Below are 44,473 nucleotides of genomic sequence, written 5' to 3' on the forward strand. Positions count from 1 at the left end.
GTTCCCTTCGTCTTCAACTCACCGCATAGCGGCCGCTATTATCCCGACCGCTTCCTGGCCATGGCCAGGCTCGACCGCAACGCCATCCGCCGTTCCGAGGATTGCTATGTCGACGAGTTGTTCGGCGGCGCGGTGGCGCTCGGCGCGCCGATGCTGGCGGCGAATTTTCCGCGCGCCTATCTCGACGTCAATCGCGAACCCTGGGAACTCGACCCGCGCATGTTCGCCGAGCCGGTGCCGTCCTTCTGTAACATCCGCTCGGCCCGCGTCGCCGGCGGGCTCGGCACCGTGCCCAAGCTGGTGGGCGAGGGGCTCGACATCTATTCCGGTCGCCTGCCACTGGCGGAGGCCGTGCAGCGCATCGAGGCCGTCTACAAACCCTATCACGAGACGCTGAAGCGGCTTTTGACCAGAACCCATGCCAGGTTCGGCTATGCCGTGCTGATCGACTGCCATTCGATGCCGGCGAGCATCAGGGTGGGCGACAGCGGGCTGCGGCCGGACTTCATTGTCGGCGACCGTTTCGGCATCTCGGCCACGGCTGCGCTGACCGAGACGGCGATCGGCCTGCTGATCGGCATGGGCTATACCGTCGCCCACAACAAACCCTATGCCGGCGGCTTCATCACCGAGCATTACGGCCGGCCGTCGCGCCATCTGCATGCGCTGCAGATCGAGGTCAATCGCGGGCTCTACATGAATGAGCGGACGTTCCAGAAATCGGCTGGTTTCGATGCGCTGGCCGACGATATGGCGCGCTTTTCGGCGGATATGATGGCGATTCCCGACCACCATTTCATCGACCTGCCGCTGGCTGCCGAATGACGCCGAGCGGCGCTATCCATGAGATCCCGCCAGCCATGCGGCGGCGTAAAAAAAGACCGCATCGTTTGCACGACACGGTCGAAGTCTAGGGAGGAAACGCCCAAGGAGGGCATGGACAGGAAAACCTGTCCGAGAACAAATTTATTGTGCGATGCACAAATGTCAACCGACTCCACCCTTTTTTAATTCACTCTGATGTGGAAATTGCGCTTCGGTGGCACTGATGTGATATTTTGGCAACAGTTATCTCAGTGATAAATCGATAAACCGGCTTGTTTTGGCGCAAAAGTGCCAGCAGACCGGGTCGGGCACTCTGCAATGCAGGAGAATCAGGTGGACATCAGCATCGATTTCATGCGCCGGATCGCGCAAGCGGCGGCGGCTGAAACCTTGCCGCGGTTCCGCGCCCAGGGCGCGGTGGCCAACAAGGAAAAAGGCAGTTTCGATCCGGTCACGGAAGCCGACCGCGAGACGGAACGCGCCATCCGGGCGCTGATATCGGCCGAGTATCCCGATCACGGCATTTTGGGCGAAGAGCACGGCAGCGAGAACGTTTCCAGCCGGCATGTCTGGGTTATCGATCCCATCGACGGCACCCGCGCCTTCATTTCCGGCCTGCCGGTATGGGGGACGCTGGTCGGTCTCACGGTCGACGGTGACGCTGTCGCCGGCATGATGGCGCAGCCCTTCACCGGCGAGCTGTTCTACGCCAACGCTTCCGGCTCCCACTATGAGGGCCCGGGCGGCCCGCGGAAGCTCTCGACCCGCAAGACGACGAAGCTCGACGAGGCGACCTTGTTCACCACCACGCCGGCGCTCTTCAAGGGCGAGGCGCGCACGCGCTTCGACAAATTCGAAAAAGAGGTCCAGCTCGTCCGCTATGGCGCCGATTGCTACGCCTTCGCCATGATCGCCTCGGGCACCGTCGACATCGTCGCCGATCCCGGATTGAAGCCCTATGACATCGTGGCGCTGATCCCGATTATCGAAAAGGCCGGCGGCGTCGTCACCACCTTCGACGGCGGCCCGGCGGAGAAGGGCGGCGACATAGTGGCCGCGGCGACGCCGGAACTTCACGCGGCGGCGATGGCGGCGCTGCGCGGCTGATATTTCAGTTGTTTTGACGCAATCCCCTAGGGAAAGCGCTGCGCGCTTTTCCCGGGAAAACCGCTCCACGCATTTCCTGGAATTGCTTTGGTCAACGCGGCGTGATCGAACGCTGGAATTCCGCCGGCGTTCGGCCATAGACCTGCCGGAACGCCGCGCTGAAATGGCTGTGGCTGGAGAAGCCAAGGTCCATGCCGAGCGTCGTCAGATTGTCGCAGCGGCCCAAAAGGTCGAGCGCGCGCGCCAGACGCAGGCGCAGATGGTAGCGGTAGAGCGGCATCGCCTCGACCTGCTGAAAAACCTGTGTGAGATAAACCGGCGAGACGCCGACTTCGGCGGCAATCTCGGCGAGCGTCCAGCGCCGCGACAGATCCGAGGACAGGACGAGCTTGGCGCGGTCGACCAGCTTCTGCCGGCCGGCGCTGGCACCTGCGGCATGCGAGGTGCGTTCGCCGAGAGAGCGCCGCACCAGCGTCAGCGCCAGGGTTTCTGCCTCCAGCGTTGGCAATGTTGCGGCTCAGGCTGTGGCGCAGCACTGCCACCAGCGCCTGGGCCCGCGGGTCGATGCGGCGGCGCTGGCGGCGAAACGACAGCGCACTGCCCGAGCGCAGCTGCTCCTTCGGCGTCAGTTCCTGCAGTTGCGCCTCCTCGATGACGAGATCGAGGCAGGAATCGCCACCCTTGACCGGGTGGCTGATCCGATAGGGCTCGGCCTCATTGAAGAACAGCAACTGGTTGGCTTCGGCGACCGCATCGTTGCGGCCGACATGGCGCACGAAGACACCGCGATAGGGAAACACCAGATGCGTGGCGGCGGTGCATTCTTCTTCGCTCTTGTGCCGGCATTCGCCGCTGCAGACGACGTCCCTTACCCTGACGGTGCCGGTGTCCAGGAGCGTCTGTACCGTGAATTGAGACATGGCCGCTGCGTTCCCTTCGCGCCGGAAGCTATTCCGGCACTTTAGGCGATCGGCCTGCCCAGACCTGTCAGGAGACTTCACCTGTCAGAGTTTTCGCAAAACAGCCCGGCTCAGTCCCACAAGCGGCGCATATATTCCGTGTGGGCCTCTCCGCGCGACAGGCCAATGTCCTTGAGCTGTTCGTCGGTCATTTCGAGCAAGGCAAGCCGGCTTCGACGTCTCTACAACTGACGGTCGACCCAATTGGCCGCCGCGATGCCTTGTGTTTGCAAGGACCGCCAGAAGGTCGCGGATTGGGGTGTGGGTGCCTGTGCCAGGTGCACCATCGTTGCATGATCGGGGCGCATCGCTCATGCCTCCCCGTTGCCGACCACTGAGGCGCCGGCCACCGAGGCGCCGGCTTCGTTCAATGCAATCCCGCATTCCTCGCAGCAGACCTCGACGGTCTTGCCGCCGACCTTGACGCGGATCGGGTTGGCGTCCAGCTGGCAATCGCAGGCAGCGCAGGTTTTCTCGGTCATGATGTCATCTCCTTGGCGTTCAGTTCGACGCGGAGAGATAATCATTCCGGCGCGGCACCGGCTGTCAGAATCTTTAGCTCTTTGCGTGCTGCTGGCGCTGCCGGGCGGTCCTCCTGACAGAAGGCTGTCAGCAGGCGTAAGCTCAAGGCGCCGCACCCTGCGGCGCTGGCGGCATCAGTCAGTGGGGTCGTCCTGGCCTGGAATGAAGGCGTCGAAGGCGGCGAGCAACTGTTCGCGATAGACATCGGCCTCCTGCAGGATCTCGTGCTTGGCGCCGTCGATCATCAGCAGCGAGCCGACGCGCAGACGCCTGGTGTAGGCTTCCACGGCCTTGGTCGAGACGACCTGATCGGCGCCGGCGGCGATCATGAGGAGGGGGACCTGAATCTTCGCCATGAAGTCCGGCTCGCTGATGGCTTCGCTTGCCTTGATGGCGGCCCGCAGCCAGCGGATCGTTGGGCCGCCGAGCGCCAGTTGTGGATAGTCCTCGTAGATTTTCGTGTTGCGCTGATAGCGCTCAGGGTCCGATGTCACCTTGTTGACGGCAAAGGGCAGGGTCTGCCTGGGCCTGGGCCCCCAGGCGGCATAGAGCCGGCCAAGGCCGAGAAAGCACAAGAGCGAGCAGACGCGGCGCACCGTTTTTACAGACAGCGGAAAATCGGGCACCGTCAGGAATGGCGCGATCAGCACCATGCGGCGTACCCGGTTGACCATCGACGGCGCGGCGAGCAGCGCAATCACGGCTCCGGCCGAATGGGCGAGGATGTAGTACGGGCCGCGGCAGTCGGGCAGCACGATCTCCTCGAAGAACTGTTCGAGGTCGCCGGTGTAGTCGTAGAAGGAGCGGACATAGCCGCGTTGCGGGTCACGGATCAGCCGGTCCGAACCGCCCTGGCCGCGCCAGTCGAGCGTGGCGACGCCGAGGCCGCGATCGGTAAGGTCGCGGATGGTCTCGAAATATTTCTCGATGCACTCGTTGCGGCCGGGCAGCAGGACGACCGTGCCCTTCAGCGGCCGGGTGACCGCGGCAAACAGGCCGTAGCGGATCTTCTTGCCGTCGCGCGTGGTGAAGAAGCCGCCGGCGATATTTTGCGGCGGCGGATTGCCTGGCGTGGGGTGGAAGAGGTCCGTCATTCGGCGCTTGCGTTTGGTGGTGTCTCGCCCGGCAGGGCGTCGGCATGGTGATAGACGCCAATGGATGAAAAGCAAAGGGAGGGGCGCCAAGGGGCGGACGAACAGCGAGTAAGGCCGGAAGCAGCCTGCGGCGGCGTGCTTCCGGCCTCTGTCGATCCGGGAGGAAGGGACGTTACACCCGGTTCGGCCTGGTCGCGGCGCCTTCTTCCAGCGCCGCCTGGTTCTTGATCCTGGGTGCACTCTAGCCCCGGCCGGCTGAACGGGCGCCGAAGCGGCGGTTCATCTGCCGTTCATCGACGCCTCAATTCACAGCTGTTCAAAAATCCTTGAAATGCGCTTTTGCGCTCCCCAAATGTTGGATGCAGCCGCCGATGTCGGGGCTGCTGGTCCACCCGAAACGCCTTTTTCAGGGTTTCGTAGCGGCCACACGCAAACCATGTTGCTCAACAGGAGAACACCTCATGCGTCACGTTGATTTTTCCCCGCTCTATCGCTCGACCGTCGGCTTCGACCGCCTGTTCACGATGCTCGACTCGCTGGCCCAGCCCGATGGCGCGCAGACCTATCCGCCCTACAATATCGAGCGCACCGGCGAGAACGCCTATCGCATCTCGATGGCGGTTGCCGGCTTTTCGGATGAAGAGATCTCGATCGAAGCCCACCGCAACGTGCTGACCGTCAAGGGTGAGCGCAAGGAAGAGGGCAATGGCGAAGGCTCCGAGCTGCTCTATCGCGGCATTGCCTCGCGTTCCTTCGAGCGCCGCTTCCAGCTTGCCGACCATGTCGAGGTTGTGGGCGCCACGCTGAAGAATGGCCTGCTCTTCGTCGATCTCACCCGCAACATCCCCGAGGAGCTGAAGCCGCGCAAGATCGCGATTACCGCGAGCTCCGAGAAGGCCAAGCAGATCGAGGCCAAGAACGCCGCGTAATCAAGACGGCGGGTCACGCCCAAGGGACGTAGTAACGCCCAGAAATAGAAGCGTCTCCTCCCGAGACGAAAGCGGCGCCGCGAGGCGCCGCTTTTTTTTGTTGCGCGGAATCTGTGTCACCCAGAACCGGGAGTTCTGGCTCTTTTGGAACAGGCGCTGCCTTCCCATGAAGGGCGATGTCTGATTTCTCGCTGACACTGACAGCCACCGTTGCCGTCACCTTCCTGCTCGCCGGCCTCGTCAAGGGCGTTACCGGCATGGGCCTGCCGACGCTGGCAATGGGCCTGCTCGGCACCATCATGCCGCCGGTCGCCGCGGCCTCGCTGCTGATCGTGCCCTCCTTCGTCACCAACTTCTGGCAGCTGTTCGCGGGACCGAGCTTCGCGTCGATCCTCAAGCGGCTATGGCTGATGATGATCGGCATCGTTGCCGGCACGCTGGCCGGCTCATGGCTGCTGGCCAGCGACAACGTCAAATGGACGACCGCCGGCCTCGGTGCCGCGCTGATCGTCTATGCCGTCTATACGCTGCTGGCGCGGCAATTGACGGTCCCGATGTCGGCCGAACGCTGGTCGTCGCCCATTGTCGGTTTTCTTACCGGCCTCGTTACCGGCGGCACCGGCGTGTTCGTCGTCCCTGCGGTGCCCTACATCCAGGCATTGGGGTTGAACCGCGAGGACCTGATTCAGGCGCTCGGTCTTTCCTTCACCGTATCGACCATCGCGCTTGCCGCCGGCCTTGCCTCGCATGGCGCCTTCCAGGTCGAGCATATCGCGATGGCGTCGCTGGCGGTCCTGCCGGCGCTGCTCGGCATGTGGCTGGGACAGTTGCTGCGGCAGCGGATCAGCCCGGCGACCTTCCGGAGTTGGTTCCTGATTTTTTTGATCCTGCTTGGCCTGGAGTTGTTGGTGCGGCCTTTCTTGGCCTAGCGGCCGGTGCCGGTTGCGAGCACGGCCTCGACGTTTTGCCGATGAACGGGTTCGTATAGCGCGAAGTACTCTACCGCACCGGTGGCGAACATGTCGGCGCCGAAGGTTTTCAAATCCTGCTTCGCCAGATCGGGCTCGTGCCGGCAGCGGAGCAGTTTTTGGACGTAGGCTTGCGTGGCGGCGATGAGGCCTTTGTCGTAGCCGCCTCGTTCTATAGCTTCGAGCGAACCATGATTGGGCAGGATGCGGTCTATCGGCCAGCCGGCCATGCGCTTGAGATCGACCAGATGTTGCGCCAGACGATCCGCCTCGCTGACGTAGGTGATCGGGTCCTCGAGCGTGTCGCCCGCCAGCAGCAGGCCGGTTTCGGGCATGAACAGCACCGTGCCGTCATGGCTGTGGATTTCGACCTGGCGCAACTCGACGGCGATCGATCCGACGGTGAGGTCAAGACTACCTTCGAAGGTCCTGTTCGGCAGCACGAGCGGCTTGATCGGCGGAACACCGCCTTCGATCTCCGTTCGGTTGTTCGCCAGCGCCGAGGCAGTGAGTGTGTTGGCGATGATCTCGCAATCCTGAAACACCTCATTGCCGGCAATGTGATCGTCATGCCAGTGGCTGAGCACGACCCGGATCGAGCTGACGCCCATGGCTTCGAGCGTCTGCCTGATAGTGCGCGCGTGCGGTAGCGAAATATGGGTGTCGTAGACAAGCGCGTGCGGCCCGTCGACAACGGCATAGGTGCAGATGCCGAGGGCATAGGCACCGTCGTCCAGCCAGTTCGGCTCGTCCGACCAGGCGCGAACGCCGTCGATGCGACCATCGTAAAAGCCCAGCACGTTTGGCGCCGGGCGAACCAGCCGCATGGTTGAGCCGAGAGGTGGCTTGGTCATCGGAAAAGCTCAGGCAATCATGTGGCCGAGGTGGTCGACCTCTTCAGCGGTCGTGGCGAAGCTGGCGACGAAGCGGTAGATCGCTTCATTGTCGCCGAGGTGGCCGTCAAAGCTTTGCGGCACGCCCCATTCGTAGAATTTGGCGCCGTCGCCTTGCATTTTTTCCGCCTTGCTGCCGTCGAGAATGGCGAACACTTCATTGGCCTGCGGCAGCCAGGCCAGCCGGCCGGCCGGCGCGTCCTCGATCGCCGCGGCCAGCCTTGCGGCCATCGCATTGGCGTGGCGCGCCATCCTCAGCCACAGATCGTCGGCAAAATAGGCCTCGAACTGGGCCGAGATGAAGCGCGCCTTGGAGAAGGTTTGCCCGGCGCGCTGGCGAAGCAGGCGCAGGTCGCGCGCCACGTCGGGGTTGAGGACGACGACCGCGTCGGCCATCCAGCAGCCATTCTTGGTGCCGCCGAAGGAGATGATGTCGACACCGCTCTTCCAGGTCATTTCGGCAGGGCTGATGTCTGTCGCCGCAACGGCGTTGGCGAAGCGCGCGCCATCCATGTGCAGCGGCAGCTTGTGACGGCGAGCCACCTCGGCGATCGCCTTGACATCGTCGACGGTGTAAACGGTGCCGACCTCGGTCGCCTGGGTGATCGTCACTGCCATCGGCTGGCCGGCGGGGACGAGGTCCCGCGAATAGCGCTTGATGGCTTGGTCGAGCGCCTGCGGATTGATGCGCCCCAGAGGTCCCGGGACGGGCGACATACGCGCGCCGCCGGTGTAAAAACCCGCGGCGCCGAATTCATCGACATTCATATGCGCTTCCGCATGGCAGAAGGCGACGCCGCCGATCCGGTTCAACGACGCCATGGACAGCGCGTTGGCCGCCGTGCCGGTGGCAACGAAGAAGACCGCGACCTCGCGCTCGAAAATCTCGTTGAAGCGCTTGTAGAGGGCGCGGTCGAGGTCGCCATCGCCATAGGCGGTGGCGATGCCGGCAGCATGGCGGGTCAGGTTGGCCGAGATATCGGGATGGACGCCCGCCCAGTTGTCGGATGCAAAGAACATTCGGAAAGTCCATGTCTAATTGCGAAAAGGAGCGCGACCATGGCTGCTTCGGGGTTTGACGCGCAAGGGCCAAGGGCTGAAAAAGCGGTAAAGCCAGCGGCTGATCACGAAGGCGTGCAGGGACCGAAGTTTTCGTTTCGACTGCGCGTCGCGTAATTTTCTGTCGCCAAACGTCCAAGATTTTTGTGAATCGGTCTTGTGTGTGCCCGGGATTTCTGCCATAAAAATTTAGGACAGTAGTGCTGTCTTATTTTGTCGCACAAGTCAGGCTGGATTGGCGTATCATTTGGGCCACTCCGGCCGTTGCCGCGAGCGACGGGTAGACGGCTCGGCTGTGGCCTGTACGATACCGGATACGAGCCGGCGGCGCATCGCTCGGTTCGCCAAGGATTTCGCAAGACGTGCCGCAAGAATGAGAGCGGAAGCCAGTCGCTTCCCAAGGTAGACCAGCGCCCCAAACGCAAGAAGTGCCAGGGGCCGGAACGGAGGACAGGACGATGACGGAACTGACGCCATCTGCGATTACCGGCCAGGCCGCGCAGACGAAAGCGGCAGCCGTTAAAAATCCATCCATTACCACTGGCCTGACCAATGGCGGCCGAACCACCAATGGTATGGCGGCGCAGGGTCTCTATGATCCGCGCAACGAGCATGACGCCTGCGGCGTCGGCTTCATCGTCAACATGAAGAACGTCAAGTCGCACCAGATCGTCAAGGACGGGCTGTTCGTGCTCGAAAACCTGACGCATCGCGGCGCCGTCGGCGCCGATCCGCTGATGGGCGACGGCGCCGGCGTGCTGGTGCAGATTCCGGACCGTTTCTTCCGCGAGGAGATGGCGGCCCAGGGCGTCGAACTGCCGGCGGCGGGCCAATACGGCGTCGGCCACTGGTTCATGCCGCAGGACGCGGCAATGCGCGCCCATATCGAAGACATCATCGCCGAATCGGCGCAGTCCGAGGGGCTGCCGCTGCTCGGTTTCCGTGACGTGCCGGTCGACAATTCATCGCTGTCGAAGGCACCCGATATCGCGGCATCCGAACCGTTCCATCGCCAGGTCTTTATCGGCCGCACGGCCGACATTCCCGACGACGAGGAATACGAGGCCAGGCTGTACCTGCTGCGCAAGGTCATTTCCGGCCGCATCTACGCCGAGAACAACAACAGGGATATCGGCGCCTACTGTGTGTCGCTGTCGGCACGCACCATCGTCTACAAGGGCATGTTCCTGGCCTATCAGGTCGGCGCCTACTACAAGGATCTGTCGGATCCGCGTTTCGAGACGGCGCTGATCCTCGTCCACCAGCGCTTCTCGACCAACACCTTCCCGTCGTGGAAGCTGGCGCATCCCTACCGCATGGTCGCCCATAATGGCGAGATCAACACGGTGCGCGGCAACAACAACTGGATGGCGGCGCGCCAGGCCTCGGTCGATTCCGAGCTGTTCGGCAACAACATCTCGAAGCTGTGGCCGATCTCCTATGACGGCCAGTCCGACACTGCGTGCTTCGACAATGCGCTCGAATTCCTGTTCCAGGGCGGTTACAGCCTCAGCCACGCCATGATGATGCTGATCCCGGAAGCCTGGGCCGGCAACAAGCTCATGGATGCCGACCGCAAGGCTTTCTACGAATACCATGCAGCCCTGATGGAGCCATGGGATGGGCCGGCCGCGGTCGCCTTTACCGATGGCCGCCAGATCGGCGCCACGCTCGACCGCAACGGCCTGCGCCCGGCGCGCTACATCGTTACCGACGACGATCGCGTCATCATGGCCTCGGAAGCCGGCGTGCTGCCGGTGCCGGAGGAGAAGATCGTCAAGAAGTGGCGGCTGCAGCCCGGCCGCATGCTTCTGATCGACCTCGCCAAGGGCCGCATCATTTCCGACGAGGAGATCAAGTCGGAGATCGCGACCAGGCACCCCTACAGGACCTGGCTCAACAACACGCAGCTGATCCTGGAGGATCTGAAGCCGGTTGAACCGCGCGCGCTGCGCAAGGATGTCAGCTTGCTCGATCGCCAGCAGGCGTTCGGCTACAGCCAGGAAGACACCAAGCTGTTGATGTCGCCGATGGCGACCACCGGCCAGGAAGCCGTGGGTTCGATGGGCACCGACACGCCGATCTCGGCGATGTCGGACAAGTCGAAGCTGCTCTACACCTATTTCAAGCAGAACTTCGCCCAGGTCACCAACCCGCCGATCGACCCGATCCGCGAGGAGTTGGTGATGAGCCTGGTGTCGTTCATCGGACCGCGGCCGAACATCTTCGATCTGGTCGGCAATTCGCGCCGCAAGCGGCTCGAAGTGCGCCAGCCGATCCTGACCAATGGCGATCTGGAAAAGATCCGCTCGATCGGCCACACCGAGGACCGTTTCGACACCAAGACGATCGATATCACCTATGGGTCGAGCGAGGGCGCGGCCGGCATGCAGGGTGCCGTCGAACGTCTGTGCGAGCGGGCGGAAGCAGCTGTCGCCGGCGGCTACAACATCATCATCCTGTCCGACCGCCAGGTCGGTCCGGACCGCATCGCCATCCCGGCGCTGCTGGCGACGGCGGCGGTGCATCACCACCTGATCCGCAAGGGCCTGCGCACCGCGGTCGGTCTGGTCGTCGAATCCGGCGAGCCGCGCGAAGTGCATCATTTCTGCTGCCTCGCCGGCTATGGCGCCGAGGCGATCAATCCCTACCTCGCCTTCGACACGCTGCTCGACATGCACAAGCGCGGCGAACTGCCGGCGGAGGTCGACGCCTACGAAGTCGTCTCGCGCTACATCAAGTCGATCGGCAAGGGCATCCTCAAGGTGATGTCCAAGATGGGCATCTCGACCTACCAGTCCTATTGCGGCGCGCAGATCTTCGACGCCATTGGGCTGAAGTCGGATTTTGTCGAGAAGTACTTCACCGGCACCGCGACGCTGATCGAAGGTGTGGGCCTGGACGAGGTTGCGGCCGAGACGCTCAGCCGCCACACCGACGGTTTCGGCAACGATCCGGTGCTGCGCAACAGCCTCGAGGTCGGCGGCGAGTACATGTACCGCATGCGCGGCGAAGCCCATATGTGGTCGCCCGACGCGGTCGCCACCTTGCAGCACGCCGTGCGCCAGGGGTCGTGGGAGACGTTCAAGGAATACTCGGCGCAGATCGACAGCGAGACGGCCCGCGCCCAGACCATTCGTGGCCTGTTCAGGATCAAGCTCGCGGAAGAGACCGGCCGCAAGAAGGTCGCGCTCGACGAGGTCATGTCCGCAGCCGACATCGTCAAGCGCTTCTCGACCGGGGCGATGTCGTTCGGCTCGATCTCGCGCGAAGCGCACACCACGCTGGCGCGTGCCATGAACCAGATCGGCGGCAAGTCGAACACCGGCGAAGGCGGCGAAGAAGCCGACCGTTATCTGCCGCTGCCCGGCGGCGGCAAGAACCCGGAACGCTCGGCGATCAAGCAGGTCGCCTCGGGCCGGTTCGGCGTCACGGCCGAATATCTCGTCAATTCCGACGTCATGCAGATCAAGGTCGCGCAGGGCGCCAAGCCCGGCGAGGGCGGCCAGCTGCCCGGCCACAAGGTTGACGCGACCATCGCCAAGGTCCGGCACTCGACGCCCGGCGTCGGCCTGATTTCGCCGCCGCCGCATCACGACATCTATTCGATCGAGGATCTGGCGCAGCTGATCTACGATCTGAAGAACGTCAACCCGGCGGCCGACGTCTCGGTTAAGCTGGTGTCGGAAGTCGGTGTCGGCACGGTTGCGGCAGGCGTCGCCAAGGCGCGCGCCGACCACATCACCATCTCCGGCTATGATGGCGGCACCGGCGCGTCGCCGCTGACCTCGCTCAAGCATGCCGGCAGCCCGTGGGAAATGGGCCTTGCCGAGACGCACCAGACGCTGGTGCTCAACGGTTTGCGCTCGCGCGTGGCGCTGCAGGTCGATGGCGGCTTGCGCACGGGGCGCGACGTCATCATCGGCGCGCTGCTCGGCGCCGATGAGTTCGGCTTCTCAACCGCGCCGCTGATCGCGGCCGGCTGCATCATGATGCGCAAGTGCCATCTCAACACCTGCCCGGTCGGCGTCGCGACGCAGGACCCGGTGCTGCGCAAGCGCTTCAAGGGCACGCCCGAGCATGTCATCAACTTCTTCTTCTACGTCGCGGAAGAGGTGAGGGGGCTGCTCGCCGAAATGGGCTTCACCCATATCGACCAGATCGTCGGCGACAGCGATCTTCTGGAAAAGCGCGAGATGATCCAGCACTGGAAGGCGCGCGGGCTCGATTTCGGCAAGATGTTCTTCAAGCCGGACGCGCCGCATGAAGCCATACACTGGACCGAGCGGCAGAAGCACCCGATCGACGATGTGCTCGACCGCAAGCTGATCGAGCTGGCGAAGCCCGCGCTCGAGGCCAAGCAGCCGGTCAAGATCGAGGTCGACATCCGCAATGTCGACCGTTCGACCGGCGCCATGCTGTCGGGTGAAGTGGCCAAGCGTTTCAGGCACAAGGGCCTGCGCGAAGACACGATCCAGGTGAAGCTGACGGGCACCGCCGGCCAGTCCTTCGGCGCCTTCCTGGCGCGCGGCATCTCGTTCGATCTCGTCGGCGCCGCCAACGACTATGTCGGCAAGGGTCTGTCGGGTGGCCGCATCGTCATCCGGCCGCCGGAAGAGTCCAAGATCGTCGCGGCGGAATCGATCATCGTCGGCAATACGGTGCTCTACGGCGCCACCGAGGGTGAGGCGTATTTCGCCGGTGTCGCCGGCGAACGCTTCGCCGTTCGCAACTCGGGTGTGGCCGCCGTCGTCGAAGGCGTCGGCGATCATGGCTGCGAGTACATGACCGGCGGCATCGTCGTCGTCATCGGCCAGACCGGCCGCAACTTCGCCGCCGGCATGTCGGGCGGCGTCGCCTATGTGCTGGACGAAGCCGGCGATTTCGCCGCGCGTTGCAACATGGCGATGGTCGAGCTGGAGCCGGTGCCGGAAGAGGACGATTTGATGGAAAGGCTGCTGCACCATGGCGGCGACCTCGACCACAAGGGTCGCGTCGACGTCTCCGGCGACATGACCAGCCATGACGAGGAACGGCTCTACCAGCTGATCTCGAACCATGTGCATTTCACGGGTTCGGTGCGCGGCCGCGAGATCCTCGATGACTGGACGACATTCCGGCCGAAATTCCGCAAGATCATGCCGGTCGAATACCGCCGCGCTTTGATCGAGATGGAACGCATGCGCATGGGCGTGGCAGCGGAATAGGCTTTTGAACTTGCCGGGAGGCCCAGGCTTCCCGGCGGAACTTTCAGCGACAGTTTGACCTCGGATGCAAGGTTGCCATGGCTGCCTCAAGGGGTTAACGGGTGCGGCGAACCCCGCACCATCTGGACAGCAGGAACTGGACTATGGGCAAGGTAACAGGCTTTCTCGAAATCGACCGGCAGGTACACAAGTACCAGCCGGCCTCCGACCGCATCCGGCATTTCCGCGAGTTCACGCTGCCGATGTCGGACAAAGAGGTCGAGAAACAGGCCGCGCGCTGCATGGATTGTGGCATTCCGTTCTGCCACGGGCCGACCGGTTGCCCGATCCACAACCAGATCCCTGACTGGAACGACCTCGTCTATAATGGCGACTGGGACAATGCGATCCGCAACCTGCATTCGACCAACAATTTCCCCGAATTCACCGGTCGCATCTGCCCCGCCCCCTGCGAGGAAGCCTGCACCCTGAATCTCGAGGACATTCCGGTCGCCATCAAGACGGTCGAGCAGGCGATCGCCGACAAGGCCTACGAGACCGGCCATATCCGGCCCTATCCGCCGGAAAAGAAGACCGGCAAGCGGGTCGCGGTCATCGGCTCCGGCCCGGCCGGCATGGCCGCCGCGCAGCAGCTTGGCCGCGCCGGGCATGAGGTCAGCGTCTACGAGCGCGAAAGCCGCCCCGGCGGGCTGATGCGTTATGGCATTCCCGACTTCAAGATCGAGAAGCACTATATCGACCGCCGCATCGAGCAGATGCAGGGCGAGGGGGTGACCTTCCATTGCGGCGTCAATGTCGGCGTCGACAAGCCAGTCGCCGAGCTGCTCGCCGAATACGATGCGGTGCTCTATTGCGGCGGGTCGGAATCGCCGCGCCCGGCCAACATTCCGGGCGACGATCTCGGCGGGGTCTATGATGCCATGCCCTATCTGGTGCAGCAGAACCGCCGCGTTGGCGGCGAGCCGATCCAGTCGGTGGCGTGGCCGTCGCATCCCATCATCGCCGGCGGCCAGCATGTCGTCGTCGTCGGCGGTGGCGATACCGCTTCCGACTGCGTCGGCACCGCCTTCCGCCAGGGGGCGGTGCGCGTCACGCAGCTCGACATCCGCCCGCAGCCGCCGGAGAAGGAAGACAAGCTCTCGGTCTGGCCCTACTGGGCGACCAAGATGCGGACCTCTTCCTCCCAGGCCGAAGGCGCCGAGCGCGAATTCCAGGTGGCGACGCTCGAATTCATCGGCGAAGACGGCCAGTTGACCGGTGTGAAGTGCTGCGAGGTCGACGAGAAGCGCAAGCCGATCGCCGGCACCGAATTCGTCATCCGCGCCGATCTCGCCTTCATCGCCATCGGCTTTGCCGGACCGGCTGGCGTGGGCGTGGCGAAGGAGCTGGAAGGTGAGATGAAAATCGTCACCGACAACCGCCGTTCCAGGAATGTCGAAGCCAACGATCGCGACTACAAGACCAGCGTCGACAAGCTTTACGCTGCCGGCGACGTGCGCCGCGGCCAGTCGCTGGTGGTGTGGGCAATCCGCGAAGGCCGCCAGGCGGCACGCTCGATCGACGAAGCGCTGATGGGCTCGACGGTGCTGCCACGCTGAAGCTAGCTGATTAGCAGCTTCACCGCCCAATAGAGGCCGATAACCATCTGAGCCGCGAACGCGGAAAATCGAGCCTTGACCGCGTTTGGACTGGTCGACACCAAATGAATAGCCGACTGGACCAGCCGCGCGGCGAGAAACCAGTATGCAAGCGGGTCGGTGATCCCGGTCCGCGAAGTCATCATGGCCAAGGCCATGAGACCTCCGAAGATTGGGAGTCCCTCGATGCAATTCGCGTGGGCTCGCGCAAGCCGCCGCAAAAAGGGCGAAAGACCTGCGTTATCCGGCGCGAATCCATTGGCGAGGATGCGGCCGCTCAGTACGAGGTGCGTGCGCAAGATCTCCATCCATGTGAGCAACAAAAGGGTCCAACTCACGAACCCAAGCAATGCGTAGCCCGTTGCCGACATATTCGCCCCCGACTTTGACTTCGGCCAATAATGCCATTGTTCGGCTTGGCGCGGAATTGCCGTTAGGCGGGAACGTCGGTCAAGGAGTTGCCGTCGTCGCATCGGGCGTTGCCGCTGCTGTCGCCGGCGGCTGTGCCTTCGGCGGCCAGGAGAAATCGTCGGCGCGGCCGGGCGACGCCTCGGGGGCCTTGCCCTGGAGGATGAGTTTTTCGCCCGGCAGATCCGGATTGGCCTTGGGCACAGCCGCCGCGCCGAGAAGTTCGGAGCCTCCATCAAGCGCCGGATCGTTGAGCAGCATCGGAACCGTGCGATCGACCACGATGGGGGCGGCCGGAAGCGACGGCGCCTCGACCGGGGCGCCGGCGGGCGCGGCAGCGGTCACCACGCTGCCCGGCGCCGCCAGACCGAGGATCTTGGCCAGCGGTTTTTCGGTGTAGAAGGCGAGCTTGCGCTTGCCGGCCTTCGAGACGTTGATGCCGTCGTCGGAACGCAGCCGCACGGCCTGGCCGTTTATATCGGGACCGGTCGTGACAAAGGCGCCGTTCTCGTCGACGAACCCGTCCCAGACATCGACGAATTCGCCGCCATTCTTCTCGGCCGCCGAGTGGTAGATGTCGTTGAAGGCGAGCATGTCGGAGGTCATCTTCGGCGCCTTGAAGGCCGGCATGCCGACCCACAGATACGGCACTTTGGTCGACGCCAGCGCCTCGCCCAACGCCTCGGTCCGGCGCTCGTATTCCTTGGTCCAGTTCCCCGATCGCGGCTGTTCGCGCACATCGTTGACGCGCATCTGCTGGCGATCGTTGGAGCCGAGCATGACGACCACCGCTGCCGGCTTTTCGGCCTCAATCAGCGATTTGACCTGTTCGGGCCAGTTGTAGACGTCATCACGCACGAAGCCTGACGAGCCGTTGGCGCGCTCGACGATCCTGATAGCGGGGTTGGCGGCAAAGGCGGTGTCGAGGCCCTCGGCAAGGCCGCTCGCCATGAAATCGCCGATCACCAGGATGACGCGGGAATCCGGCGCCTTCTCGACAATCGGAACGGCAGGTTCAACGGGCGCACGGGGCTTTTTCTTGAGCTTCGGCTTTGCCTTTCGGATGTCGAGCGGCGGCTCGATGCGTTCGCTGCGGCGCGGGAACAACAGGTCGCGCAGCGACCAGCCGCGGTCCTGCGGTTGTTCCTGCGCAAAAGCCGGTGTGTGGAAAGTGCCGGCGACTCCCGTCGCCAGGACAACGATGGCCAGAACGAGGATCGGCAAGCGGAAAACGATCACACGGATACGCGCTGCCGAAACCAAGCTCCCTCTCCATCCCTTTGTGCATGACCCTCGCAGGGATCATGCGCAGATCGATGCTACAGCGTCCCTTGCGCGTCGCAAATGCGCTGCACTGCAGCTGGCCCTATTTCTTTCTGAGCCATTTGAGCACTTCCATGCTCGGATACCCGTCCTGGGTCAAGCCGACCTTTGCCTGATAGGTCATGATGGCGGTTTTCGTGCCGTCACCGATCTTGCCGTCGAACTTGCCGTCGTAAAGCCCGTGCTGCGAAAGCCGCTTCTGCAACTCCTGCCTTTCCTCGAAGGACAGCTTGGTGAAAGGCCGCTTCCAGTCCTGCACCAGACCACTAGAGCCGGCGATTTCGTCGGCAAGAAGGCCGACGGCGAGGGCATATTTGTCGGCGTTGTTGTAGGCCTTGATGACGGAGAAGTTCTTGATCATCAGGAAGGCCGGTCCGCCGCGGCCGTCCGGCACTTTCAGCGTCGCTTTGTCGGTTGCGTTCCTGAACGGCTTGCCATTGGCCCTGGCGACGCCGAGCGCCTGCCACTGCGCCAGCGTCTTCGAGCCAGCGGGCAGTTTGCCGGCCGGAATGGTGACCTCATAGCCCCAGGTCTTGCCACCTTGCCAGCCATTCTTCTTCAGCAGATTGGCTGATGTCGCCAGCGCATCGGGGATCGAATTCCAGATGTCACGCTTGCCGTTGCCGTCCATGTCGACGGCATAATGCTGATAGCTGGTCGGGATGAACTGGGTCTGGCCCATGGCACCGGCCCAGGAGCCCATCAGGTGGCTTTCGTCGATGTCGCCGGTCTGCAGGATTTTCAGCGCGGCGACCAGTTGGGTGCGGGCGAATTTCGAACGCTTCGGGTCGCCATAGGCGAGCGTCGCCAGCGAGCGGATGACATTGCGCATGATGTCGTCGCGCTTGAGGATCTCGCCATAGTTCGATTCCATCGACCAGATGGCGAGCAGGATGTAGCGATCGACGCCGAACCTCGCTTCGATCCGGTCCAGCCACGGCTTCCATTTCTTGGCCATCTGCTGGCCGACGGCAACGGACTGGTCATGGACGCGGTTGTCGAAATAGTCCCAGGCGGGCGCGCTGAACTCAGGCTGCGTGCGGGCCTTTTCCAGCACCACCGGGTCGGGTTCGTTGATGCCGCGGAACGCCTGGTCGTAGACCGCGCCGGAAACACCGCCGGCCACAGCGGTGGCGCGGAAACCGGCGACCCATTGCCGGAAACCGGCATCGGCAAAGGCCGGCCCGGCAGGCATCAGCAAGGCGAGCGAGAGGCTGGCTGCCGTCATGACGCTGGTAAAACGTTTTGCGGCATTGCGAACGGACATCTTTTCCCCCTTCTTTATCTCAGGAAAGACCATTCATCGCCGAACCGGGTTAGGAATTAGTTTACCATAGGTGCCGTCGGGAACGAAAAGACACGTCGATGCTTTAGGCACTGGAAGTTCTCACCAGCAGCTCGTAATCCTCGATTTCGGCGTGAAAATGTCTCGAAACGGGATTGCGGAGCAGGCAATCAAACGGATAATTGACGTATGAAGCGAGTTCGCAAGGCAGTTTTCCCGGTCGCCGGTCTCGGCACGCGGTTCCTCCCGGCCACCAAGGCCATCCCCAAGGAAATGCTGACCGTCGTCGACCGGCCGGTCATCCAGTATGTCGTCGATGAGGCGCGCGAGGCTGGCATCGAACATTTCATCTTCGTCACCGGCCGCAACAAGGCGGTCATCGAGGACCATTTCGATATCCAGTTCGAGCTCTACGACACACTCGCCCAGCGCGGCAAGGACGAGCAGCTGGCCCGCCTGCAGCGGCTGCAGCCGGCACCAGGGCAGACCTCGTTCACCCGCCAGCAGGTGCCGATGGGCCTCGGCCACGCCGTCTGGTGCGCGCGCGAACTCGTCGGCGACGAGCCCTTCGCTCTTCTCTTGCCCGATATGATCATGCAGTCGGAAAAGAGCTGCATGAAGGCCATGGTCGAGCTCTATGAGGAGACCGGCAACAACATCATCGCCGTGCAGGAATGCGATCCGGCCGAAACCCACAAATATGGCATTGTCGGCCGCGGCGAGGACACGCATCACGGCTTCCGCATCACCGAGATGGTCGAAAAGCCGAAGACCGGCACTGCGCCGTCCAATCTCTACATTAACGGCCGCTACATCCTGCAGCCCGAGATCTTCACGATCCTCGAAAGCCAGGAAAAGGGCGCCGGCAACGAGATCCAGCTTACCGACGCGATGCTGAAGCTGGAAAAGCAGCAGCCTTTCTTTGGCTACCACTATCAGGGCCGCACCTTCGACTGCGGGTCGCCGGAAGGGTTCGTCGAGGCCAATGTCGCCTTCGCGCTGTGGCGCAGCGACATGAACGAAAACATGGCCGGCGTCATCCGCACGCTGCTCGACGAGATGAAGCCGTCCGAGCGCCGCGGCGTCGCCTTGTAGCTAACGCTGCAATTTCAGCCCCAAATAGACGCTGTTGGCGGTGTAGTTGCGCCCGGGCAGATTGCTGGTCAGCTTTTCGGTGCGGGCGCGGCTGGTGAGGCCGACATAGCGGTTCAGCCACCATGTCAGCCCGGCCTCGGCGCTCAGCGTCAGGTCATGCCCGTCGGAGCCGGTGTAGTCGCGCCAGTCGAGGCCAAGGGCGGCGTTGCCGGTCAGGTCGGCGCGGATCTGCCGCTCGCCGGTGAGGCGGCCGGAATAGAGGAGGTCGCCACTCTCATTGGCGGTCGTGCTGCCTTCGATCAAGGTTTGCGCGGTGAGGCCGATGATGGTGCCGCGTTCGGGCGACCATTTGAGGTCGGCATTCACCGACGCCCCCGAATTCGCCTCCAGCCGGTTGTCGTCGATCGCTTCCCGGAGCCAGCCGGCGGAGAATTCGCCGGCCAGTTTCTCGCCCATGTCCACTTCGACACCGGCGCGCGCGCCAAGCCGCGTCGACGACCGTTCAAAGCCGCTTGAATCGACGCGCAGATCATAGGCGCGTCGGCCGACTTCGACTTCGGCGAAAGGCGTGATGGCGGGCGAGATCTCGTAACCGGTGCGCAAGGTCGCGGTGTAGAGGGTGGAATCGCGATCCTTCTGCGACAACACGGTGCCGTCCGTCAGCTTCGCGTCGCCATAGATATCGTGGGAGACCGCGCCGGTCAGCCCGAAGCGGAGCTTGCCGACATCCTTCTTGACCGCGAGGCTGCCGTCGACGGTCTGGCGTATCGGCTGCGAGGTGACGCCGGCAATGGCGTCGGGCGAGGAGGCCGATTCCGGCGCAATCTCGTAGCCGAGTTTGGCGATGGCGCGCAGTTCATTGTCGAGGTCGACATTGAGTGTGCCTTCGATACGACCGCGCCCCTCGTTGATCTTCTGGCCCGAAATGGTGTTGCGGAAGTTGCCGTAGCCGTCGATGACAGCCGAATTCTCGCGCCAGTCGGAGGCGGCAGAGAAACGCAGCGCCGTTTCGGACAGCACCGCCGACTTGCCGCCGGAGCTGGAATCGGCGTTCGACGTGACGGTAACGCCTTGCTCCAGCGTCGGCCGCAGCAGGAAGGAGCCAACCTTGATGCCGGTTGCCGCGTAGGGGTCGTCCTCGGGCTTCTTCTTCTGGCCTTCGATGGCATCGGTACGCTCGGCGCCAGGGTCGAGCTTCTGCCGGTCGACACTATCGACGGTGAGGGCACGGCGGTTGGCCGTATCCTGCTCGGTGTCGTCTGTCGTGTCGGTCGGCGTTGTTCCGGTCGTGGTCGAGTCCGTGGCCTGGCCAGGCTTCTTCTTGTCGGCAGCCTTGGTTTTGTCCTTGGTCTTGTCCGCATCGACGGCGCGTTGCTTTGCCGTCGACGGCCGGCGTGGCTGGACGGTTGGCGGTTGGTCGGCGAACGAATCGTCGGTGGCTTGCGGCGGGTCGAAAATGCTGTTTGCGCCGGCTTGTGACGGGTCGGTGTCGTCCGGTAAGGCGCCATCGCTGGCCGGCACATAGGCGGTTGGCGTGTTCTCCGTGGGGGCGGTGTCGGCAGGCGCCGGCTTGACCTGTGTGTTGGCCTTGCTCAATTGCCTGGCCCGGCGCTGCTGATCGGACAGGATCGCCGATTCCGAGACTTCACCGCGCAGCTCGGTTTCCTGGGCATAAAGCGCAGTTGGCCGCAGCAGAGCGAGCATGCTCGTCGCCAAGAGCAGAGCGCAAAAGGCTCTGCCCGTTCGACCTTTTTTCTTTTCAGGAAGGGCCCGCGACATCGTCACCACTGCTTGCGCGGCGCAAGCGCGCCATACTTACCGAACCGTAAAGGGGGATGGTTAACGGGAGGTTGAAGGGGTGCCTGTCAGACCTGGCCGGACGGCAATTCTGTTGGACAGGCGAACGGCAACGCGCTAAGCGCATCAGCCATGCATGCGGGATCCCCAGAAAAGAAGTCTTTGAAGGCTTCGATCGCCTCGGCGCTGAGAACGGTAGCCACGGAACAGGCCGGCCTGGCGGCATTGGCCGCCGCGCTGGAAAACGGACTGGCTGAACCCTTCGCGCACGCCGTCGACATTATCTCGCGCATCGATGGCCGCGTCATCGTCACCGGCGTCGGCAAAAGCGGCCATATCGGCTCCAAGATCGCTGCTACGCTCGCCTCGACCGGCACGCCCGCCTTCTTCGTCCATCCGGCGGAGGCCAATCATGGCGACCTCGGCATGATCGCCAGGGATGATGCCATCATCGCCATGTCGTGGTCCGGCGAGAGCAAGGAATTGATGGGCATCGTCGCCTATTCCAGGCGCTTTTCGATCCCGCTGATTGCCATCACCTCCGGCGCGACTTCGGCGCTGGCGCGCGCGGCCGACGTGGTGCTGCTTCTGCCATCGGTACCGGAAGCCTGCCCTCACGGCCTGGCGCCGACCACATCGACGCTGCTGCAACTGGTGGTCGGGGATGCGCTGGCCATCGCGCTGCTCGAAGCGCGCGGCTTCACCCCCGACCATTTCCGCACCTTCCATCCCGGTGGCCAGCTCGGCGCCAATCTGACCCAGATCCATGAGATTATGCATGTCGGCGACAGGCTGCCGTTGGTGGCTTCGGGCACCGGCATGCGCGAGGCGATCCTGGAGCTGTCGAACAAGGGCTTCGGCTGCGTGGCCATCACAGCGGCTGACGGCGCGTTGGTCGGCATCATCACCGATGGCGACATCAGGCGCCACATCGGCAGCAATCTCATGGAGATGAGCGTCGATCAGGTGATGACGAAAAAGCCGAAGACCGCCACACCCGACACCCTGGTGGCGACGGCGCTACAGACCATCAACAACTCGGCCATAACCAGCCTGATGGTGGTCGAGGGCAGGCGGCCCGTCGGGCTGGTCCACCTGCATGATCTGTTGCGGATCGGCGCCGCCTGAAAAAATAAGGGCGCATCAAATCCCTACGCGACGCGCCCTGTTTTTCCGTTCCGAAAGCGCTGCGCGCTTTCAAGCGTTCAAACGGCCTCGACCGTCAGTTCCAGATCGGTGTCGGCGGAACTGACGACGCGCACCTGTGTACCAGCCGGCAGGTCAGGACCGGAGACGCGCCACAGCGTGTCGCCGAGTTTTATGCGACCGCGACCATCCTTGATCGGTTCGGCAAGGGTAGCCATCTTGCCGACCATCTGTGCGCCGCGGCGGTTGAGCAGCGGCTGGTCGGTCGCGTCATGACGCCCGCCAACCAGCTTCTTGCCGGCGAAGGCCGAGACCAGCGACAGCGCCAGGAAGGCGAGGACCTGGACTTCCCAGGTCCAGAAGCTTGCGTCCCAGATCAGCAGGGAAACCACGCCGATCAACAGCGCGGCGATGCCGATCCACAGCATGAAGATGCCAGGCGCTATGACCTCCATCACCAGGAGGACGAAGCCCAGAACCATCCAGTTCCACGGGCCAAGTTCGGAAATGATGCGGTCGAACATCGGAGTGAGCTCCTATGACCTCAGTTCTCGTCTGATCTCAGTTCTCGCTCGGGCGAACCACCGGAGGGCGGGCAGCCTGCCGCGCGGCGCCGGCGGTGCCTTCGCTGCGGAACACCTCTTTGGCGATCTCGCTAATGCCGCCGAGCGTGCCGATCAGCGCCGAGGCTTCCATCGGCATCAGCACGACCTTGCTGTTGTTGGCGGTGCCGATCTTGCCCATCGCTTCGGTGTATTTCAGCGCCACGAAGTAGTTGAGCGCCTGCACGTCACCCTTGGAGATGGCTTCCGACACAACCTGGGTAGCGCGGGCTTCGGCCTCGGCTGAGCGTTCGCGCGCCTCGGCGTCGCGGAAGGCGGCTTCCTTGCGGCCTTCGGCCTCGAGGATCTGCGACTGCTTGAGACCTTCGGCGGCAAGGATCTGCGCACGCTTGTTACGTTCGGCCGTCATCTGCCGGCCCATCGATTCGATGAGGTTGGCCGGCGGATTGATGTCCTTAATCTCGACGCGGGTGATCTTGATGCCCCACGGGTGTGCCGCTTCGTCTACGACGCGCAGCAGCCGCTCGTTGATGGCGTCGCGGTTGGACAAGAGTTCGTCGAGGTCCATAGAGCCCATCACGGTACGGATGTTGGTCATCGTCAGGTTGAGGATGGCGTTCTCCAGGCCGGCGACCTGATAGGCGGCCTGCGCGGCATTGAGGATCTGGTAGAAGGCGATGCCGTCGACACCGACTATGGCGTTGTCGCGGGTGATGATTTCCTGGCTCGGAACGTCGAGCACCTGTTCCATCATGTTCATCTTGGCGCCGATACGGTCGACGAACGGCACGATGAGGTTGAGGCCGGGGCTTAGTGTTTTGGTGTAACGACCAAAGCGCTCCACCGTATAATTGTAGCCTTGCGGGATTGTCCGGATGCCTTTGATAAGAAGCACCAACACCAGAAAGGCAAGCGCACCAATCGCAATACCGAAACCACTGAAGTCCATTTAAATCTCCCTCAGATGCCGGCCATGGCGTTGATTCCATGCAACCGACTTCACCAAACACTTAGGTGTGTTTCAATAATGTTACAATCAGGTGATCGCTGATTATTAGTGCGTAGAATACCGCAACAGTGGCGATCGATCGCTACAACGTAGCGGGCTCAGGCCCAGCCCGACAGTTCGCGCCGCACCATCGCCTCGATCACCGCCATGCCTTCTGCGCTGTCGTTGAGGCATGGGATGTGGGCGAATTTCGCGCCGCCGGCGTGGTGGAAGGTCTCGGCCGCCTCGCGGCCGATTTCGTCCAGCGTCTCGATGCAGTCGACGGAAAAGCCGGGATTGACGATGGCGATGGATTTCACGCCGTCTTTGGCCAGTTTCTCGACCGTTTTGTCGGTGTAGGGCTGCAGCCACTCCTGGGCGCCGAAGCGCGACTGGAAGGTGATGATCAGTTTCTTTTCATCCCACCCCAGTCGTTCGCGCAGCAGCCGCGTCGTCTTCTGGCAGTGGCAGTGATAGGGATCGCCCTTCTCGAAATAGGGCTTCGGGATGCCGTGATAGGAGGTGATGACAACCTCCGGTTCGAAGTCTAGCGTTTCCAGATGCCGCTCGATCGAAAGGGCGAGCGCCTCGATGTAGACCGGCTCGTCATAGTAGGGCGGAACACTGCGCACGGCAGGCGCGCGGCGCATCTTCATCAGCGCGCGAAACAGCTGGTCGTTGGCGGTCGCTGTGGTGGTCGCCGAATATTGCGGATAGAGCGGAAAGGAAAGGATGCGGTCGCAGCCCTGCGAGACCAGCTTTTCGGCAACGCTCGCGGTCGAAGGATTGCCGTAGCGCATCGCCCAGTCGACGGCGACATTGGGGAGATCGCGCAGTGCTTCGGTCAGTTTTTCGCTCTGGGCGCGGGTGTAGGTGCGCAGCGGTGACTCGTCCCTCTCGCGATTCCAGATCCTGGCATAGTTGGCGCCGGACTTCTTCGGCCTCGTGGTCAGCACCAGGCCGTAGAGGATCGGATACCAGATCGCCTTGTTGAGCTCGATGACACGCGGATCAGACAGGAATTCACGGAGGTAGCGCCACATCGGCTTGAAATCGGTGCCGTCGGGCGTTCCGAGATTGACCAGCATGACGCCGATCTTGCCGGCCTTGACCGGCGGATGTCTCGCCGGCAACGGGCCGAGCGCTTTCGCGGCTTTGGGGTCGACAGGCGTGGAAAGCGTCATGGAAGGTCTCCCGACACCGCGCGAAACCGACGATGTCGCGGCGAAACTAGCGATGCGGCGCGCGTTTTCAATGCTGCGTCTGGCCGCACCTTACCCTGAAAGCCAAAACCCCCCGTTTTTCCGGACGGGTTTTGCTGGTCGCATGCGCGAAGCGAAGTTACTTCGGCGGTATGGTCAGGGTCGCGCCGACGGGAAGCCGGCGTGGCTCGTAGCCCTTGTTGGCCTCGGAGATCACCTTCCATTTGGTGCCGTCGCCATAGGCCTTCTTGGCCAGGTCCCAATAGGTATCGCCGGCGACGATGACGTGGCTGGCCTCGGCCGGCTTTGCCGGCTCGGCGGGGGCAGGCGTTGCGGGAGCAGGGGCTGTTTCAGCCGGTTTGGCCGGTTCGGTAGGCGCTGCCGGGGCCGTTTCCGCCGGCACACTTGGCGGGGTGGTGGATATGTCGCCGGAGCCTGCCGGCAACGCGGGCATCGCCGGCTCCGCCTCGGCCGGTTTTGCCGGCTCAGCCGGAGCAGGTGCCGGTTCAGCTGGCTTGGCCGGCTCGGCGGCCGGAGCCGCCGCTACGGTTGCCGCGACCTCGGTGATGCGGCCGTCGAGCTTCGGCGTATAGGGCCGGTGCGCGGCGAGATAGTCGGCGACCACCTGTTCCAGGCCGGGGCCGTAATCATAGGCGTTCTTGGCCTTCTCGGCGAAGACCTTGTAGCCGTCGCCGCCCTGGCGGACGTAGTTGTTGGTGGCGACCAGATAGTCCTTGTCCGGATTGATTGGCGCCCAGGCGCCGCCTTCCATCACCTCGACCGACTTGACGCGGCCGGCATTGGGCGCGACCGACTTGTCGAAGGCGTATTTGAGACCTGCCACCTGCGGGAAGCGGCCGGCGCCGTCCTCGACCTGGCTGACGCCGTTTTCCAGCCCGGCAACCAGATCCTTGCCGGAAATCTGGAAGGTCGCCAGCGTGTTCTGGAACGGCAGCACGGTCAGCACCTCGCCCATGGTCACGGTGCCCTTGTCGATCGAGGCACGCAGGCCGCCGCCATTGGAAACGACGATCTCGACGCCCTGTCCCTTGACGCGGTCGAGGATGGCGTCGGAGACGAGGTTGCCCATCGCGCATTCCTTAGTGCGGCAATTCTCGCGGCTGCCGTCGATGGCCTCGGTGGTCTCGGCCACTTCCTTGTTCTTCAGCGCCTCGATCGGCGCGCCGAGTTCCTTGATACGGGCAAGCACGGCCGGATCGGGGGTAATCGACTTGTCGAGGAAGATCGGGTCGCCGCTGGCTTCCTTGACGACGCCATTGTCGTCGAACACGACCTTGAACTCGCCGAGATATTTCGAATAGGACGCCGCCTGCACCACCGGCACCTTGGAGCCGTCGGGGTTGTCGACCATCGTCGGATAGGGGCCTTCCGCCTTCGGGTCGGTGTTGGAAAGAAGCGAATGGCTGTGGCCGCCGACGACCACGTCGATGCCGGGGATCTTGGCAATGACATCGCGCTCGCGCCGGTAGCCGATATGGGTGACGGCGATGATCTTGTTGACGCCTTGCGCCTTCAGCTTCTCGACCTCCGCGGTGATCGACTTGACGTCGTCGGCGATGGTGATGTTGGGGCCGGGCGAGGCGAGTTCTGGCGTGTCGTTGGTCACGGCGCCGATGATGCCGATCTTCTGACCGCCGACCTCGACGACGATCGACGGCTTGATCTTGCCCGCGGCGCCGGACTTGTCGTTGGACAGGACATTGGCGCTGACGACCGGGAACTGTGCCTTGTCGAGGTAAGGTACCAGCGCGCTCTCGCCATCGTCAAACTCATGATTGCCGAGCGTCACCGCGTCGGGCTTGATCTGATTGAGAAATTCCTCCTCCGCGGCGCCCTTGTAGGTGATGTAGAACAGCGATCCCTGGAAGCTGTCGCCTGCATTGAGCAGCAGCACGTTCTGGCCTTCGAGCTTCTTGCGCTCCTGGGCGATCGCGGTGACCAGCCGGCCGGCGCCGCCGATGCATTCACCCTTGGTCTCCTCCTCGGCCGAGCAGGTCGACTCGTATTTGTTGTTGCCTTCGATGCGGCTGTGCCAATCGTTGAAATGCAGGATGTTCAGCGTGTAGTCGGCAAAGGATGGTGCGGCCGACAGGCCAAGCGTCGAGGCAGAAAGGGCGGCAATGGCAGCGAGCTTCTTCATCTTCGTCTCCCGGATGGATGTGGTCGAGCCGTTTAACGCCCAGCGTGAACGGGGCATAACAGCCAGCTTTTCCGGCATGTTCACATCGCGGTTGTGGCGATGCAAGAAGAATCAGGGTGGACGAAATCGGCATCGGTTTGCCGGCATAAAAAAGGCGGCGGCATCGCGCCGCCGCCTTTTCGCAAGGCCGTATGCGATGGCTCAGCTGCGCCTGGTCAGCACGAAGTTCTGGCCGGCGGAGCTGGTGCAATTCAGCTGGTTGATCGACACCAGCAGGCAGTTGAACGCGATCGGCTGCTGCCGGATCAGCGAAGTACCGTTGATCTCGACCGAGGTGGCCCCGGTCTTGGTGTAGCTGCCATCAGCGAACTTCTCGCCGGTCTCTGCCGAAACGGTGGTGAAGACGCCGCCGCTCAATGTCGAGACCGCCTTGCCTTCGGCGTTCAGCCAGGACCCTTCCACCCCGCGTGGCTGCGATCCGACCGGTGGCCCGTCGGAGCCGCCGGTGGTGCAGGCGGCAATCATCGTCGCAAGAGCGCCCGCCGCGCCCGCCGAAAGAATTTTGCGCGCAATCGTCATATGAAATCCTCTCCTGACGCATCGGCCCAATCGCCAAACGACGTTTGGGAAACACGATGTGCGTGGCCTCAAGTTTCCAGAGCGGCCCCTCGTGCGCCCAAATGGATGCACACTGCTCTCGTCCGCATCCCTTCAATCGCCCGATTTCCGGGCGATTGCAAGGCAGTGAGGCAGGGGTATGGAACCGCTATCGGACGAGGATGTTGCGGAATTGCCACGGGTCGTTTTTGTCGAGGTCTTCCGGGAACAGACCCGGACGGTTATCGAGCGGCGTCCAGTCGGTGTAGTAGCCCTTGACCGGCCCGAGATACTGGGACTGCACTTCCAGGCAGCGCTTGTAGTCCATCTCGTCGGCTTCGACGATGCCGGCCTCCGGGTTTTCCAGCGCCCAGACCATGCCGGCGAGAACAGCCGAGGTGACCTGCATGCCGGTGGCATTCTGGTAAGGGGCCAGCTTGCGTGCCTCAGCCAGCGACAGCTGCGAGCCGTACCAATAGGCGTTCTTGTCGTGGCCGTAGAGCAGCACGCCGAGTTCGTCGACACCGTCGACCAGCTCGTTCTCGTCAAGCACATGATGCACGGGCTGCGCCTTGCCTGCGGCGCCGAACATTTCATGCAGCGACAGCACGGCGTCATTGCAGGGGTGATAGGCGTAGTGGCAGGTCGGACGGTAGTGCACCTTGCCCTTTTTGCCGCGCACGGTGAAGAAGTCCGAGATCGAAATCGCCTCGTTATGCGTCACCAGGAAACCGTATTGCGCGCCCGGCGTCGGGCACCATGAACGCACGCGGGTGTTGGCGCCAGGCTGCTCCAGGTAGATCGCCGCCTTGGAGCCATGCTTGTGCTTCTTGCCGTTCTTCGGCATCCATTTCTCATGTGTGCCCCAGCCGAGCTCGGCCGGCTGCAGCCCTTCCGAGATGAAGCCTTCGACCGACCAGGTGTTCCAGAACACGTTCATCGGCTTGGGCTTCTTGGTGCGCTGGGTGTCGCGCTCGGCGATGTGGATGCCCTTGACGCCGGCCTTCTTCATCAGCCTTGCCCAGCCGTCGCGGTCGTCCTGCGCCGGTTCGGAGAATTCGAGGCCGAGATCGCCGGCGAGGTTCAGCAGCGCCTGCTTGACGAACCAAGAGACCATGCCCGGGTTGGCGCCGCAGGTCGAAACCGCGGTCGCGCCGCCGGGCTTGTCGTGCTTTTCCTTGATCATGGCTTCGCGCAGCGCGTAGTTGGTGCGGCTGGCATTGTCGGCCGTGGTGTCGAAGTAGAAGCCGAGCCACGGCTCGACGACGGTGTCGATGTAGAGCACGCCGAGCTTGCGGCAGAGCCGCATCAGGTCGACCGAGCCGGTGTCGACCGACAGATTGACGCAAAAGCCCTGGCCGCCGCCATTGGTCAGCAACGGGGTCAACAGCTTCTTGTAGTTCTTCTCGGTCACGTGCTCCTGGACGAAGGCGATGCCGCGCTCGTCGAGCAGCTTGCGATCGGTGTCGAGCGGGTCGATGACCGTCATGCGCGACTTGTCGAACTTGAAATGGCGCTCGATCAGAGGCAGCGTTCCCCGTCCGATCGAACCGAAGCCGATCATCACGACAGGGCCGGTGATTTCACCGTAAACGGGCCAGTTTTCATTCGCCATTTTATCGAGCACTCCTTCAAAAAACCGGGGAAACTGGGGCAAAACACGCGCGAAAAACCGGGCATTTTGCCCGGTGGATATGCGCTACATCACAGATCATTGTCACAAACCAGTGAAAAGCGCCAACCGCCCGCTAGGCAGCATTGGCCATGTGGTTAAGGAGGACGGCGAGCCGGTCGCGGTCCGATGTCATGCCCTTGTAGTCGAGTTGAGCCTCATCCAGGGCCAGCAATTGCGCCGCGAAAGAGGCGGCAAGCGTTGCCCGGTCCGGGTGCCGCGCCAACACGGCCAGCGGGTCGAGATGGATGCGGATAGTGAACAGGATGTCGCGCGACATGGGCAGTTTGCGCAGCGTCTGGCGCTCGACGCGGATGAAGGCGTGGGCGTTGACGTCGCCATCTGGAAACCGCGACGGGCGGTTGGTGGCACGGTCGATGCGCTCGACATTGGAGAGCGGGTGATAGAGCGCGTCGTCGGCCTGGATCGACCAGTTGAAGCGTTCGACGGCCTGGCCCTGCAGACCGTCGAACATGCGGTTGATGAGCTCGGCCGGCCTGGTGCCTGGACCGAAGCCCGGCACCGGTGCGTGGATCTCCTGCAGCGGCAGCCCGAATTTTTCGAGCAGTGACCAGGATGATGGGAAGCACAGCGAGCCGGCGGCGAGCCGCCAGCCGCTGTCATCGCGGCGCATCAGGATCAGGTCTTCCTGGACGAGCAGCGAGGCTGCGACCAGAGGGGCGTTGCTGAAGACATCGGCTCTGTTGCCTTCGGCGCCGATGACCTCGATGCCGGCACCGGTTTGCCGGTACGTTTCAGGAAATGTCGACAGCAGATGGGCTTTGATGAGGTCGCGCACTTCGCGCTGGGCGTCGCGGGTGGCTGCCTCCTCAACAAAAACCTTTTCGGGGATTTGCGCATAAAGCCGGCGTTTCTCGGCCAGATGAGGCAGCAGATGCTCGTCCACTTCAATCCATCTATCGGGTTCGAGTGGCTTCAGCCCGATAGTGAACAGTTTCGATGAGCCGTCATAGGGCGTGTGGGTCGGCAGGCGAGCGCTCATGCTTCGTTGTAGGCGGCTAATGCGGCGGCGGTCATTTTCGCCATGAATTCGGTGACATCATAGTCGGCGGCGCCGGCTTTGGCGAAAGGATCTGCCGCCAGCCGGGCGTCGAGCACGTCGCGAGGGCCGCGTGCGATGATGACACCGCCAGTTCGTGGTTTCTTTGGTCCCGAAGCGACAAAAACGCCTTCCGCATAGCAGGCCTTGAGCCACTCCATATGCGCGGGCGCCAGCCGGTCGATCTCGGCCAGCGGCACCTTGTAGGTCAGCGAAACGACGAACATTTTTCTCTCCCGATGGCTTCGGTCAGCCCAATGTTGCCGGGATCAATCCGCGCAGGGAATTGCCTACGAAAATTGCCTTGGCCGACTTCAACTCGTCATAGCCGTAGATCGCTTCGCTGGCGCGGCCTTCATCCAGCAGTTCCGCACGCAATACGCCAGGCAGCAGGCCGCAGTCGAGCCGGGGGGTCATCAGCACGCCATCGCCGAAATCGGCAAAGACGTTGGTGATGGTGCCTTCGCAGATTTCGCCCCGTTCATTAGCCAGAAGCACCTCGTCGGCGCGAGTGGTCAAATATTCGGCGCGGGCATGGGTGTAGACCTGCCGCCGGCTGGTCTTGTGGCGCAGCAGCGTATCGGAGGAGGAGAGGTGCACCCGCGCCAATTGCAGCCGCCAGACCTTGTCTGCGGCGAGCGGCTCGTAGGGCTGGACCGAGGCGGTCACCTCGCCGTCGCGCTGCAGAACGAGACGGGTGCGCAGTGCCGTCTGCTGGCTTCCGACCGCATTCATTAGCACCTCGCCGACCCGCTGCGGATCGCAGGCAAAGCCCAGTTCTTCCGCCGAGCCGTAGAGGCGCGCGAGGTGGCGCTCGAAACGCAGGAAGCCCTGGCCGGGCTGCCAGCGCATGGTCTCGATCAGGTCGAAGTCGGCGGTGTTCCCGTCGCGAAGCGCGCCTTCAGCAGACACTCCTGATACTCCTCCTCGGCCGTCGAATCGAAGACGACGCCGCCGCCGACATAGTAGACGGCCTCGCCGCTGGAAAAGAGCGAGATGGTGCGGATCGCCACCGAAAAGCGCATCGTGCCGCCGGGCGCGATCCAGCCGATGGCGCCACAATAGACGTCACGAGGCGTGGCTTCCAGATCGTGCAGGATTTCCATGGCGCGGATCTTTGGCGCGCCGGTGATCGAGCCGCAGGGAAACAGAGCGGCGAAGATCTGGCGGATGCCGAGATCGGGCAGCAGCTTCGCCCGCACACGGCTCACCATCTGGTGGACGGTCGGGTAGCTCTCGATGCGAAACAGTTCCGGCACCTCCAGCGTGCCGACCTCGCTGATCAGCGAGATGTCGTTGCGCAGGAGATCGACGATCATCCGGTTTTCGGCCTGGTTCTTTTCGTCATTGCGCAGGAACGCCTTCAGCCGCGCGTCCTCGGCCTTGGTTGCGCCGCGTGGCGCGGTGCCCTTCATCGGATGGGTTTCGATCATGCCTTCGGTGTCGATCTCGAAGAACAGTTCGGGCGAACGAGACAGAACAATGGGATCGCCGAGCGAAATCAGCGCGCCGTATTTGACCGGCTGGCGTCCGGTCAGCGCGTCGAAGGCGGCGAGCGGGTCGCCGGACCACTGCGCGTGGACTGGAAAGGTCAGATTGCCCTGGTAGCAATCGCCCTTGCGGATGTGCTCGTGAAGGCGCGCGAAACGGTCAGCGTATTGCTCCTGCGACCATGACGCTCTTGCATCGAAGATCGGACCATTGGTCGCCGCGCCGCTCTGTGACACGGCCTGCTCCAGCGGAGCATCGAAGACGCCGAGGCAGATCAACGGCGCGCGCCGGCCCCCGGGCAGCAGCGGCACCAGCTTCGGCTCGAGCAAATAACCCGCTTCATAGGAGAAATAGCCGGCCAGCCATCTGCCGGCGTCAGATGCCGCCTGCGCAGCCGCCAGAGCCGGCAGGAAATCCTTGGCCTCATAGGCGACGATGATGTCGGCCGGGCGGTCGAAGACCAGCTGACGGCCGCTTTCATCGTTGCGGAAGATGGCAGAGGGCAGGGGCATGGGGCTCGGATGCTGCGGTCGATGACGCCAGAACCGCTCTATATGGGGGCCGGGCGGCGTGCAATCGAGGGAGCGGCGTCGCAGGGCGCAAAGACGGTGGCACTTGCGAAAACAAAGGCGGCGCCCGAAGGCGCCGCTTTGTCGGGCTTATTGCCGATGATCAGATCAGGTGTTGTTGGCGGTCCCGGCGGTCGGGAACTGGCGCGCGAATTCTTTCTCGTCGCCGGCGGCAAGCAGCTTGGCCTGTTCGATCCACTTTTCGCGCGCGATGCGGCCGTCGAAATTCAGCGTGTCCTCGATGCGCTTGACGTCGGCCGCCGTCCAGGCGGCGATCTGGGCGTAGGTCGTGACGCCAAGGCCCTTGAGCAGTTTGTCGTTGACCGGTCCGATGCCGATCAGGCGGCGCAGATTGTCGGCCTTCGCAGCTGTCGGTCCAGCCTTCTTCGGGGCTGCAGCCGGCTTTGAAGCGGCGGGCTTCGGAGCGGCGCTCGCCTTGGCAGCCGCAGGTTTGCTGGCAGCCGGTTTGGCGGCGGATTTGGCCGCAACTGGCTTGGCGGCGGCAGGCTTTGCCGCGGCGGGTTTCGCGGGCGCGGCCGGCTTCGCCGCCGGAGCTGACTTGGCCGTTGCGGGTGTCGAGACCAATGCGGCCGGCGCCGGGCTGGAAGGTTTGGCCGATGGAGTAGACGTTTCACGCAGCCGGCGTTCGAGATCGGCGCGGGTCTTGCCGCAGGCGTCGAGTTCGCCGGTCAGACGATCGGAATCGGCGCGCAGCCTATCGCGCTCGCCGCGGGTGCGGTCGAGGTCGCCGCGCAGGCTGTCAAGCTCACCGCGCAGCCGGCCCCAGATAAACCAGCCAACCAACACACCTACAAGGAACGCCAGGACAATGTAGAAGAAGGTCATCGTCTCTCTCCAGTCGGATCCGTCCGCCGCCGTCTCAAGTCATGACCTTGGCAGATCGGATCATCCATTGGTGGTTCGGCGGTTCAGGGAACAGCCGGTCTGTCGTCGATTGCCGGCTTTCGGCTTTCCCGCCCATTGCCAACCGTCGCTGTCGCATTCGCCGGACCGCTGCCATGGGCCGGGATGCTGTCCGGCCTAAGCCGCGTGCCCGGCTGAGCTTCCGCCGGAAAGGCTATCATACGGATTCTGGAAAGCTAACGGAAAATTTGGCCCGAGAGTTCTTCAAGAACAGATATTTAGAACAAGAACAGAGCTGTCGTCACATGCATTCCGGCTAAACTGTTCTGTGATTTCGCAAAGTCGAGACCGGCGCCGCCGAACCTGTTGCTCTGCGCCACCGGTTCAACGGCTCCGTAGCATCAACTGTCGAGCGCTTCCAACTCGTCGATCAGGCCGCCGATCACGCCAAGGCCGATCTGCCAGAAGGCGGGGTCGGTGGCGTCGAGGCCGAAGGGAGCGAGGAGTTCGGAGTGATGCTTGGTGCCACCGGCACGCAGCATCTCGAAATACTTGTCCTGGAAGCCGTGCTCGGCATTCTGGTAGACCGCGTAGAGCGAGTTCACCAGGCAGTCGCCGAAGGCATAGGCGTAGACGTAGAAGGGCGAATGGATGAAGTGCGGGATGTAGGTCCAGAAGACCTCATAGCCCTCGCGCAGCTTGATCGCCGGCCCCAGGCTCTCGGCTTGTACCTCGAGCCAGAACTGGCCAAGCTTGTCGGAAGTCAGTTCGCCGTTCTTGCGCTCGGCATGCACCTTGCGCTCGAACTCATAGAAGGCGATCTGGCGCACGACCGTGTTGATCATGTCCTCGACCTTCTGGGCGAGCATGGCCTTGCGCTCGCGCTTGTCGGTGGTCTGGTCGAGCAGCGAACGGAAGGTCAGCATCTCACCGAAGACGGATGCTGTTTCGGCCAAAGTCAGCGGCGTCGAGGCCATCAGCGCACCCTGGCCGCCGGCCAGCACCTGGTGCACGCCGTGGCCGAGCTCATGCGCCAGCGTCATCACATCGCGCGGCTTGCCCATGTAGTTGAGCAGCACGTAAGGGTGCGCCGAAGGCACGGTCGGATGGGCAAAGGCGCCGGGCGACTTGCCGGGCCTGACCGGCGCGTCGATCCAGTTGCGGTCGAAGAAGACGCGGGCGATCTCCGCCATGTCGGGGGAAAAGCGCTGATAGGCCGATAGCACCGTGTTCCTGGCATCGTCCCAGCGGATCACCGCTTGCGGGGTTTCTGGCAAGGGGGCGTTGCGATCCCAGTGGTTCATCACCTCCATGCCGAGCCAGCGCGCTTTCATGGCGTAGTAGCGGTGCGACAGGCGCGGATAGGCCTCGCGCACGGCGGAGGCCAGCGCATCGACCACGCTGCGCTCGACACGGTTGGCGAGGTGGCGTGAATCGGCGATGTCCTCGAAGCCGCGCCAGCGGTCGGAAATCTCCTTGTCCTTGGCCAGCGTGTTGGTGATGAGCGTGAAGGTGCGCAGGCTCTTGCGGAAGGTGGCGGCCAGCGCCTCGGCGGCGCGGCGGCGGACTTCGCCATCGGCGTCCTGCAGGCGGTTCAGCGCCGGCTCCAGCGTCAACTCCTCGTCGTCTATGTCGAAGCGCAGATCGGTCATCGTCTCATCGAACAGGCGGTTCCAGGCGCCGCGCCCGGTGATCGACTTTTCATGGAAAAGCTGCTCGACCCGGTCCTCGAGCTGGTATGGCTTGTCCATTCTGAGATCGAGCACCCAGGGCCGGTAGTGGGCAAAGCCGGCATCGGCGGCAAGGGCTGCTTCGAGCGCCTTGTCGTCGATCAGGTTCAGCTCCAGCGCAAAAAACAACAGATGCGCGCTGGCGTCGGTCATCTTCTCCTGGATGTCGCCATAGAGCTTGGCGCGCTGCGGATCGGCGGTGTTGCCGGCATAGATCAGGCCGGCATAGGAGACGATGCGGCCGATCAGCTCCTCCAGCGCCTCATAGGCGCTCAGCGCCTCGCCGAGCTTGCCGGCGCTGCCGCGCTCGGCCTCCGCGGCCAGCGTGCCCTTCCAGCGGTTCTCGAAGGCGACGGCATCGGCCGCCGCCTTGGCGATGTCGCGCTTCAGCTCGGGCGCTTCCATGCCGGAATAGAGATCGGCGAGATTCCATTCCGGCAGGTCGCCGAGCTCCGCCGCGCCCTGACCGGACGCTGCCGCCGCAAGCTGCCGACCGAGAATCCTGCGCATCAACAATTACCTTCTGGAATCAAGGGGAAAGGGCAAGCCGGTCAAATCCTAAGGAATTCATTCACCGGGTTTTTTGAAACCTTGTTTAGAACCCTGTGCCAGGATGATCCATGGGGATTTCCCAGGCAGGCAACTCAAATCAGTCATGACAGGTTCCATTCTCATAGTCGATGACGATCCCGTGCAGCGCAGGCTGCTCGAGGCGGCGGTGACGAAATTCGGCCACAGTGCCATCGTCGCCGATGGCGGCGAGGCAGGCCTCGAAGCTCTCGACGGATCCGGCGCGCGCGATGTGTCGGCGGTCATCCTTGACCTTGTCATGCCCGGCCTCGACGGCATCGGCGTGCTGAAGGCGATGCGCGAACGCGGCATCACGGTTCCCGTCATCGTGCAGACCGCACAGGGCGGCATCGAGACCGTGGTTTCGGCGATGCGCCATGGCGCTTTCGATTTTGTCGTCAAGCCGGCATCCCCCGACCGGCTGCAGACCGCGATCGGCAACGCGCTCAAGGTCGAGGCGGTCGAGGATGAGGTCAAGCGCACGTCGCGGCGGCGCGGCGGCCACCTGACCTTCAAGGACATGATCACGCACAGCCCGGCGATGGACCGGGTGATCCGCCTCGGCCAGAAGGCGGCGGCCTCCAACATCCCGATCCTGATCGAGGGCGAATCGGGCGTCGGCAAGGAACTTGTGGCGCGCGCCATCCAGGGCACCGGTGATCGTCGTTCAAAACCCTTCGTCACCGTCAATTGCGGCGCCATCCCCGACAATCTGGTCGAATCGATCCTGTTCGGCCACGAGAAGGGGTCGTTCACCGGGGCCACCGACAAACACACCGGCAAGTTCGTCGAGGCGCATTCAGGCACGTTGTTCCTGGACGAAATCGGCGACCTACCGCTCGAGGTGCAGGTCAAGCTGTTGCGTGCGGTACAGGATGGCGAGGTCGATCCGGTCGGCGGTCGCGCCACGGTCAGGGTCGACATCAGGTTGATCTCGGCCACGCACCGCAACCTTTTGCAGCAGGTCAAGGACGGCAAGTTCCGCGAGGATTTGTTCTATCGGCTGAACGTCTACCCGATCTTCGTGCCGCCGCTGCGCGATCGGCGCGACGACATCCCCTATCTGGTCAAGCATTTCATGGACAAGGTGGCGCCGGCGGGCCATCGCCTGCACGGCATTTCGGAAGCCGCATTGGCCATGCTGCAGGCCTATGACTGGCCGGGAAACATCAGGCAGCTGGAAAACGCCGTGTTCCGGGCCTCGGTGCTTGCCGAGGGCGACGTGCTGACAGCAGACGAATTCCCGCAGATCCGGGCACAAGTCGAGGGCACCGTCAATCTCGATACCGACGCGTCCCTGTCGGACCCCGTCATGATCTGGAGCAACGAATCGCAAGGCGATAGCGCCCAGACTGATGGCGTCGGTCCCGTCGCGGCCGAGATCGAACCTCCGGCCAGGCTGCTTCAGCGTTTCGGCACGCTGAGGGCGTTGGACGAGCGCGGCAATGTGCGCGCGCTGGCCGATGTCGAGCTCGAAATGATCAAGCTCGCCATCGACCACTATAACGGCCAGATGAGCGAAGTCGCCCGCCGACTCGGCATCGGCCGCTCGACGCTCTACCGCAAGCTTAAAGAATACGGCATCGACCCGGAAACCGGCCGCCTCGACCGTCTTGCATCCTAAAGCGCGTCGCGCTTGAACGGAATCAGGCGACGCGCTTTAGGTCTTTGCATTATGCATGTCGTTGTCTCAAAACCGGGACCACTTTTGAGCGACATGCATTGGAAACCCGAATTCCACAGCTTGTTGGCGCAAGGCCGGGACCAGCTTGCAAGGCGATATCTAGCGCTGCATAAGGGGTTGGGGCAGGAATATGGCGATGCGGAACGGCGCTGTTCACGCATTAAGGCTAACAGTAACAGATCGTGTAGCGGGAAAAGGCTGAATCTTGATCTAAACCAGCAGTTTACCAAGAAATCCTGTGTATTATTTTTGACGGGATGTCGCCACGGTGTTACCGCATTTCGGCTTCAATAAGCGATGATTAACCATTAGGATCGATATTCGGATGTGAGAACCACGCATCCGTTTGGGCAAATCCGGGGACAAACGGCAGCCTGCAAGGCCTTTTGATTTGAACAAAGTCGAACGACACAGCAACGGGCGGCACTATCACATTGGCGTCTGGCCGAGATGGCTGGCAGCGGTGATTGTTGCGTTTGGTTTCCTTGCCGCAGCCGCGACCGGCGCAAGCGCCGAAACGCGCTCCCTGAAACTCTATCACCTCCACACGCACGAAAAGGCCGAGATCGTCTACAAGCGCAATGGCCGCTACGATCCGGAAGGTCTCAGGAAGATCAACATCATTCTGCGCGACTGGCGTCGCAACGAACCGACCAAGATGGACCCGCGCCTGCTCGACCTGGTGTGGGAAGCCTACCGGCAGGCCGGCGCCACCGACTACATCCAGGTCGTCTGCGGCTATCGCTCGCCGGCGACCAACTCGATGCTGCGCAGCCGCAGCCGAGGCGTCGCCAAGGAAAGCCAGCACATGCTGGGCAAGGCGATGGACTTCTACATTCCGGGCGTACCGCTGAAGAAGCTGCGCAACATCGGCCTCAAGATGCAGGGCGGCGGCGTCGGCTATTATCCGTCGTCCGGCTCGCCCTTCGTTCATATGGACGTCGGCAATGTGCGCCATTGGCCCGGCATCAGCCGCCAGGAACTGGTCAGCCTGTTCCCCAATGGCAAGACGCTGCATGTGCCGAGCGACGGCAAGCCGCTGCCGGGCTATGACCAGGCACTCGCCGCCTACAAGGCGCGCAAGGGCGCCGGTTCCCCGGCCATCATGATGGCCAGCGCTGGCGGCAGCACCAAGAAATCCGGTGGCTTCCTTTCCGCTTTCTTTGGCGGTGGCGGCGAAGACGAAGCCGACGACAGCGCCGATGTCGCGACCGCCGCGCCGTCGCCGAGAAGCGTGAAGCCGGTCCTGGCTGCGAAGCCGGTCCTGGCTGCCAGGAGCAACAACAACAGCAACCTGCCCGGCATCGCGATCGTGTCGCCGCAGAATGCGAAGCGCGCCAATATTCCGCAGCTTGCCGACGACAGCGCGGACGATTCCGAGCCGCAGCAGGATACACCAGAGACGATCATCGCGGCGCTGCCGGCCAAGGAAGTGCCGCTGCCGGATTTCGCGCCGCGGCCGAAAGCCGATGTCGGCGCGCAGCAGCCTGAGACGGTACCGTTCGGCATGGCCGACGCCACCACCGAACAGACAGTGGCGACAGCGCAGGCGCCTGCCAATGTGCCGTTCGGCATGGCCGATGTGAGCAGTGCCGACCAAGCGGCTGCCACTCCGGCGCAGGTCGCCGTCAACGTCCCGTTGCCGACCTGGCGTCCCGACCGCTCTTCGCCGCCGGCTGAGCTTGCGCCTCAGGACAAGGGCGTGCTGCTGGCGCTGGCCGATACGGCCGCGCACAAGCAGACCGCAACGGATGCCTTCTCGGTGCTGCCGTCGCAGCGTCCGGATGAGGTCAAGGCCGTTCTCGAACAGGCCAGTGCCGCCGATGCCGCCAGTGCTACCGACGACTATCAGGTTGCCTCGCTCGAGCCGCGCTCGGCGTTCAACGATCCGTCAGGCGTCGATGCCGCAACGCCGCGCAGCGCGATTGCTGCCCGTCCCGCCGGTACCGATCCCGCCTCCGTGATCGGCGCCGGCGTGAAGACTACGCGCAAGGAAGCCCGGGCCTCGGCCCGCGACCTGAAGCCCGGCCCGAAGGCCGTGGTGGTGGCGGCCGAACCGCAGGCGGCGCGCTGGGCACTGAGCAGCGGCGACAACATTGCCACCGTTTCCAGCCCGACGACTGCGCCGCGCTATGCCTACAACATCGTGCATACGCCGCCGAGCGAGGTCTACACCGCAGGCTTCCAGGCCGACAACCAGATGGCCGATGCCAACCGCTTCACCGGCAATGCCGTGAAATTCCTTTCGGTCGCCCGCTTCCAGACGAAGTAAGGTCCTCGACCGGGTAAACATCGAAGCCGCGCTGGGAAGCCCGCGCGGTTTTTTGTTTTTGGCGAATCTCCAGCACTGGCTTCCAGCGTCCCGGAATGCTAACCACCAGCCTGCATTCCCGCTTCGTCTAATGGTAGGACAGCGCCCTTTGAAGGCGTGAATCGTGGTTCGAGCCCATGAGCGGGAACCAACTCTCTCGATCTACGATCACAGGGCAGTCATGCCAGGTCAGCCCGGCCGATCACGCGCGGCTGAACTTCTTGTGAGGGCCGGCGCAAGCCGGCCGGGTTTTTGTGCTTGCGGAGGCTACTTACCGAGCTTGCTGGCGGCCCGTGCGAGCGCCTCGATCTCGTCCCACTTGCCGGCCTTGACCAGCTCGTCCGGCGCCACCCAGGAACCACCGACGCAGATGACATTGGGCAGGCTGAGATAGTCGGCGGCGTTCTTGGCCGAAATGCCGCCGGTCGGGCAGAACTTCACATCGGCCAGTGGCGAGGCGAAAGCCTTCAGCGAGGCGATGCCGCCGGACTGTTCGGCCGGGAAGAATTTCAGGAAGCGCAGGCCGGCCTCGCGGGCGGCCATGATCTCGCCGGGCGTGATGGCGCCAGGCAGCAGGGGAACGTCGCTGTCCTTGGCTGCCGCGAGCAGTTCGCGCGTGATGCCGGGGCTGACGATGAATTTCGAGCCGGCGGCTGCTGCCTCGTCGAATTGCTTGCTATCCAGAATGGTGCCGGAGCCGACAATGGCGCCCTCGACCTCACCGGCGACGCGGCGGATCGCTTCCAGGGCGTCGGCGGTTCTCAGCGTGATCTCGATTGCCGGCAGGCCGCCGGCGGCGAGGGCCCGGGCGAGCGGCACGGCGTCTGCGACATTGACGATCTTCAACACCGGGATGACCGGCTGGCCGTTGAGCAGCGACAGGAGCTTTTCGGTCTTGCTGGGCATTGGCTTGTCTCTCCTGGGGATGATTTCAACCGATTAGCAGAAGGCAGATTCCGAGTCCACGAAACCCGGCCTGCCGCGATGTCACATCTGCCGGCGCCGCGCCCGAGGGCGATTGCCGACAAGAAGCTTTCGTTGGCGCTGCCTTGAATCCGCTTTGACCACGGTTTAGTGGCTTGGCGATGACACTGTCCAACCATGAACCCGTGCACGTCGCCGCGCTCTATAAATTTGCGAGGCTGGGGGACTTCGAGGTGCTGCGGGCCTTGCGGACGCCGCTCGCCGCCTTCTGCTGCGGCCGCGGCATCAAGGGCACGCTGCTCCTGGCGCAGGAAGGCATCAACGGCACGGTTGCCGGGAGCGAGACCGATATCGCCGATCTGATCGATTATCTTGAGGCTATCGAAGGCCTTGCCGATCTCGAGGTTAAATACAGCAGCGCCGCCGAAATGCCGTTCCATCGTATGAAGGTGCGGCTGAAGCGCGAGATCGTCAGCATGGGCGTCGAGGATCTCGACCCGGTGACGGGTGCGGGCACCTATGTCGCGCCGGCCGACTGGAACGCGCTGATCTCGGACCCCGGCACCATCGTCATCGACACCCGCAACGCTTACGAAGTGTCGATCGGCACTTTTAAGCGCGCCATCGATCCGCACACGTCGAGCTTTCGCGAATTCCCGGCCTGGGTCGAAAAGCATCGCGACGAGCTCGATGGCCGCAAGGTCGCGATGTTCTGCACCGGCGGCATTCGCTGCGAGAAGGCGACGGCCTATGTGAAGTCGCTCGGCCTCGAAGACGTGTTCCATCTCAAAGGCGGCATCCTGAGATATCTCGAAGAGGTGCCGGCCGAAGACAGCCTGTGGCAAGGCGAGTGTTTCGTCTTCGACGAGCGGGTCTCTGTCTCGCATGGTCTCGCCGAGGGCGAGGCTGAACTGTGCCGCGCCTGCCGGCATCCGCTGACGCCGGAGGAAAGGCTGTCGCCGCACTATGCCACCGGCGTTTCATGCCCGCATTGCTATGATGCCCGCTCGGACGAGGACCGCGCCCGCTACGCCGAGCGCCAGCGCCAGGTCGAACTGGCGCAAGCGCAGGGCAGGGAGCATATCGGCAGCTAGCGTCGGGGCAACGGCCTGGCTGCATCACCACGCGACGGAATAGCGGTCGATTACTCACAGCCATGTGCCATCGGCCTGGCGGCGTGCGACCTCCGAAGTCACCGTGCCATCGGGGAGCCGGGTCGAGGTCAGCGCCAGGTCGCCGTTGATCGCCGCGGGGCGCTGTTCGCCGCGCTGGAATTTTCGCCCGCTCGCAGTAAACGCGGCAAACAGCGCCCGGATCGCCTCGCGGCCACAGATTAGTTCTGCCTCGCCGCTGTCGATCACGGCGTCCGGCTCGAACAGCGCCACCATGCCGTCAATATCTCCCACCCATTGCCGGTCAATCAGCAGGCGCTCCAGATCCTGCGGATCGCGCGCCGGCTCACGCTCTGATCCTTCCGTCACGACAGTTCCTCCTCGTCAGAAGGCGGGGACACTAACGCAAGCCCCCGTCCATTTCGACACACCGCAATCCGATTTTTCGAAAGGCCGCATCGCTGGCAAAGCGCCCGTCCCTCATTGTAATGTCAACAAGCGGGACCTACGTCTGCAACGTCCAAAACCCGCCCGCCCCCGTTTGGCGCGGGCCCTTTTCTGGAGGCAACATGTTCGACCCCAAGAAGCTTCTCGACGACCTGCTCGGCTCTCAGGTTCCTGGCACCACCGGCACCGTCCGCGACAAAGCAGGACAGGCCGTGCAGATGGCCAAGGACAATCCGCTGGCCGCCGGTGCGCTGGCCGCGGTGTTGCTTGGGACCGGCACGGGACGCCAGGTGACGGGCACCGCCATCAAGCTCGGTGGACTGGCCGCGATCGGCGGTCTCGCCTACAAGGCCTACCAGAACTACAAGGCCGGCAATGCCCCCGAGCAGGCGCCGGCCGCCGGCCAGCCGGAATTGCTGCCGCCGCCCGCCGACACCGGCTTCCATCCTTCGCAGGCGCCGCAAGGCGAGGACGAGTTCACGCTGACCCTGGTGCGGGCGATGATCTCGGCGGCCAAGGCCGATGGTCATATCGACGACGAGGAACGCGAAAAGATCGCCGGCAAGCTCAAGCTCGCCGGCGTCGGTTCCGATGCCGAAAAATTCCTGTTGGCCGAGTTGGACAGCCCGCTCGATCTCGACACGCTGGTCGCCGGCGCCAAGACCGATGAGCAGAGGCTCGAGCTCTACACCGCGTCGCGGCTGACCATCGATCCCGATACGCGCGCCGAACGCGGCTATCTCGACCTGCTCGCCGGCCGGCTCGGCCTGCCGGATGCGCTGGTCGACCATGTCGAGGCGACGGTGTCGGCGGCGAAGGTGCCAGTCCCGGCCGGGACCGCGCCGAATCCGCGCTGGTAGCCAACGCGGCGGCGCGGCCGAGGCAGCGCGTCCGGACGGGAAACAGCGTTAACGCCTCGTTTACCGAGGAAGCGCATGATTCTAGCAGTCGGATCGGCTTTTCCTCCTCCCAAGCCCGGTTCAGATCAGGGCGGTCGCCAATGACCGCCCTTTTTGTTCAGCCGATCACAGGTTGTTCGGCTTGCCATGATCCCCGTCATTTGCGATGCCTCGGTGCATTCGGATGCATCCCGATCTGTGCCGGGGATGCGCGGTGCGCAGGAGCAAAATCATGACAGCCCTCACAGAGAAAACCGCCATCGTCACCGGCGCCGGCACCGGCATCGGCAAGAGCGTCGCCACGGCGCTGCTCAAGGCAGGCTGGAACACCGTGTTCTGCGGCCGCCGCAAACAGGTGCTCGACGCCGCGATCGCTGAAGCCGGCAAGACGGATGCCAAGGCGCTGGCAGTCGCCTGCGACATCAGCAAGGCCGGCCAGGTCGAAGATTTGTTCGAGACCGTGGCGGCGGCTTTCGGGCGCGTCGACCTGCTCTTCAACAATGCCGGCATGAGCTACAAGTCGACACCGATCGACGAGATCCCGGTCGAGGTCTGGAACGACATTGTCGGCGTCAATCTCACCGGATCGTTCCTGTGTGCCCGTGCCGCCTTCGGCGCCATGCGCAGACAGAAGCCGATGGGTGGCCGCATCATCAACAACGGCTCGGTCTCGGCCTATGCGCCGCGGCCGGGCTCTGTGCCCTACACCGCGACCAAGCACGCGATAACAGGGCTGACCAAGACGCTGGCGCTCGACGGGCGACCCTACGACATCGCCTGCGGCCAGATCGACATCGGCAATGCGCTGACCGACATGGCGCAGGCGATGACCGTCGGCGTGCCGCAGGCCAACGGCTCGATCGCCGCCGAAGCGGTGATGGACGTCCAGCGCGTCGCCGACGCCGTCGTCCACATGGCCAGCCTGCCGCTCGACGCCAATGTGCTGTTCATGACGGTGATGGCGACCAAGATGCCGTTTGTGGGCAGGGGGTAGGCAGCAAGCCAAAGCGTCGGCGCCGCCCCTCACCTGCCTGCCGGACATTTCTCCCCTTAAACGGGGCGAAAGGGGCTGGCCGCAACGCCGGCTCCTTCCTGCAACGCTGGAGATTGGCGAATGGGGACGACAGCTGTCCAGCCGATAGATGGGTAACAGAATGAACCGGATACATAGGTAACACTTCTCTTCCCCTATGCGTCCGGCGCAGCGCCAAGCGGTTTGGTTGGCGCGGCGCTGCGGCGGACAAGCTTCATACGCCTGGTGTCGATGATGCCGAGCGGATGGGCATGGAAGGAGAGTGTCCATTCGCCGTCCTCGGTCTGCGCGGCTGCGACCGGCTCGCCGGCCAGCGCTTGCGAGACATAGATGAAGCCGCCA

General features: G+C 63.5%; 35 protein-coding genes, 1 tRNA gene and 3 pseudogenes (1 of these 39 cut by a window edge). 14 read left to right on the plus strand and 25 right to left on the minus strand.

The features are described from left to right. Together AC1D1L_RS24460 and hisN are read left to right on the plus strand one after the other, a co-directional pair. Positions 1–825, plus strand: partial view of an N-formylglutamate amidohydrolase gene (locus AC1D1L_RS24460; protein WP_477343996.1) — the 3' portion only. Its footprint begins 117 nt before the window's first position; 825 of the gene's 942 nt are visible here — the last part of the coding sequence; its start codon lies off the left edge, out of view; its stop codon occupies positions 823–825. A gap of 333 nt (positions 826–1,158) precedes the next feature. Continuing rightward, a complete protein-coding gene (hisN, locus tag AC1D1L_RS24465; protein WP_477343997.1) occupies positions 1,159–1,932 on the plus strand; it encodes a histidinol-phosphatase in 774 nt (257 codons plus the stop codon). Positions 1,933–2,023: 91 nt separating this feature from the next. Here hisN and AC1D1L_RS24470 read toward each other — a convergent pair. From AC1D1L_RS24470 to AC1D1L_RS24485, 4 genes and pseudogenes are all read right to left on the minus strand, one after another. Then, positions 2,024–2,852, minus strand: a pseudogene (locus AC1D1L_RS24470) (helix-turn-helix transcriptional regulator). 110 nt (positions 2,853–2,962) lie between these two features. Beyond that, a pseudogene (locus AC1D1L_RS24475) lies at positions 2,963–3,061 on the minus strand (DUF1127 domain-containing protein); the annotation flags it as partial. A 141-nt stretch (positions 3,062–3,202) separates the two neighbouring features. Continuing rightward, positions 3,203–3,373 (minus strand): hypothetical protein, encoded by a 171-nt coding sequence (locus AC1D1L_RS24480; protein WP_477343998.1) that lies wholly within the window; start codon positions 3,371–3,373, stop codon positions 3,203–3,205. 174 nt (positions 3,374–3,547) lie between these two features. Further along, complete coding sequence (locus AC1D1L_RS24485; RefSeq protein WP_477344000.1) at positions 3,548–4,507, minus strand: alpha/beta fold hydrolase; 960 nt, start codon at positions 4,505–4,507, stop codon at positions 3,548–3,550. Between the two features lie 461 nt (positions 4,508–4,968). Here AC1D1L_RS24485 and AC1D1L_RS24490 point away from each other — a divergent pair, with 461 nt between their 5' ends. Both AC1D1L_RS24490 and AC1D1L_RS24495 read left to right on the plus strand, forming a co-directional pair. Then, positions 4,969–5,436 carry an Hsp20 family protein gene (locus tag AC1D1L_RS24490; RefSeq protein ID WP_112559269.1) on the plus strand — a complete coding sequence of 156 codons (468 nt, stop codon included), beginning with the start codon at positions 4,969–4,971 and terminating at the stop codon, positions 5,434–5,436. A 176-nt stretch (positions 5,437–5,612) separates the two neighbouring features. Beyond that, positions 5,613–6,365, plus strand: coding sequence for a sulfite exporter TauE/SafE family protein (locus tag AC1D1L_RS24495; protein WP_477344001.1), 753 nt, complete (start codon positions 5,613–5,615; stop codon positions 6,363–6,365). Here AC1D1L_RS24495 and AC1D1L_RS24500 read toward each other — a convergent pair. Next, entirely contained in the window at positions 6,362–7,258 is an 897-nt protein-coding gene (locus AC1D1L_RS24500) for an MBL fold metallo-hydrolase (protein ID WP_477344002.1), read from the minus strand. The two genes, AC1D1L_RS24495 and AC1D1L_RS24500, sit on opposite strands and share 4 nt — an antisense overlap. A gap of 9 nt (positions 7,259–7,267) precedes the next feature. Beyond that, positions 7,268–8,317, minus strand: coding sequence for a threonine aldolase family protein (locus tag AC1D1L_RS24505; RefSeq protein ID WP_477344003.1), 1,050 nt, complete (start codon positions 8,315–8,317; stop codon positions 7,268–7,270). A gap of 497 nt (positions 8,318–8,814) precedes the next feature. Here AC1D1L_RS24505 and gltB point away from each other — a divergent pair, with 497 nt between their 5' ends. Together gltB and AC1D1L_RS24515 are read left to right on the plus strand one after the other, a co-directional pair. Then, positions 8,815–13,563, plus strand: coding sequence for a glutamate synthase large subunit (gene gltB, locus AC1D1L_RS24510; RefSeq protein WP_477344004.1), 4,749 nt, complete (start codon positions 8,815–8,817; stop codon positions 13,561–13,563). 143 nt (positions 13,564–13,706) lie between these two features. Then, positions 13,707–15,161, plus strand: a complete 1,455-nt coding sequence (locus tag AC1D1L_RS24515) for a glutamate synthase subunit beta (protein WP_477344005.1) — start codon at positions 13,707–13,709, stop codon at positions 15,159–15,161. A gap of 2 nt (positions 15,162–15,163) precedes the next feature. Here the strand turns inward: AC1D1L_RS24515 and AC1D1L_RS24520 are convergent, their stop codons facing one another. From AC1D1L_RS24520 to AC1D1L_RS24530, 3 genes are all read right to left on the minus strand, one after another. Continuing rightward, positions 15,164–15,571, minus strand: coding sequence for an MAPEG family protein (locus tag AC1D1L_RS24520; protein WP_477344006.1), 408 nt, complete (start codon positions 15,569–15,571; stop codon positions 15,164–15,166). Positions 15,572–15,650: 79 nt separating this feature from the next. Then, positions 15,651–16,871 carry an SGNH/GDSL hydrolase family protein gene (locus AC1D1L_RS24525; RefSeq protein ID WP_477344008.1) on the minus strand — a complete coding sequence of 407 codons (1,221 nt, stop codon included), beginning with the start codon at positions 16,869–16,871 and terminating at the stop codon, positions 15,651–15,653. Between the two features lie 103 nt (positions 16,872–16,974). Next, positions 16,975–18,198 carry a lytic murein transglycosylase gene (locus tag AC1D1L_RS24530; protein WP_477344009.1) on the minus strand — a complete coding sequence of 408 codons (1,224 nt, stop codon included), beginning with the start codon at positions 18,196–18,198 and terminating at the stop codon, positions 16,975–16,977. Between the two features lie 207 nt (positions 18,199–18,405). Here AC1D1L_RS24530 and galU point away from each other — a divergent pair, with 207 nt between their 5' ends. After that, the gene (galU, locus tag AC1D1L_RS24535; protein ID WP_112559276.1) at positions 18,406–19,311 is read left to right on the plus strand and encodes a UTP--glucose-1-phosphate uridylyltransferase GalU; all 906 of its coding nucleotides are present in this window, start codon (positions 18,406–18,408) and stop codon (positions 19,309–19,311) included. Here the strand turns inward: galU and AC1D1L_RS24540 are convergent, their stop codons facing one another. Further along, positions 19,312–21,090, minus strand: a complete 1,779-nt coding sequence (locus tag AC1D1L_RS24540) for an outer membrane beta-barrel protein (RefSeq protein WP_477344011.1) — start codon at positions 21,088–21,090, stop codon at positions 19,312–19,314. Positions 21,091–21,240: 150 nt separating this feature from the next. Here AC1D1L_RS24540 and AC1D1L_RS24545 point away from each other — a divergent pair, with 150 nt between their 5' ends. Continuing rightward, on the plus strand, positions 21,241–22,236 hold the full coding sequence (locus AC1D1L_RS24545) for a KpsF/GutQ family sugar-phosphate isomerase (protein WP_477344012.1): 996 nt from the start codon (positions 21,241–21,243) through the stop codon (positions 22,234–22,236). Between the two features lie 77 nt (positions 22,237–22,313). On the opposite strand, the gene AC1D1L_RS24550 is transcribed toward AC1D1L_RS24545, so the two are convergent. The 12 genes from AC1D1L_RS24550 to AC1D1L_RS24605 all read right to left on the minus strand — a co-directional run bounded on the left by AC1D1L_RS24550 (position 22,314) and on the right by AC1D1L_RS24605 (position 35,661). Beyond that, entirely contained in the window at positions 22,314–22,778 is a 465-nt protein-coding gene (locus AC1D1L_RS24550) for an NfeD family protein (protein WP_112559279.1), read from the minus strand. 37 nt (positions 22,779–22,815) lie between these two features. Next, the gene (locus tag AC1D1L_RS24555; RefSeq protein WP_112559280.1) at positions 22,816–23,766 is read right to left on the minus strand and encodes an SPFH domain-containing protein; all 951 of its coding nucleotides are present in this window, start codon (positions 23,764–23,766) and stop codon (positions 22,816–22,818) included. Positions 23,767–23,924: 158 nt separating this feature from the next. Beyond that, positions 23,925–24,989, minus strand: a complete 1,065-nt coding sequence (gene hemH, locus AC1D1L_RS24560) for a ferrochelatase (protein WP_477344014.1) — start codon at positions 24,987–24,989, stop codon at positions 23,925–23,927. Positions 24,990–25,146: 157 nt separating this feature from the next. Continuing rightward, positions 25,147–27,168: a 5'-nucleotidase C-terminal domain-containing protein gene (locus AC1D1L_RS24565; protein WP_477344015.1), complete on the minus strand. Its 2,022-nt coding sequence runs from the start codon at positions 27,166–27,168 to the stop codon at positions 25,147–25,149. Between the two features lie 201 nt (positions 27,169–27,369). After that, a complete protein-coding gene (locus AC1D1L_RS24570) occupies positions 27,370–27,747 on the minus strand; it encodes an Omp10 family outer membrane lipoprotein (protein WP_477344017.1) in 378 nt (125 codons plus the stop codon). Positions 27,748–27,934: 187 nt separating this feature from the next. After that, a complete protein-coding gene (locus AC1D1L_RS24575) occupies positions 27,935–29,380 on the minus strand; it encodes a homospermidine synthase (protein WP_477344018.1) in 1,446 nt (481 codons plus the stop codon). Positions 29,381–29,513: 133 nt separating this feature from the next. After that, positions 29,514–30,440: a heme-dependent oxidative N-demethylase family protein gene (locus AC1D1L_RS24580; protein WP_477344019.1), complete on the minus strand. Its 927-nt coding sequence runs from the start codon at positions 30,438–30,440 to the stop codon at positions 29,514–29,516. Next, positions 30,437–30,724, minus strand: a complete 288-nt coding sequence (locus AC1D1L_RS24585) for a YciI family protein (RefSeq protein WP_477344021.1) — start codon at positions 30,722–30,724, stop codon at positions 30,437–30,439. The genes AC1D1L_RS24580 and AC1D1L_RS24585 overlap by 4 nt, the downstream gene beginning before the upstream one ends. A gap of 22 nt (positions 30,725–30,746) precedes the next feature. Further along, on the minus strand, positions 30,747–31,409 hold the full coding sequence (locus AC1D1L_RS24590) for an aminotransferase class IV family protein (RefSeq protein ID WP_477344022.1): 663 nt from the start codon (positions 31,407–31,409) through the stop codon (positions 30,747–30,749). Then, on the minus strand, positions 31,358–32,500 hold the full coding sequence (locus tag AC1D1L_RS24595) for an aminodeoxychorismate synthase component I (protein ID WP_477344023.1): 1,143 nt from the start codon (positions 32,498–32,500) through the stop codon (positions 31,358–31,360). Before AC1D1L_RS24595 ends, AC1D1L_RS24590 begins: the two co-directional genes overlap by 52 nt. Before the next feature lie 165 nt (positions 32,501–32,665). Continuing rightward, positions 32,666–33,403: a proton-conducting membrane transporter gene (locus AC1D1L_RS24600; RefSeq protein WP_477344025.1), complete on the minus strand. Its 738-nt coding sequence runs from the start codon at positions 33,401–33,403 to the stop codon at positions 32,666–32,668. A gap of 419 nt (positions 33,404–33,822) precedes the next feature. Next, on the minus strand, positions 33,823–35,661 hold the full coding sequence (locus AC1D1L_RS24605) for a M3 family oligoendopeptidase (protein ID WP_192254517.1): 1,839 nt from the start codon (positions 35,659–35,661) through the stop codon (positions 33,823–33,825). Between the two features lie 145 nt (positions 35,662–35,806). Between AC1D1L_RS24605 and AC1D1L_RS24610 the strand changes: the two genes are divergently transcribed. From AC1D1L_RS24610 to AC1D1L_RS24620, 3 genes are all read left to right on the plus strand, one after another. After that, entirely contained in the window at positions 35,807–37,345 is a 1,539-nt protein-coding gene (locus AC1D1L_RS24610; RefSeq protein ID WP_477344026.1) for a sigma-54-dependent transcriptional regulator, read from the plus strand. 493 nt (positions 37,346–37,838) lie between these two features. Beyond that, positions 37,839–39,677, plus strand: a complete 1,839-nt coding sequence (mepK, locus tag AC1D1L_RS24615; protein WP_477344033.1) for a peptidoglycan L,D-endopeptidase MepK — start codon at positions 37,839–37,841, stop codon at positions 39,675–39,677. A gap of 116 nt (positions 39,678–39,793) precedes the next feature. Continuing rightward, positions 39,794–39,867, plus strand: a tRNA-Gln gene (locus tag AC1D1L_RS24620). Positions 39,868–39,983: 116 nt separating this feature from the next. On the opposite strand, the gene AC1D1L_RS24625 is transcribed toward AC1D1L_RS24620, so the two are convergent. Then, the gene (locus AC1D1L_RS24625; protein ID WP_477344027.1) at positions 39,984–40,622 is read right to left on the minus strand and encodes a 2-dehydro-3-deoxy-phosphogluconate aldolase; all 639 of its coding nucleotides are present in this window, start codon (positions 40,620–40,622) and stop codon (positions 39,984–39,986) included. 179 nt (positions 40,623–40,801) lie between these two features. Between AC1D1L_RS24625 and trhO the strand changes: the two genes are divergently transcribed. After that, complete coding sequence (gene trhO / locus AC1D1L_RS24630) at positions 40,802–41,734, plus strand: oxygen-dependent tRNA uridine(34) hydroxylase TrhO (protein ID WP_477344028.1); 933 nt, start codon at positions 40,802–40,804, stop codon at positions 41,732–41,734. A 54-nt stretch (positions 41,735–41,788) separates the two neighbouring features. Here trhO and AC1D1L_RS24635 read toward each other — a convergent pair whose 3' ends face one another. Continuing rightward, entirely contained in the window at positions 41,789–42,121 is a 333-nt protein-coding gene (locus tag AC1D1L_RS24635; RefSeq protein ID WP_477344029.1) for a YybH family protein, read from the minus strand. Positions 42,122–42,321: 200 nt separating this feature from the next. Here AC1D1L_RS24635 and AC1D1L_RS24640 point away from each other — a divergent pair, with 200 nt between their 5' ends. Next, positions 42,322–43,059, plus strand: coding sequence for a tellurite resistance TerB family protein (locus AC1D1L_RS24640; RefSeq protein WP_112559294.1), 738 nt, complete (start codon positions 42,322–42,324; stop codon positions 43,057–43,059). Between the two features lie 271 nt (positions 43,060–43,330). After that, positions 43,331–44,092 carry an SDR family oxidoreductase gene (locus AC1D1L_RS24645; protein WP_477344030.1) on the plus strand — a complete coding sequence of 254 codons (762 nt, stop codon included), beginning with the start codon at positions 43,331–43,333 and terminating at the stop codon, positions 44,090–44,092. A 194-nt stretch (positions 44,093–44,286) separates the two neighbouring features. Here AC1D1L_RS24645 and AC1D1L_RS24650 read toward each other — a convergent pair. Beyond that, a pseudogene (locus AC1D1L_RS24650) lies at positions 44,287–44,473 on the minus strand (integrase); the annotation flags it as partial.

The sequence above is a fragment of the Mesorhizobium sp. P2_D6 genome, assembly GCF_056404315.1.

Coding starts and splice junctions, on each gene's coding strand:
- AC1D1L_RS24480 (WP_477343998.1), bottom strand. CDS start 3,373: ATGACCGAGAAAACCTGCGCTGCCTGCGATTGCCAGCTGGACGCCAAC.
- AC1D1L_RS24485 (WP_477344000.1), bottom strand. CDS start 4,507: ATGACGGACCTCTTCCACCCCACGCCAGGCAATCCGCCGCCGCAAAAT.
- AC1D1L_RS24490 (WP_112559269.1), top strand. CDS start 4,969: ATGCGTCACGTTGATTTTTCCCCGCTCTATCGCTCGACCGTCGGCTTC.
- AC1D1L_RS24495 (WP_477344001.1), top strand. CDS start 5,613: ATGTCTGATTTCTCGCTGACACTGACAGCCACCGTTGCCGTCACCTTC.
- AC1D1L_RS24500 (WP_477344002.1), bottom strand. CDS start 7,258: ATGACCAAGCCACCTCTCGGCTCAACCATGCGGCTGGTTCGCCCGGCG.
- AC1D1L_RS24505 (WP_477344003.1), bottom strand. CDS start 8,317: ATGTTCTTTGCATCCGACAACTGGGCGGGCGTCCATCCCGATATCTCG.
- gltB (WP_477344004.1), top strand. CDS start 8,815: ATGACGGAACTGACGCCATCTGCGATTACCGGCCAGGCCGCGCAGACG.
- AC1D1L_RS24515 (WP_477344005.1), top strand. CDS start 13,707: ATGGGCAAGGTAACAGGCTTTCTCGAAATCGACCGGCAGGTACACAAG.
- AC1D1L_RS24520 (WP_477344006.1), bottom strand. CDS start 15,571: ATGTCGGCAACGGGCTACGCATTGCTTGGGTTCGTGAGTTGGACCCTT.
- AC1D1L_RS24530 (WP_477344009.1), bottom strand. CDS start 18,198: ATGTCCGTTCGCAATGCCGCAAAACGTTTTACCAGCGTCATGACGGCA.
- galU (WP_112559276.1), top strand. CDS start 18,406: ATGAAGCGAGTTCGCAAGGCAGTTTTCCCGGTCGCCGGTCTCGGCACG.
- AC1D1L_RS24540 (WP_477344011.1), bottom strand. CDS start 21,090: ATGTCGCGGGCCCTTCCTGAAAAGAAAAAAGGTCGAACGGGCAGAGCC.
- AC1D1L_RS24545 (WP_477344012.1), top strand. CDS start 21,241: ATGCATGCGGGATCCCCAGAAAAGAAGTCTTTGAAGGCTTCGATCGCC.
- AC1D1L_RS24550 (WP_112559279.1), bottom strand. CDS start 22,778: ATGTTCGACCGCATCATTTCCGAACTTGGCCCGTGGAACTGGATGGTT.
- AC1D1L_RS24555 (WP_112559280.1), bottom strand. CDS start 23,766: ATGGACTTCAGTGGTTTCGGTATTGCGATTGGTGCGCTTGCCTTTCTG.
- hemH (WP_477344014.1), bottom strand. CDS start 24,989: ATGACGCTTTCCACGCCTGTCGACCCCAAAGCCGCGAAAGCGCTCGGC.
- AC1D1L_RS24565 (WP_477344015.1), bottom strand. CDS start 27,168: ATGAAGAAGCTCGCTGCCATTGCCGCCCTTTCTGCCTCGACGCTTGGC.
- AC1D1L_RS24570 (WP_477344017.1), bottom strand. CDS start 27,747: ATGACGATTGCGCGCAAAATTCTTTCGGCGGGCGCGGCGGGCGCTCTT.
- AC1D1L_RS24575 (WP_477344018.1), bottom strand. CDS start 29,380: ATGGCGAATGAAAACTGGCCCGTTTACGGTGAAATCACCGGCCCTGTC.
- AC1D1L_RS24580 (WP_477344019.1), bottom strand. CDS start 30,440: ATGAGCGCTCGCCTGCCGACCCACACGCCCTATGACGGCTCATCGAAA.
- AC1D1L_RS24585 (WP_477344021.1), bottom strand. CDS start 30,724: ATGTTCGTCGTTTCGCTGACCTACAAGGTGCCGCTGGCCGAGATCGAC.
- AC1D1L_RS24595 (WP_477344023.1), bottom strand. CDS start 32,500: ATGCCCCTGCCCTCTGCCATCTTCCGCAACGATGAAAGCGGCCGTCAG.
- AC1D1L_RS24600 (WP_477344025.1), bottom strand. CDS start 33,403: ATGACCTTCTTCTACATTGTCCTGGCGTTCCTTGTAGGTGTGTTGGTT.
- AC1D1L_RS24605 (WP_192254517.1), bottom strand. CDS start 35,661: ATGCGCAGGATTCTCGGTCGGCAGCTTGCGGCGGCAGCGTCCGGTCAG.
- AC1D1L_RS24610 (WP_477344026.1), top strand. CDS start 35,807: ATGACAGGTTCCATTCTCATAGTCGATGACGATCCCGTGCAGCGCAGG.
- AC1D1L_RS24625 (WP_477344027.1), bottom strand. CDS start 40,622: ATGCCCAGCAAGACCGAAAAGCTCCTGTCGCTGCTCAACGGCCAGCCG.
- trhO (WP_477344028.1), top strand. CDS start 40,802: ATGACACTGTCCAACCATGAACCCGTGCACGTCGCCGCGCTCTATAAA.
- AC1D1L_RS24640 (WP_112559294.1), top strand. CDS start 42,322: ATGTTCGACCCCAAGAAGCTTCTCGACGACCTGCTCGGCTCTCAGGTT.
- AC1D1L_RS24645 (WP_477344030.1), top strand. CDS start 43,331: ATGACAGCCCTCACAGAGAAAACCGCCATCGTCACCGGCGCCGGCACC.